The following is a 57,111-nucleotide window of genomic DNA, read 5'->3' on the forward strand; positions in this document are numbered from 1 at the left end:
GGTTTTTTGTTGTGGTTTGGGGGGGGGCCCCCCCCCCCCCGGCCGCGGGGGGGGGGGGGGGGGGGGGGGCGGGGGGGGGGGGGGGGGGGGGGGGGCCCCCCCCCCCCCGCCGCGAGTCAGCGCACCGGCATCGACATGTAGACCGCGCGCCGCCCGTAGGAAGCGGGCACGGCCACCTCCCGGTGCGAGCGGTAGCCGATGATCCGCAGCAGGATGTCCGCCCCGCGCACCGCGACCATCGAGATCTGCTGGAAGCCCAGTTCCTCCGCCCGGGTCCGGAAGTGCCGCATGAAGCCCAGCGCGACCTCCCGGCCGCGCAGATCCTCGGCGATCACCAGATCGTGCACGTGCAGGTTGTCCGACTCGAACGAGGTGTCCTCGGCCCGGGCCAGGTCCGGGCAGCGCAGCGGCGGGTACGGCAGGCTCAGCAGGTAGCCGCGGACCGCGCCCTCCTGCTCCAGCACGAAGCAGGTCTCCGGCGAGGCGACGGCGCGGGACTGCAGGGCCTCCCGGCCCTCCGACAGGCCGTCGGCCGCGTAGGCGTCGTGCTCCAGCGCGACCACGGCGTCCCAGTCCCCGTCGGCCAGTTTCCGGATCAGGAAGTCCTCGGTCACCCGGCTGCCCCGTCCCGGCCGGGGCGCAGGCCACCGTCCCGGGCGGCGGCCACCATCCCGGCCCAGGACTCCACCAGCACCGCCCAGCGCTCGGCGTCCGCCTGGGCCTCGTCCATGAGCTGCTGCCGCTTTCCGGCGACCACGTCCGCGAGCTCGGCGTACTTGCCGCCCAGCTTGCGGTAGGAGCTGTCCAGGACGTCCAGGCAGTGCTCGTTCCCGGCCCGGTCCCAGTCGACGCTGCCCCGCACCAGGTCGAGGATCGGCTCGACCTTCAGCCGGTGCTGCTCGTCCAGCAGCCCGCGGCCGTGGTCGATCATCCCGCCGTAGACCGGGTACAGGTACAGCATCGAGAGCAGGAACTTGACGAACCGCATCTGGTACGAGATGAAGCCGGCGCCGATGCGGCGCTCGGGCGTGTAGTAGTTGACGATGTGCCGGTTGTGGACGACACCGGGCGACTGCGAGTGGACCAGCGCGTGCAGCAGGGCGTAGTCGCAGCCGATGGTCTCGACCGAGGGCAGCAGTGGCAGAACCTCGTAGGCCCGGTGGTCCAGCGCGATGTTGCACATGTAGACGTTCCAGATGTCGGGCACGCCCAGGACGGACCGGTCGGTGTCGAACGGCTCGGCGCCGACGCCCTTGAAGGAGAGGTCCACCATCGCGTCCCGGTCCTCGTCCGACCAGACCGGCGGGGTCCACAGGCGCACCAGGTCGCGGTAGACGGCCGGGTCCAGTTCGAGGATCTCGCCGATGTCCACGTTGAGTTCGCCGAGGAAGGAGCCGCTGACCAGCATCACCGGGATGTCGCCGTCGGCCGCGTCGAACTCGGAGCTGGTCACGACGGCCGCCGCCTCGCGGGCCGGCCGGCCGATCGAGAGCAGCTCGTGGTGGATCGGGAAGACCTTCTCGCCGTCGACGACCTGGAAGTCGGCGTCGTCGTTGCGCAGGTGCGTCGAGGTGCAGCCCAGGGCGGCCGCGGCGAGGAAGAGCCGGTTGACGCAGGAGCCGTACGCGACGGCCTGCGGAAGCATCATGTCGAGCAGCAGCTCCGGGTCGGCGCCGCCGGACTGCTCGGCCACCCGGCGCAGGAACTCCTCCTGCTCCGCGTTGCCGAGGTGGTGGACGAACACGCCCGGGGTGGGGGCCAGCGCGGCCACCGCGTCCGCGTTCTTCGCGAACGAGGCGTCGTCGGTGGTGTCGAGCACGAGGAGGTGCACCTCGACCCCGAAGGTCGCGACGGCGTAGGCCGCCTCCTCGGCGAGGTCCACGATGGTGCCGGGGCAGGAACGCATGGTGGGCAGGGCGAGGCAGACACGTTGCATGGTGTGGAACTCTCCGTCGGTTCGTCAGCTTCGGTACAGCGGTGGTCGGTTGAGCGCGGAACGGCGTGCGGTTGGCGTACGCCGACGCCACGCCGACGCCACGACGGCGTCCCGGGCGGACCTCCGCGCCGACGTTCTCCGCCGCGCCTGCGGCCTCCCTGCCGGTGGCCTGTCTCCACCAAGGTGGACTAGACCAACTTCAGTGTCAACGGAGTGCTTTCAGCGAGCGGGCGGCGGCTGCCGACACTGCCCGAATGGGCAGCCGCCCCTGCCCCCGGTACAGACCTCGGCGGACCTCTGCGGACCTCTGCGGACCTCTGCGGAACCCGACCGGTGCGGGCTCCGGGAGCCCTTCGCCGGGTGCGACCGTCCCGCCGCGACGACGGCACGCGGGTGCGCCGTGCGGGTACGCCGCTGCCCCCGGCGCCTGGGTGGCGCCGGGGGCAGCGGATGGGGCGGGGTGCCGCGGGGACGGTCAGATACCGGCCACGGCCACGGTGTTCACCTGGGGCAGCGGACCGGCGGCGCCGGGGGACTGGGTGTCCATCCAGCCCGACCAGGCGCCGGCGGCGTAGTCGCCGTTGGCGTTGAGGATCCGGCCGCCCGCGACGCCGAACAGGCGCAGGCTGCTGCCGGTGTAGGTGACCGAGAGCTTGGTCAGCGGCGTGGTCTGGCCGGTGATGGCGGAGATGTCGCCCCAGCCGTTCCAGGTGCCGGCCGCGTAGTCGGCGACGGCCTGCTTGACCTTGCCGTCCACCAGGGCCAGCAGCTGCTGCTTCGAGCCGACGGCCACGGTGGCCAGACCGGTGATCGTGCCGCTCAGCGGGCCGACGGCGGTGGTGATGTCGCCGTAGGCCCAGACACCGCGGTTGTAGTCGGCGTCGGCGACGTGGATCCGGCCGTCGCTCCCGACGCCGTTGATGTGCATCACATTGCCGTTGGCGGACGCGGCGATCCGGGTCAGTGCGCCGTTGGACAGTCCGAGCACGCCGGAGATGTCGCCCCACTGGTGCCAGCGGCCCGCCGCGTAGTCGGCGGTCGCCTCCAGCAGGCGACCGCCGGCGACCACGACCACGTGCATCGTGCTGCCGGTGGCCGCGACCGTCACCTCGGTCACGGACGAGCCCAGGGGACCGGCCAGCCCGGGGACCTGGAGGTCGTACCAGGGGCTCCACGCACCGGTGTAGAGGTTCCGGTCGGCGGTGTGGACGTGCCCGTTGACGACCGTCACCGCGTGCAGCTGGCTGCCCATGTAGAGCAGCGCGAAGCTCTGGTTCGGGTCGGCCGGGCCCCCGACGGCCGGGATCCCGTGGTACTTCTCCCAGACACCGCGGGTGTAGTTGGCGCCGGCGTTGACCGGGCCGTTGGCGGTCTGCGCCAGCAGCTGGACGCGCTCACCGGCGGCGAGGACATCGGGCGGGGAGGGAACGTCGGTCGGGGCGGGCACCAGGTCGACGTCGTCGGCCGAGACGTAGGCGAGCCGGTGGTTGTACCGGATCGGGTAGTAGTGGACGACGCTGCCGGTGACCCAGGTGCGGTCGTTCGCCGCACTGCCGTTCACGGTCGGGGCGTAGTAGAAGTCGCCCGGCACCGGAGTGGTGGAGGCCGGGACGTACCGCTGGCCGGCGGGCAGGGTGTAGTCCAGCGCGACGATGTTGGGGTCCGGCGCGGGGACGCCGGCCGCCGGGAAGGCGCCCCACTCCGGGTAGGAGCGGCCGTAGACCGCGATGCTGTTCAGGCCGGCGCGGGGCGTCAGCACGTACTGGCCGGTGCGGTTGTCGGCGGCGGCGATGGAGCCGTCGTTCCAGAACCAGGCTTTCCGGCCGTTGTACCAGATGGCGGTCCACTGCCCCTGGAGGTCGGCGACCACGTAGCTGCCGCCGGCCACCGCCTTGTCGCTCCAGTCCGAGGCGTTCTGGGTGCCGCTGCCGATCAGCGGGCCGCCGGGGGAGCTGTACAGGTAGACGAAGTTCGCCGGCTGGGACGAGGCGTTGTTGATCACCGGCTGGTAGGCGCTGGAGAACGGCGGGTTGATGGTGATCCGGCCGCCGACCACGTAGCGCTGGTCCGTCGGCACGCGCCCGCCGACCAGGTCCATGTAGTGGTTCCAGTCCCAGAACGTGCCCGGGTCCCAGTGCATCCCGCTCACGGAGCTCTGGATCGGTCCCGGGACCTCGTCGTGGCCGATGATGTGCTCACGGTCCAGCGGGACGCCGAACCGGTCGGCCAGGTAGCGGGTCAGGGTCGCCGAGGACTGGTACAGCTGCTCCGAGTACCAGCTGGCCCCGTTCATCGCGTAGCCCTCGTGCTCGATGCCCACGCTGTGCATGTTGAGGGTCTTGTTGCCGGCGTGCCAGGCGACGTTCTTGTTCGCCACCATCTGGGTGACGAGCCCGTCGCTGGAGCGCAGCAGGTAGTGCGCGCTGGCCAGGGTGGCCGGGTTCTGGAACGTCGCCAGGGAGCCCGCGTAGCCGCCCTCGGTGTCGTGGATGACGATGTAGTCGATCTCCGCGCCGGAGCGGTTGGCGATCGAGTAGTTGCCGAAGTCGTTGACGTCGGCGCTGTTCTGCGCGTAGGCGGCGGGCCGGAAGTCGCAGGTCAGGTTGGACGGGCACTCGATCGGGTCGGCGGCCGTGGCCGAGGGCGCGGCCGGGGCGGCGAGCGAGCCGGCCGGGCCGTCCCCGGCGGCGGGCTGCTGCTCCGGCCGGGCCGTCCCGGGTGCGGTCGCCGTCCCGGGCTCGGCCGCCGGGCCGGGCGCGGCGGCCGTCGGGTCGGCGGCGAGCGTCAGCCGCTGGCCTTCGGTGGTGGTCCGGTTCGCGCCGCTCCTGAGGGTGCCGAACACCCGGTCCGCGAACTCCCGGCCCTCGGTCGTGCCCCGGTCCGTCGAACCGCCGTTGCTGAAGCCGACCACGGCCCCGTACCAGGCGGCCGGGTCCCCGGACTGCGGGGCCTTCGCCCGGCGCTGCTGCTCGGCGAGCAGCGCGGCGCCGCCGCGGATGCTCTGCAGCGTGTTCTCGCGCAGCTCCGCCGCGGGCCGCCCGATCAGCGCGGCCGCGGCCTCCAGGGTGTGCAGCGCGGGTCCGTCGACCGGCGCCGCCGGGGCCGGTACCGCGCGTGCCGCGGCCGCCGGGGTTCCGTCGCCGCGCTGGTCCACCTCGGGCCGGGCGTCGGCCTGGGCCGCCGCGACCGCCGCCAGGTCGACCTGGGTCAGCCCCATGACGTTGTAGTTGCCCGTGGTGCTGGGGCGGCCCTGGTGCGACTCCCAGCGGGTCTGCTGGTAGGAGACCGCGAGCAGGATGCTCGCGGGCACCTTGAATTCCTTGGCCGCCGCGGCGAACTGCGCCTGCAGCCCGGCCTCCGGAGCGGCGGGCGCGGCCGGGGCCGCGGTGGCGTACGTGGCACCGCTGACCGCCGTGCTGAGTGCGGCGGCCACGGTCACCGCGGCCACGGCCGCGCGGAGCGGCGTGTGCGGCCGCGGTATACGGGATCGTTGAGTCAACGGTCTGTCCCGGCCTTCCTTGTTCGAGCGGATCGGATCGATGGCGAACGTACCAGCGGCCACCGACGCCGAAGCGCCCGGGTCGGCCCGCGGGGCCCCGGTGTTCACCCGGTTCCCCCAAGGCCCCGGCACCCGGAGGACGCGCCCCGGTACCGTTCGCCGACCGCGATCATGACGCAGCGTCACCTCCGTCAACCGCCAGCGGCCGGCATCCGCCAAGGGCCGACTGCTTCGGGGAGTGGATCGCGAGATGACAGGTAACCGACAGTGAAGCGCCCGCCCACGGACGGCACGACCGCGACGCCGACCCGGCCGACCCTGCCGGCGCCGAGGACCTTGCCCACGCCGAGGACCTGCACCCCGGTGCTGCGCGTCAGCCGTGACACCCACCGGCGCGCGACCGCCACCACCACCCGCGTCCGACCACCCGACGGGCAGGCGATGTCGGTGCCCCCTCGTACGCTGCCCGCATGGTGGCACCCCGCTTCACTCCCGATCAGGCCGTGGCCGAGCTGGACCGGCACGGATGGACCCCGTTGGAGGAGTACCCCGGCAGCCAGAAGAAGCTCTGGCTGATGCGCTGCCGGGAGGGCGGCCACACCCTTCGCCGCTCTCTCCAGCGCGTCGTCGAGGGGTACGGGTGCAAGCCGTGCATCTTCCCGCTGGCCGATCCCGCCTACCGGGAGAAGATCGTCAGAGCAGCGGGGTTCGTGCCCCTGGTACCCGTGCCGCGTCTCTCCGCCACCCCGTGGCCGTGCCGATGCGAGACGTGCGGCAACGAGATCGAGGTACTCCCCGAGCGGATCCAGAACGGCCACGGCTGCACATGGTGCTCCGGTCGACGGTCCCCGGAGGAGTTGGAGCGCGAGATGGTCCGGCGGGGCTTCCGGCCCACGGTTCCCTGGCCCGGACAGGTGGCCAGGCCGTGGCCGAGCATCTGCCTGAAGTGCCTGAAGGCCGTGATGCCGATCCTGAGCAACCTGCGCCAGCGTCCCGACCAGAGCGGATGCCCCCACTGCTCCAAGGTCGCTCCGATCACACCCGAGCTGGCCGTGCAGCGCATGGAGGAGCGAGGGGCCACGCCCCTGGAGCCCTTCCCCGGCCGCGACGTGCCCTGGCTGATGCGGTGTCACACGTGCGAGCGGCCCTCCAAACGCCGGTACAAGGCCGTGATGCGGAAGAACGGCTGCAGGTTCTGCGACAAGCAGGGATTCGACTGGGCCGGCCCCGCCGGGGTCTACGTGATGAGCAACGCCCACCGGGAGGCCGGGAAGGTGGGCATCGCGTCGTTGCGCCCCAGGCGCAGCCGGCTGTCCGTCATGCGGCCCGACGGATGGCGGCAGTACCGGTCGCTGTCGTGTGCCTCGGGCACCGAGGCGTACGAGATCGAGCAGAAGGTGCTGGACACCCTGCGCGACCTGGGGGTACCGCAGTTCCTCCGGCAGGACGAGCTTCCCCAGAACGGCGCGACCGAGACGTTCGCGCTGGCGGACATGTCGGTGGAGGAAGTCTGGATGCTGGTCCTGCGTACGGCGTCCGAGCCCGGAGTGTAGTCGTGGGGCCGCCGAGTCGATGTGAGTGAGCCCTGGGCCGGTTGTGGGTGGCCGGCCCGGGGCATCGGCCCGGCGGTGGTCAACGGTGGGAACGGTTGTCAGCTGAGGTCGAGGTCGAAGACCGCGGTGACCGGGGCGTGGTCCGACCACCGTTCGGCGTGGGTCTCGGCGCGTTCGACGTATGCCTCGACGGCCTTGGCGGCCAGGTCGGGGGTGGCGACCTGGAGGTCGATCCGCCAGCCCGAGTCGTTGTCGAAGGCGCGGCCGCGGTAGGACCACCAGGAGTAGGGGCCGGTGCGGTCGGGGTGGAGGCGGCGGACGACGTCGACGTAGCCGGCCTCGTCGTAGACGCGGGAGAGCCAGGCGCGCTCCTCGGGGAGGAAGCCGGCGGCCTTCTGGTTGGCCTTCCAGTTCTTGAGGTCCTCGGGACGGTGGGCGATGTTCCAGTCGCCGCAGACCACGACCTCGCGGCCGTCGGCGGCGGCGCGGGTGCGGAGTTTCCGGAGGTGGACGAGGAACTCCGCCATGAAGCGTTCCTTCTCGTCCTGGCGCTCGGTGCCGACTTCTCCGGAGGGGAGGTAGAGACTGGCCACGGTCAGGCCCGGCAGATCGATTTCGACATACCTGCCCGAATTGTCGAATTCCGCCGATTCGAAGCCGATGGTCGTCCGGCTCGGTTCCCGGCGGGACAGGACGGCGACGCCGGCCCGGCCCTTGGTGGCGGCCGGGGCCCATACCGTGTGCCAGCCGTCGAGGTCGCGCAGTTCCACGGGGAGCTGCTCGGGCTCGGAGCGCACCTCCTGGAGGCAGACCACGTCCGCCTCGGTGGCGGCGAGCCACTCGATGAAGCCCTTCTTGGCCGCTGCCCGGATTCCGTTCACATTCACACTCGTCACCACGATCACCCGGGCAGCCTACCGAGTGGTGCTGACAGGGCCGCGACGCGACGCGTCCGCTTGGGGAGTTGGCGTGAACGCACCATGAAACTGTGAGGTGGTCCCGTCGGGGGCCGCCATTGGTCTTGACCATCTCCCGATCCAGCCCCTAGGGTCACTTACTGCAAAGACCTTTAATAAAGAAGGACGGAAAAAGCCCGCTCTCCCACCTGCCGCAACAGCGGGCAGCGGGCCGGAACCGACCTCTTTCGGCCACAGCCGGGCACAGTGGAAGAAAACAGGGTGGAGGACATGGTGGGAACGACAGGGCAGCTCTCGGCGGTTCCGGAGCCGAAGTACTGGCACCTTCGCACGGTGCTGCTCCGCGCCATCGACACGGAGTTCTCCACCGGCCAGATCCTCCCCAACGAGCGCGAGCTCTCCGCCCGCTTCGGTGTCGCCCGGGCCACGCTGCGGCAGGCGCTCGACCAGCTGGAGCTGGAGGGCCGACTGGTCCGCCGGCGCGGCATCGGCACCCTGATCGCCGCCCCCCGGGTCGGCGTCCCCGTGAACCGGCAGGAGGAGGGCTGGCCCGGCGCCGCCCGCAGCATGGCCTGGCGCACGGTGGACTGCACCACCGCGCCGGCCGCCCGCCGCCTGGCCGCGGCCCTCGGCATCGCCGAGAGCGCGCCCGTGCACACCGTGCGCCGGGTCCGCCTCGTCCAGGGGCAGAGCGTGGCCTCCGAGTCGCTGCACGTGCCGGCCGCCGCGCTGCCGCACCTGCCCGGCTTCCGCGCCGAGAGCGACCGCGCCCGCTCGGTGCTGCGCCAGCTGGAGCGGCTGGAGGTCGACGGCGAGTCCCGCTCGGTCGAGCTGGGTGTCGCCGAGGCCGAGGAGGCCGCCCTGCTGGAGCGCCCGCCCGGCTCGCCGGTGCTGGTGATGACCACCCAGTACGCCGCCGCCGGCCGCCTCGTCGCGCTCGCCGTCGCCACCTACCGCGCGGACACCTGCAAGCTCACCTTCGGCTCGACCGGTCTGGTCGAGGTCACCCCCGTCGGCGCCACCCCCGTGGGTGCCGCCGCTTCCTGAACCACTCCCGAAAACCCTCAGGCCCAGGCCCGGACGCCCCACCAGGTGTCCGGGCCTGGGCCGTTCCCGTTCCCGCTCTCGCACGGCTCGGGGCGGGGAGGCGCCACGGGCCGGGTCACGGGTTCCTGAACGAGGGGCAACCGTTCGGGGCCGCGTCTGGGCATGTGCCGCAAGGGTCGATAGGTTACGGACGATTTCTGTGCGACCCGATGTGCTGCACGCATTCGAGTGTCCGTTGATTCAGGGGTGGGGTCCGTGAACACGCACTGGTACCGCACGATCGTCGACAGCCCGGCCGGCCGCCGGGTGGTCCAGTTACTGATCCTCGCGCTGGTCGCGCTCGGTCTCGGCATTCCGCCGGCCGCCTGGGCCGCGCCACCGAAGGACCACTCCGTGGTCTCCGCGCCGCTGCCGCCCGGCAGGGTCGGTGCCGACGCGCGGACCGTCGACCCGCCGCCGACGCAGGAGTCGGCGCCCGACGACAGCCCGCTCGGCCAGGAGCGGGCGAGGATCGCCGCCGAGATCAAGGCCGCCCAACAGCCGTTGCGGCCCGCGCCCGGCCCGGCCCCCGCGCCGGATGCCGCCGCGCACAGCAAGAGCCTCGGTGAGCTCGCGGCCGCGAAGCGGCTGCCGGAGTACCGCATCCCGCAGCCCGAGGTGGACGACACCGGGAAGCGCCGCCGGGCTCCGGCCGGCCCGGCCCCGTTGACGCTGGAGCAACTGGCGGCGCCGAAGCAGGAGGCTGCAACCGGACCGGAGCAGTCGCCGAAGCAGGAGGCCGCCCCGCGGGCGGCAGCCGGCCGGAACTACGGCGCCACCTACCAGGTGGGCCCGATCGTCCTGGCCCCGCGCTACGACGAGGTCGGCTACCTGCAGCTGACGGTCACCAACACCTCGGACTTCACCTGGACCACCACCGGCCAGTCCATCGGCCTGCACCTGTACCGGTCCGACACCACCCTGATCAACTACATCGCCTCGTTCACCAGCCTGCCCGCCGACGTGGCCCCGGGCCAGTCCCTCACCTTCAACGCCGTCGTCCCGTTCCTCGGCGCCGGTGACTATCTGCTGGTGTACGAGATGGTGGACACCGGAAACGGTGCCAACTTCTTCACCTACTACGGCGTTCCCGCCGCCCAGCCCGTCCACCTGCCCGTCCCGCACTACGCGCCGACCGCCCGGGACGGCTGGCCTGCCGTCGGCGCGACGGTCAACACCCGGACCCCGTCGCTCTCCGCCTTCGTCGCCGACGACGGCACTGTTCCGACCTCGGCCGAGTTCCAGCTCTGCACCACCAATGACCCCGCGGCCGGTACCTGCTGGGGCTCCGGGATGGCACCCGTCCGGGCCCACACCGGGTTCGGCGTCCTGGCCGACTGGACACCGCCCGCCGACGCGCTGCGCTGGAACACCACCTACTACTGGCGCATCCGCGTGCAGGACGCCGGCTACACCTCGCCGTTCAGTGAGACGGCCCCGTTCACCGTGGTCGTTCCGGTGCCGAACGACGGCGGTCACCTGGGCCTGGACCCGGCCGCCCTGGACGACACCGGGGTCAACCTCTACGCCGGTAACTACACCCGCCAGGAGGTCGACCTCGACCTGCCGCAACCGAGCATCGGCCTGCAGATCAAGCGGACGTACAACAGCGCCGCTTCCGGCAAGGGCGTGTTCGGCATCGGGTGGTCCACGTTCTGGGACATGCGGCTCACCAGCTCGGCGGACGGCATCTCGACGCTCGCCCTGGAGGACGGCCGGAAGATCAACTACGGTCGGAATCCGGACGGCACCCTCGTCCCGGAGTACGGCGGCAGTGATGTCGGCCAGTGGATCGACCAGACCCATCTGCGGATCGACGGCACGGACTACTACCTGGACCGGGGCCAGGTCACCCGCTCCGAGGGTTTCGGCAACCTCATCAAGGAGTACGACGCCGCCAGCGGGCTCAGCGTGCTGAACCTCGCCTCCTCCGACCGCAGGCTCTACCTGCAGATGTACGGCGGGAAGGTCATCTCGGTCTCGACCGCAGCCCGCTCGCAGGACCCGAACGCGCTCACCTGGGGGTACGAGTACGACGGCGACTACCTGACCAAGGTCTGCGATCCGGTCAGGAACTGCACCACCTACACCTACGAGGCGAGCCGCCCCGACGGTGCCCCGCGGCGACTGGTCAAGGTCCAGCGCGCGCGGGTCGAGAACTCCACCACCATCGCCTACAACGGCAACCTGGTGGAGCACGTCGGCAAGTCCGACAACAGCGCCACCGGCGTCGACAACGGCTGGACGTACGACCGTTGGACCGACACCTCCGGTCCGCGGCCGAACCTGATCGTCCACCGGGTCGACCCGCGCGGCGTGCACACCTACTACCAGTACAGCCCGATGGGCCAGCTGGAGTACCGCTGGTACGGGACGCCGACGCCGCCGCCCGGCCGCACCCGGATGTTCCTGTACGACGTGGTCGGGCATCTCACCGCCGCCGTCGACGAGAACGGCAACGTCCAGCGCTACAGCTGGTATTCGGGCACCAATCAGCTGGGCAGCACCATCCGCTACCGCACCCCCGTCCGACCGGTCGTCACCGAGCGGGCCGAGTACTACAGCAGCTCGTGGGCGGGCGATCCGCGCAACGGCCGGCCGCTGAGCGTCACGGACGCGAACCTGCACACCACGACGATGAGTTACAACTGGGCAGGCAGCGTCACCACCGCCACCGACCCGACCGGCGGGGTCACCCGTACGGCGTGGGCCTGCCAGGACGTGCTCAGTCCACCGGTGGTGAACGACTCCCACCCCGCACACAACGGGGGCTCCGCCTCGACCTGCAACGTGCCCGTCACCGTCACCGATCCCGGCGGCCGGACCACGACCTTCGGCTACGACGGCCACGGTGACCAAACCAAGGTCACCACCCCCGACGGGCAGAGCGCCAACACCTTCCACGACGACCTCGGCCGGGTCGTGAGGCGCAGCACCACCGACGCCGCCCACCCCGAGGGCGTCGCCACGACCTACACCTACGACAAGGCCGGGCGCCTCGCCACCGAGACCGGTACCGCCGTGACGAACCCCGTCACCGGCGTCACCCACCAGGCCCGCACCACCTACACCTACGACAAGGACGGGAACCCGGCGACCCGCACCGTCGCCGACCTCACCCCGGCCGCCCAGGGCGGCGACGGCCCACGTGTCACCACCTACGGCTACGACGCCCAGGACCGGCTCACCACCGTCACCCAGGACGGCGTCACCACCAAGCGCGTGACGTACGACCAGCTCGGCAACGTCACCGACAGCTGGAGCCCCAACGGCGCCCACTACGTCTACGGCTACGACATCAACGGCCGGCTGAACGGCGTCGACCTGCTCGACTTCGTCGACGACCCGACCGCCCGGACCACCCCGCGCCGCGTCCGCCTCCAGGGGTACATGTACGACGCCGCCGGCCGGCTCTCCGCCGCCACCGACGCGATGCAGCACCTGGTCACCTACACCTACACCGCCGACAACCTGGTGCTCACCGAGACGTACTCACTGGTGAACCAGGCGGGCACCGGCAGCCGCGAGATCACCCTCCACACCTACACCTACGACGACGCGGGCAACGTGGTGAAGGACGTGCGCGGTGACGGCAGTGCCGCCCGCACCACCACCTACGCCTACGACGCGGCCAACCGCCACGTCCGCACCGTCGCCGACCCCGGCGGCCTCGACCGCACCACCACCACGACCTACGACCAGGCCGGTCTGGTCACTGCCACCGGCGTCACCGACGGGACCCGCACCGAGGTCCGCGAGAGCACCTGGGACCAGGCCACCGGCCAGCTCGCCGCCACCGTCCAGCGGCCGGACGCCGCCACCGTCCTGACCACCGGCTTCCGGCGGGACGCCCGGGGCAACGTCCTGGCCTCCACCGACCCGCGCGGCATGCCCCGGCCCGGAGTCCCCGGCCAGCCCGACCCGGCGTACACCACCTCCCACACCTACGACCTCTTCGGCCGGCTGTCCACCACGACCACGCCCGCCACGCCCGTCGAGGACGGCACCCCCGGCACCGCCCCGGCGGCGCAGCAGGGCACCACGACCCACGGCTACAACACCTTCGGCGAACTCACCGACCTCAAGGACCCCACCGGCCGGGTCACCCGCTACCTGTACGACCAGCAGGGCCACCGCACCGAGGCCCGGCTGCCCGGCTACACCCCGCCCGGCGCCACCGCCGCCCTGAACCCCGTCGAGAAGTGGACCTACGACGCCGACGGCAACACCACCTCCCACACCGACGCCCTCGGCCGCACCATCACCTACACCTACGACCTGCGCGACCGCGTGGTCCGCACCACCCTCCCGCCCGCCACCACCGGCGCCGCGCCCGGCGTCACCGTGGTGCGCCGCGACGACAACGGCAACGTCCTGTCCGTCCTCGACCCGACCGGAGCCCAGAGCCTCGCCGTCTACGACGGCATGGACCGGCGGATCTCCGCCACCTCCGTGGTCCGCAACGGCACCGCCACCCCGGACATCTACACCACCTCCTACATCCACGACGACTTCGGCGCCGTCCTCATCGAGCACCTCGGCGCGACCACTACCACCTACACCTACGACAAACTCGGCGAGCTGACCGCCAGCACCCCGGCCGGCCGCGGCACCACCCGCTACGCCTACGACCTGGCCGGCCGCCTCGCCACCGTCACCGACCCGCTCGGCCGCACCTCCACCACCGGCTACGACCTGGCCGGCCGGCCCACCACCAAGGCCGTCGCCGACCCCGCCGGCACGGTGCTCGCCCGCACCGGCTACGCCTACGACGCGGCCGGCAACACGGTGGGCGTCACCGACCCCGACGGCCAGGTGTGGCGCACCGCGTACGACGCCCGCAACCAGCCCACCACCATCACCGACCCGCCCGTGCGCCCCGGCGACGCCGCCTCCGCCCCGGTCACCGGCCTCGGTCACGACCTGCTCGGCCGGCTCACCCGGATCACCGACGCCAACGGCAACGCCACCCACCAGCGGTACAACACCCTGGGCCTGGCCGAGGCGCAGTCCCTGCCGGCCGTCCCCGCCGACCAGTCCGCCGCCGACCGGACCACCACCACCGCCTACGACGCGGCCGGACAGGTCACCGGAATCACCGAACCCGGCGGTGTGCGCAGCACGTTCACGTACGACGGCCTCGGCCGGCCGACCACCGAGACCGCCACCGGCGGCGACGGCGACGCCTCCCGCACCTTCGGCTACGACCTCGCCGGCCGGATCACCTCCGCCTCCACCCCCGCCGGCCCCCAGACCTTCAGCTGGGACGACCGCGGCCTGCTCACCGGCAGCCGGGGCCCGCTCGGCACCAGTTCCTTCACCTACGACGCCGCCGCCCGTCCGCTCACCGAGACCGACCCCGGCGGCGCCAGGGTCGGCTACACCTGGAACGGCAACAGCGACCTCGCCACCGTCACCGACAGCCTCTCCGGCCTCACCCGCACCCTCACCCACGACCTCGCGGGCCAGGTCACCACCGAACAGCGCAAGGCCGGGGCGACCGCCGGACCGACCCGGACCCTGGCCTACGACGGCCTCGGCCGGGTCACCACCGACACCGTCACCGACCCCACCGGCCACCTCTCCACCCAGCTCACCTACAGCTGGGACCCGGCCGGCCGGCTGCTCACCAGCGGCTCCACCGGCACCGCCGACCCGCACGGCGAGACCTACGACTACGACCCCGCCGGACGCCTCACCAGGGTCACCGACACCACCAGGGGCACCGGCACCGACTACACCTGGGACGCCGCCGGGAACCGCACGGCGGCCACCGACTGGACCGGCACCGCCGCCCAGCACACCACCACCGGCACCAGCACCGCCGCCTACGACCCGCGCAACCGCCTCACCTCCACCACCGCCGCCGACGGCGCCACCACCGGCTACACCTTCACCCCGCGCGGCACCCTCGCCGGCACGACCACCAAGAACGCCGCCGGCGCCGTCACCGCGTCCAGCACCAACCGCTACGACGCGCTGGGACGGCTCACCGGCGTCGACGGCCGCTCCTACGCCTACGACGCCCTCGACCGCCTCACCGCCGCGACCGCCGGCACCGCCGCGACGGCCTCCTTCACCTACCCCGGCCTCGCCAAGGAGCCCGACTCCGACGGCAGCTGGTCCTACGCCCGGGCGCTGGACGGCACCCCGCTCGCCGCCGCGCCGAGCGGCGGCGGCACCGGCCGCACCGTCCTGACCAACGCCCACCACGACGTCCTCGGCACCACCGACACCGGCAGCGGCGCGCTCGCCGCGGGCCGCTCCTACAGCCCCTTCGGCAAGCCCACCGCCACCACCGGCGCCGCCCCCGGCCTCGGCTTCCAGGGCGGCTGGACCGACCCGGCCACCGGCCGCGTCCACGCCCAGGCCCGCTGGTACGACCCCGGTACCGGCACCTTCACCTCCGGCGACGACCGCGTCCCCGGCCTCGGCTCCGCCGCCGCCACCAACCGCTACGCCTACGGCAACGCCGACCCGCTCGGCAACTGGGACCCGAGCGGCCACTTCAGCATCGGCGGCCTCGTCCACGGTGCGATCAAGCTGGGCGGGGGAGCACTCTCGATCATGGGCGAGGCCGCCGCGGCGGTCGGCAGTGAGGCCGTCGCCGCCGGGGCCGCCGCCGTGGAGGCCGGCGCGACGGTGGCCGCCTGCGCCGTCGGGTGTGTCACGGCGATCGTGGTCGGGACGGTCATCGCCGCGGTGGTGGCCGGTGTCATCGTCTACAAGGTCCTCAACGCCGACGGCTCCACGAGCCGCACCTCCAACCCGCGGCCGCGGCCCACCCCGCAGCCGGTGCCCGAACCGACGGTCGACGTGCCGCCGCCGCCCCCCAACCCGGGCACGCGCGGCAACCCCCGCCCCAAGACCGTCGGCTTCGCCTCGGTGCGGCACGTCCCGCGCCCGCAGAGCACCCCGCCCTACGAGGAGCCGGTGTCCGACCCGGACCCGGAGCCCGTGCCCGAGCCGGTGGTCTTCACCGGACTCAGCTGGACCACCACCGAGGACGTCCGTACCGAGACCAGCCACTGGTGGGACGAGAGCTACCTCTACAACCGCACCGACACCTGGATCACCGACACCACCTTCATCACCTCCCACTACTCCGACGGCAGTTGGTACGAGAGCGGCCCGCAGGTCAGCGTCCGGCACCTCTGGGAGACGCTCCGCAAGGCACTGATCGACTTCTCCAACCCGATCCAGCTGCCGATCCCCACCGACACCAGCAGCCCCGACCCGCACATCGACAACCCCGCGAACCCGGACGCCGGCTGCGGCACCGGCGGCCCCGCCGACACCTGCGCCGCCGCCGCAGCCGCCGGACCACTCCCCAACGGCGCCCTCGACCCCGTCCCGACCCCGGCCGACGCCGGCCGGGGCGGCAAGGGTGGGGATGCCGGCCCTGATGCGCCCAACTGCACACCGGGACCGCAGGGAGGCTCGGCCACCGGAGACCTGGAGTGGGTCGATCCCGACAGCATCAACTTCTCGCAACGGACGATCAGCCCGAACAACTACGTCAAGGCGATGCGCAACGGCACATGGGACTGGACCAGGCCGGGCACCGCGCTCCATGTGATCGAGGTCGACGGTCAGCTCGTGACCTACGACAACCGACGGCTCGATGCCGCGCGGGAAGTGGGCAAGCCGGTGGCGATCGAGCGGGTCGATCCCTGCGCCGACTCGATCAAGAAGGGCCTCAGCTGGGAAGAGGCGTTCGAGGCTCGGATGAACGACCCGCGTAACATCGAACAAGGCGGACGGGTTCCCAGGGACGGCCTGCACGATCGCCCAGCCCCGATCAACGGACAGAGGTAGCGATGAGTTCGACGTGGGCCAATTCCCTGTGGGAGTCCGGTCGAGTGCCCGCCCACAGAGGGCTCTTCCGGGCTGACGGCACCGGCCTAGAGGCGGACTGCGACGATGCGGAGCTGACCGGCTTCGCTCTCGGGGGGCCGCTCGACCTGGACGCCCTGATGGCGGACGATCCGGAATGGGTCACTTCGGCCGATGTCTTCGCCGAAGCGGCGCTCCCCGACGGCTCGGGGAGGCTGGTCAGCGGTGGTGGCTCGCACGGGTCGGACGGCTTCTTCGCGAGAATCGACACCGAAGGCAGGCTGGTGTGGGTGGTGCACCTCTTCTGCAACGAGCTCGTCGCCATCGCTGTGGACTGGCCGCTGGCGACCCTCACCAACAACTGCGACAACACCTTGACCATCGACCTCACCGACCCGGACTTCGGCCCGGCCTGACGGTGGTGGTGGGGACGGGGGGAGCCCCGTCCCCACCGGGGCCGCTCAGGCGCGGGCCGAACCCGCCTCGCCCGTCGGGGGGTTGACGGCGAAGAGCTGCTCCTCGACCTGGTCCAGGGCGACCCGCAGGGCCCCCATCGCGACCACCTCGGAGCCGAGGGCGGCCAGCGCCACCTCGGGGGCGCGGAGGGTGAAGCGGGCGAGGCGCTCGCGCAGCGGGTCGAGGACGCCGTCCAGGCCCGCGGCCCAGCCGCCGACGACCACCAACTGCGGGTCGATGGCCAGGACGAGGGCGGCGACGCTCTGGACCAGGCGGGTCAGGAAGCGGTCGGTGGCGACCTGCGCGACCTCGTCGCCCTCGCGGGCGAGCTTCAGCACCCGGGCCACCGCTGCCTCGTCCAGCGGGTTGAGGGGTTTCCCGGTGGTGGAGAGCAGGCGCTCGGGCGTGACCTCCTGGCCGAGCAGGTGGAGGGCGCCGATCTCGCCGGCCGCGCCGCCGAAGCCGCGGTGGAGGCGGCCGTTGATGAGCGAGCCGGCGCCGGGGCTGAGGCCGGCCATCACGAACACCACGTCGTCGGCGCCGACCGCAGCGCCCTGCCAGTGCTCGGCGATCGCGGCGAGGTTGGCGTCGTTCTCGATCATCACCGGGCAGCGGAACGAGCGCCGCAGCCGGGCGCCCAGGTCCAGACCGGTCCAGCCGGCCATCGCGGTGCCCAGCTGGACCGTGCCGTCCCGGTCGACGATGCCCGGCGTGCCGACGCCGACCGCCCACAGGTTGTCCCGGGAGACGCCCGCCTTGCGCAGCACCTCGGCGACCACCGACCGCACGGTGGTGAGCCGTTCCTCCGCGTCCAGGTTCTCCTCGACGGGTCTGAAGTGGCTGCCCACCACCACGCCGGCCAGGTCGGCCAGGATGATCCGGATGTCGTGGACGCCGATCTCGATGCCGAGGATGTGTCCGGCCTCGGCCCGGAAGCGGAACCAGCGGGCCGGTCGGCCGCGTCGCCCGGCCCCGGGCTGGCCGCCCGGTTGCGGGGGCTGCTCGACCTCGGCGACGAGCCCGGTCTCCACCAGCCCCTCGATCACGCCCTCGACCGTGGGACGGGAGAGCCCGGTGTCGCCGACCAGCTGGGTCAGGGTCACCGCATGGCCCTCGCGCAGTGCCCGGAGGGTCACCGCCGCGTTGATCCGCCGCAGTAGTGAGGAGTCGCCACCGGTGAGTCGATCCGCCAAGACCCTGCCCTTCGCCGTTCCGCGCGACTGCCCTGGCGCGCGTGCCGTGGACGCGGGCGTCGCCGACCGGGGCCACCGGGCTGTGGTGCCGGAGGCCGCCTCCCGGGGCGCCCGCGGGTGTCCGCCGCCCGACGGACCGGCACGGCGGCGCTGCGGCGCCTGCGCCGGGCCGGACGGCCTGTGCCGGATGCTACCGGGGCCCGGGCCCGACCGGCGAGCATCTTCCCAGCTCATCCAGGCTTCGGTATCGAAATGGTACGCGTTGGGTGGCGGTGCGTGATCCGGGCTTCACCCGGCCGTCGCGGAGGCGGTCCGGCGGTTGGCCGGAGGCCGCCCCGGCGGGGAGCGGCGGTCGGCCGGGCGGGTGGCCAACGTCGGTCGGGGCGGGAAGCCAAGGTCGGCCGGGCGGGGAGTCGGGGCCGCCCCCGGCGGGGAGCGGCCCCGGCCTCAGCGCAGGCCGCCGGTCGCCCCGAGGTTCTGCCCGGACACCCAGCGCGCGTCCGGACCGACCAGGAACGCGACCACGTCCGCGACGTCGGCCGGCTGCCCGAGCCGCCCCAGCGGGGTCAGCCCGGCCACCGTCTCCAACGCGTGCGGGGGGTTGACGGAGCGCAGCATCCCGGTCTCGGTCGGCCCGGGGGAGACGGTGTTGACGGTGATGCCGCGCGGCCCCAGTTCCACCGCGGCGGCCTCGGTCAGCTGCTCCAGCGCTCCCTTGCCGGCCAGGTAGGCGGCGAGCCCCGGCATCGGGCGGCGGGTGTTGAGGGAGGAGATGTTGACGATCCGGCCGCCGTCGCGCATCCGCCGCGCCGCGTACCGGAGGGTCAGGAACACCGCGCGGGCGTTGACGGCCAAGGTGGCGTCGAAGTCCGCCGGGTCGGTCTCGGCGAGCGGGGCCCGGGTGATGGCGCGGGCCGCGTTGTTGACGAGGATGTCGAGCCCGCCGAGCTCCTCCTCGGCCGCCGCCATCAGCTGCTCCGGCCCCTCCGGCGTGCCGAGGTCGGCCCGGACCGCGAACACCCGCCCGGTCCCGGACCCGGCTCCGGCGGCGCCGTTCGCGGCCACCGCCCGGACCACCTCCGCCGCCGCCGCGTCGTCGTGCGCGTACCCGAACACCACGTCCGCGCCGTCCGCGGCGAGCCGCTCCACCACGGCCCGCCCGATCCCTCGCGAGCCGCCCGTGACGACCGCCGCGCGCCCCGCCAGCACCTTGTCCGACACCGTGAACCCCCGCTCCCGGCCGGCCGCACACCGGCTCCGGGGAGAACCTACCCGTCCGGAGCGCCGTTCCGGGGGCGGGATCCGGCCGAGTGGAGCCGGGGTCAACGCGGCTGCGGGGCAAGCCGGTTCACGGTCGGGCCGCGATCGGTCCACGAGTGCGCGGAGCACCTGCTCAGGGCCCGTATGCTGCTCCGCATGCTGAGCGACACACACCCGGCGGGTCCGGGGGCGGCCATGTTGTCGGACGAGGACTTCGTACGCGCGCAGACCGGGCTCGCCCCGGTGCCGTTCGTGCCGGAGGTGCGCCTGCACATGGCCGAGGACGCCATCGCCCTGTGGGAGACCACCGAGGCGGCCCGGGGCGAGCGCGGCCTGCCGCCGCCGTTCTGGGCGTTCGCCTGGGCGGGCGGCGTCGGGGTGGCCCGGTACGTGCTGGACCATCCGGAACTGGTGGCCGGGCGGTCGGTGCTGGACCTCGCGGCCGGCTCCGGCCTGGTGGGCGTCGCGGCGGCGCTGCGCGGTGCCCGGTCGGTGCGGGCGGCCGAGATCGACGCCTACGCGGTGGCGGCGATCGGCGTCAACGCGGCGGCGAACGGCGTCCGGGTGGACGCGGCGGTCGAGGACCTGCTGGACGGCGACGGCGGACCGGCCGAGGTGGTGCTCGCCGGGGACGTCTTCTACGAGCGGGCGATGGCCGCGCGTTTCCTGCCGTTCCTGCTCCGCGCCCGGGCGCGCGGCGCGGTGGTGATCGTCGGCGACCCCGGCCGGGCCTACCTTCCGCGCGAACGGTTCACCGCGTTGGCGGCGTACGAGGTGCCGGTGGTGGCGGACCTGGAGGACGCGGCGCTGAAGACCACGACGGTGTGGGAGCTGGCGGGCGGCTGACCCGTGGCCCGGCAGCTGGCACCCGTCGTCCGCCGCTCGGCGCCCGCACCCGTCGCGTCCCGTCCGCAGCAGGCCCCGTCCGGCTGTCGGAATTCGCGGCCGCCGACGGTCGGTCCTGGTAGACAGTCGCCCATGATCGACTTCATTCTGCGCACCGCCGGACCCGAGGAGGTCCCGGCCGTGCTCGCGCTGTGGGCCCGCGCTGCCAAGGGCACCAGCATCACCGACGACGCCGACGGGGTCGCGGCCCTGCTCGCCCGTGACCCGGACTGCCTGCTGGTGGCCGTCCGGGCGGACGAGCCGGCGGTGCTGCTCGGCACCGTCATCGCCGGGTGGGACGGCTGGCGCTGCCACCTCTACCGGCTCGCCGTCGATCCGGAGCACCGGCGGCGCGGCATCGGCGCGGCCCTGCTGGCGGCTGCCGAGGAGCGCTTCGCGGCCCTGGGCGGACGGCGGGCGGACGCCATGGTGCTGGACGGGAACGCCCTCGGCCACCGGACCTGGCGGGGGGCCGGGTACGGGCCGCAGTCGCAGTGGACGCGCTGGGTCAAGCCGTTGGCGTCCGACTGACCAGTGCATCCGCCCGCCTGGTCGATCGACCCGTCCGACTGGCCCGCCCGACTGGCCCGTCCGACTGGCCCGTCCGACTGGCCCGTCCGGGTGGGCGACGGTCCGGTCGGCGGGGAGTCGGCGGTGTCGGGGGGCCGGGGAAGGGCCGGGGCGGGAGGCTGGTCGCTCCGGAGCGGGCAGGTGGTCGGGAGGGCGCGGTGGGCGGTGTCGGCGGAGGACCCGGGGCGGCGGGGAACGGGACCGGTGGGAGTGGGGCGGGCGGGAGCGGGGCGGGCGGGGGCACGGATCCGGGGGTGCTCGGTACCGCGCTCGGCGTGGTCCTGGCCTTCTCGCTCGCCGAGGGGTCCTGGCAGTGGTTCTCCACCTATCTGGGGCTGACGCTGCTCGCGGTCGTCCTCGCCTTCGGCCGCGTCCCAACGCGTACGTCGGCCCGCATGTCAGCCCGTACGGCGACCCGCGCGTCGGTGTACGGCTGGAGCCTGGCGGCGTACGCGCTGGTGGTCGGCCTGTGCGTGGCGCTCGCGCTGGCCCCGGCGTTGCAGCGCTGGGACTGGCTGTTCCCGATGCCGGGTACCCGGGACAGCTGCGCGCAGGCGGGCCGGTACGAGAGCCTGCACGCGCGGGCCGCACTGGGTGACCTCGCCGGAGCGGACCCCGGCGCGCTGGCCTACACGGAGGAGCAGCAGAGCCGGGCGGCGGTCGACGACTGCCTGTCGGCGACGACGACCCGGTGGCTCCCGGTGTACGCGCTGGGTACGGCGCTGGTGGTGGCCGGGGCGGTGTGGGTGTCCGGCCGGCGCCGGGGTGACCTCGGCGCCTGACCGGCCCGGAGGGTCGGCCCGCCTGACCGGCCCCGATGATCTGCCCCTGAGGGTCGGCCCCCGATGGTCAGGGCTGTTCGAGGCGGCGGGTGATCCGGCCCAGCAGGTCCCGCAGGGGTTCGCCGACGTCCCGGCCGAACTCGGTGAGTCCGTAGGTGACCTGGGGCGGCGTCGTCGGCTCGACCACCCGCCACACCAGGCCGTCCTGGACCAGGGCCCGCAGGGTCTGCGCGAGCATCTTCTCGCTGATGCCCCGGATGCTGTCGCGCAGTTCGAAGAACCGCAGGTCGTTGTTCTCCAGGGCGATCAGCACCCAGACGCCCCACCGGCTGGTCACGTGGTCGACCGTGTCGCGCGCCGCGCAGTCGGTGTGAAACACCTCATAGCGCTTGCCGACGGCACCCCGGTCCAGCTGCAAACCTTCCGTCATGTCCGGAGCTTACCCCGGGGTATGTCCTTACGAACGGTAAGCCAGCAGCTCTAGCGTCGGCAGCCTCACCGGACAACGAGCGAGGAGCTGACCATGATCGTGGTGACCGGGGCCACCGGAAACATCGGCAGGCCGCTGACGCGGGCGCTGGCGGACGCGGGCGAGCGGGTGACGGCGGTGTCGCGGCGGGCGGCACCCGTGCCGGACGGCGTCCGCCACCTGGCGGCCGACCTGGCCGAACCCGATTCACTGGACCCCGTGCTGACGGAGGCGAAGGCCCTGTTCCTGCTGCTCTCGGGCGATCTGCACGGACCGGGGACGGCCCCCGCCGACCTGGTCCGCCGGGCGGTGTCGGCCGGGGTCCGCCGGATCGTCCTGCTCTCCACCCAGGGCGTGGTGACCAGGCCCTTCGGCCCGACCCGGATCGCGACCCGGGCGCTGGAGGAGGTGGTCCGGGAGTCCGCCCCGGAGTGGGCGATCCTGCGGCCGGGCGGTTTCGCGTCCAACGCCCTGTGGTGGGCCGAGTCCGTCCGGACGCGGCGGCTCGTCGCGGCGCCGTTCGGTGATGTCGCGACGCCGATCCTCGACCCGGCGGACATCGCCGAGGTCGCGGCGGCCTGCCTGCTGGAGGACCGGCACCTCGGTGGCGCGTACGAGTTGACCGGTCCGGAGCCGATCAGCCCGCGCGGGCAGACGGCGGCGCTCGCCGAGGCGCTCGGCGTGCCGCTGCGCTTCCACGAGCTGTCCCGCGCGGAGGCCGGGGCCGCGATGGCCCGGAGCATGCCGGTGGAGCTCGCCGAGGACACCCTCGACATCCTCGGCGCCCCGAGCGCCGCCGAACTGCGGGTCGCGCCGGGCGTCCGGGAGGTGCTGGGCCGCGACGCGAGGCCGTTCGCCGACTGGGCCGCGCGGCACGTCGACGCGTTCCGCTGACCGGGCGCGCGGCACATCGGGGCGCACAGGACGTCGGAGCGCACAGGACGTCGGCCCGTCCGACGTCCTGTGCGGCCCCGGACCCGGCCCCGGCCTCTCGCCGGGCCCCTCGCCCGGAAAGGCGGTTGACCCGTCCGGGACGATGGGGACGTGATCAGCAGGGAACGCGCGATCGAACTCGTCGAGTCCTACCTGGCGGGGACGACGTGGCCGGGCGGCGGCCCGATGCCGGAGGTGGCCGTCCACGCGGTGGAGGAGTACAGCGTCGGCTGGCTGGCCTTCTGGGACACCGCGGCCTTCGTCCGGACCTGGGACGCGCGGTCGAGTTCCGGTGGCGGCGGCAGCCATGTGCTGGTCGACCGGGAGGACGGGAGCCTGCACTTCGTCCCCAACGCCAGGGAGAACGACGAGGGCTGGGAGGACCACTACCTCCTCCAGGCCAAGGGCGTCCGCCGCCCCGACCCGCTCGCCGCCGAGGTCCGCGCCCTCGCCCGGTCCGGCGGGGCCGTCGCCGCGATGGGGCACCTGCGCCGGCGGGCCCCCGCACTGAGCCTCCAGCAGGCGAGGTCCTACCTCACCGCCGTGCGCGAGGGCGCCGAACCGCCGGAGGAGCTCGCGGGCCTCACCCGCGAGGAGCCGAAGTGGCCACTGTGGCCCGTCGAGACGCTCGCCGGGCCGGTCGCGCGGTAATCGAGCCGGTCGAGCGGCAGCCGGGCCGGCCGGGCGGTAGCTCCCGGCACCGAATTGGCTGGCCACCGACAGGCCCGAGCTGCGACGATGCGCGGATGATCACTCTCCCCGACGAGCTCGGCCACCTCTCCTACGTCGTCTCCGGTGACGGACCGCCCGTCGTCCTGGTGCACGCCGGCGTCGCCGACCACCGGATGTGGGACGCCGTCGTGCCCGCGCTCGCCGAGCGCCACACCGTCGTTCGCTACGACCTGCGGGGCTTCGGCGAGTCCGCGCCCCCGGCCGGCCCGTTCCGCGAGACCGACGACCTGCTCCGCCTCCTCGACCACCTCGGCCACGACCGGGTCCGGCTCGTCGGCGCCTCCTGGGGCGGCCGGGTGGCCGTGGAGTTCACGCTGGCCCACCCCGACCGCGTCCACTCGCTGGCCCTGATCTCCCCGCCGTGGCCGGGCTACGACTGGTCCGCCGACATGGTCGCCTACGACGAGGCCGAGACCGCCGCCCTGGAGGCGGGCGACCTCGACGCCGCGGTCCGGGTGAACCTCGACATGTGGCTGCGCGGGCCGTCCCGCGGCTGGGACGAGGTGCCCGACGGACTGGCCGACCGCCTCCGCGACCCGATGCGCACCTCGCTGCGGAACCAGTCCACCGTGGGCGAGCACTCGCAGGGCCCCTCCGCCCGCGAGGTCTCCACCGTCACCGCCCCGACCCTGGTCGGCGTCGGCGGGCTGGACGTCCCGGACTTCCAGCGCATCGCCCGCCGCTACGCCACCGAGATCCCGAACGCCACCCTGGTCGAGTTCCCGGACGCGGCGCACCTCGTCGCCCTGGACTCACCCGAGGCCGTCACCGCCGCCCTGCTGCCCTTCCTGGCCGGCTGAGGCCCCTCCTCCCGCCGGCTCCCGCCCCGCCTCGCCGCGGTCCTGGGCGGCCATGACCTCGTCGCCGTGTTCGAACGCCCAGGCGCCCACGGCCTCGATCGGGCCGAGGAAGCTGCGGCCCAGGTCGGTGAGGCGGTACTCGACGCGGGGCGGGGCGCCGGGCAGGGGGAGGCGGTCGACCAGGCCGTTGAACTGGAGCCGGCGCAGGGTCTCGGTGAGCACCTTGGAGCTGATTCCGCCGATCCGTTCCCGCAGCTCGACGGGGCGCCGGGGGCCGTCGCGCAGTGCCCGGAGGACCACGGCGTTCCAGGTGTTGGAGAGCAGGTCGAAGGCGAGGCGGGCGCGGCAGTCGGCGAGGCGGGCGTCGGTGGTCACGTACCGAATGGTGCCCGACGGGTTCTCTAGCGTCACGGGGGACGGGGAGTCGGAAGAGGGCTCCCGGCGACACGGAGGACGGCGTGATGAGGATCGGCGTACTGGGCACGGGCAACATGGCGGACGCGCTCGCGACCCACTGGACGCGGGCCGGGCACGAGGTGACGGTCGGTGGGCGGGACACGGCCCGCGCCGAACGCCTCGCCCGGCGGATCGGGGGCGGCGCGCGGGCGGGCGGGCTGCGGGCGGCGGCCGCCGTCGGCGAGGTGGTGCTGGCCGCGCTGCCCTACGGCGCCGGGGCGGAGGTGGTGGGGGAACTGGGCGCGGAACTGGACGGCACGGTGCTGGTCGACTGCTCCAACCCCGTCGGCCCCGGCTTCCGGCTGCTGACGGACGGCGGGCCCTCGGCGGCGCGGCAGTTGGCCGCGGCGGCCCCGGGGGCCGAGGTGGTCAAGGCGTTCAACCTCTGCCACGAGGACGTGTGGCGGATGCGGCCGCCCGTGTTCGACGGCACGCCGCTGGCCGTCCCGCTCTGCGGGGACGACGCGGCGGCCCTGGCCCGGGTGTCCGAGCTGGTGCGGGACGCGGGCTGCACGCCGGTGGCGGCCGGCGGTCTCGACCGGGCGGGCCTGCTGGAGGCGACCGCGGCGCTGTTCATCGGTCTGTGGGTCGGCGAGGGCGCGGACGTGCGGGCGATCGCGCCGCCGCTCTCCCACGCCGCGGGCGGCCCGGCGGCCCGGTAGCGGGTGGCGGGTGGCGGCGGACGGTGCCCCGGGGGCCACCGGCTGCCCGGGGGCGGTCGGCTACCGGGGGCCGGTCGGCTGCCGGGGCTGCGGGCGGACGGTGAGGATCTGTTCGGCCTGACCGACCGGGCCGTCGACATCGTGCAGCACGCTGCTGGTGAGGCCCTGGCCGGTCGGGCCGAAACTGGCCGTGGTGTCCAGGCCGGTCCAGGGGCCGCGCGGCTGCCGGTGCAGATGGACGGTCAGATCGACGTTCGGGAACATCCAGTCGGCCGGGTCCTGCTGCACGGCGATGCCGTTCGCCGCGTCCACCAGGGCGACGAAGGAGGCGAGGGCGCTGCTCGGCTCGCCCGCGACCAGGTCCACCCGGGAGGACAGCCAGGCCGTCGTCCGGCCGCGGCGGGTCGGCGGCACCCGGCGGAGGTCGATCGAGGCGACGAAGGCGCCGTCCCACTCCTCGGCCATCGCCCATGTCGCGAGGCCCTCGGGCGCGGGCAGCGGCTCGACCGGGCTGTCGGCGACGGCCGAGGTGTCCAGGGTGGCCAGCAGCCAGGCGCGGGCCCGGACCACGGCCCGCCCGCCGATCACCACGGTCGCTTCGAGGAGTTCGATGGTCCGGCCGGGCCGGACGGACTCCACGGTGATCTCGCACTCGTCGAGCGCGAGGCGGCCGAGGATGTCGTAGCCGATCCGCCCGAGCGTCAGCCCCCGGTCGCCCCCGGGCCGCTCCGCGAGCCACCCGTCGATCGCGTGCACCACCAGCCCGGCCAGCGGGCTGAAGTGCTGCTCGTCGGGGCTCCACGCCCCGCCCGCGTGCGCGGTGGGCTTGAACGTCCGCGCGCCGGTCCGCTGGTAGTAGCTCTCGCGCGGGAGGTCGCTGCTGCTCAAGGGATCCGCTCCTCGGCCGGGACGGGGTGCGCCGGTGAATCGTCGTGCCGATGTGCCCGACGTACCGGTGCATCGGTGAATCGGTGCATCGATCACGAATCGTAGGCTCCGCCGACGGCCCCGGTCGCCGTGATCTCCCGCACACGGTCACGCCCGCCGCCCCGGGGCCCGTTGTCGGTGGTGAGCCGTTGACTGTGCGACATGACCGTGCGCGACCTGCCGCCCCTGCCGCCCGACCCGGCCGAGCTCCGAGCCCGCTGCCTCGGGATCGCCCTGCTCGACAGCGTCCTCGACGGGCACGCGGCCACGCGCGCGTTCGCCCGTGACCGGCGTCCGGGCGTGGACCCGGCCACCACGGACAACGGATCCGGCGACCAGTACGCGGTCGTGTCCGAACCGGCCGGGGCGTTCCTGTACGGCTTCGACCACGAGAGCGACGCCGGCCCGTGGCGGGAGGAGGACCGCGAGCACCGGCCCGGCCCGTTGGACGGCCAGCCCGCGTCCCTCGCCCACTGCGCGCGGACACCGGAGTCCGCGTTCGACGGGTTCTTCGACGCGACGGTCTGCGCCTGGCGCGCGAGCGGCGACGCGACCGGGGCCTGACCCGATGACCTGAGCGGCGGAAAAGCCGTCGAGGGGAAGGAGGTACGGGCCGTACGCCGGCGCGCATGGCGTACACCAGGACCTCCTTCGTCTGCCTGCCCTGCCGCGCCTCGTACAAGCAGCCGTACGACGCGGCCGCCGGGGAGCGGCGCTGTCCGCGTCGCGCGGGAGCCCTGATCCACGCGGGGTCGGCGTTCGCGGCGCCCGCACGCCGGGACACGGCGGCCTGGCGCACGCTGACACCGCTGCTGCACGCGGGCATCCGCTTCCACAAGAGCTGCTGCGGCGGCCCGGGCTGCCGGCCCCGCACCCGGCGCGAGGTGCGCGAGCGGCGGCTCTACGCGTGCCGCCCGCACCCGGGCAGTGCCGTGGCCGGGGCAGCAGGCCGGTGCTGATCGGGGCGCCGATGTCCATGTTCGGGCGGTGAGCGGGTCGGGCGGACCGTCCCGAAGCTGTTGCGGGTGATCGCGATTGCGTCTTGAATGGTCCAGACCACAACGGGGAGGACCCACATTCATGACCATCCCTCAGCGCACCGTCGTCCTCGGCACCTTGGGCTTCGGCACGATCGTCGACGAGGAGACCTCGTTCCGGATCCTGGACCGCTTCGTCGAAGGCGGGGGCACCGTCCTCGACACCGCGAACAACTACGCGTTCTGGATCGACGGCGCCAACGGTGACGAGAGCGAGGCCGTCATCGGCCGCTGGCTGGCCAGCCGCAAGGCCCGCGACCAGGTCGTCATCAGCACCAAGGTCGGCGCCCGGCCCACCGTTCCCGGCGCCGGGCTGGAGGCGGCCGAGGGGCTGTCGGAGAAGGCGATCCGGGCGGGATTCGAGGGCAGTCTGCGGCGCCTCGGCACGGACCACGTCGAGGTGTACTGGACGCACATCGAGGACCGTTCGGTGCCGCTCGCCGAGACGGTGGGGGCCCTCGCCGAGCTGGTGACCTCCGGCAGGGCGGGCGCGGTCGGCGCCAGCAACCACGCCGTCTGGCGGGTCGAGCGGGCCCGCGCGCTCGCCGGGGACGGCCCGCGCTACTCGCACCTGCAGTACCGCTACTCCTACCTCCAGCCGCGGTTCGACGTGCCGCTGCTGTCCTCCGCCCATGTCCACGTGACGTCCGAACTCCTGGACTACGTGCGCGCCGAGGGAGACCTGCGGCTCTGGGTCTACAGCCCCATCCTCTCCGGCGGCCTCACCCGCGAGGACGTCGAGATCGGTGCCGCCTACGACCACCCGGGCACGCCGAAGCGCCTCGCCGCACTGCGCGCGGTGGCCGAGGAGACCGGTACCACCGTCAACCAGGTGGCCCTCAGCTGGCTGCTCGACCACGAGGCGGGAATCCTCCCCCTGGTCGGCGTGAGCCGGACCGCCCAACTGGACGAGGCCCTCGGCGCCCTCGCGCTGACCCTCACGGCGGACCAGCGGAAGCGCCTGGACGAGGCCGCGCTCTAGTTCGTCCCCCGGGGGCCCGGTGCGGGCCCCCGGCACCGGGCACGCGGTGCGGCGGGGTCGAGGTCGGGGCCGGCGGGTGAGAAGTCCTCGCAGGTCAGGGACCAGGTCGAGAGCCAGGTCAGGGCTGCCGTGGGTGTCGTGCACACCAGGATTCGAGCACGTGCCACCGACAGCGGTCCGGGCCCCGGTGCGGCAGGGAGATCCGCAGCTCCTGGCCCCGGTGGTCGGACATGCCCCGGTCGTCGACGAAGGCGTAGTGGTCGACCGCCGCGCCGTCGTTGGTGAACGCCCAGTCGAGGCGCCACCAGTCGGCGCCGAGGATGCCGCCCCAACTGCCGGGGGAGAGGTCGCCGCTCGCCGCGCGGGCGTCGTGCAGGCGGGCGCGGAGCGGGTCCAGGTCGCCCATCGCGGGGCTGGTGTTGAAGTCACCGGCGACCAGCAGGGGCCGGGAGTTGGCGGCGGTGTCGCGCTCCAGGGCCGCGAACTGCTCGCGCCGGGCCGCGTCGGCCTCGCGCACCACCCGGTAGAAGGCGCCGCCGAACGGCGACTCCCGGGTGTCCACCTGGACCGGGATGTGCACGTTGTAGAAGGAGACGGTCCGGCCCCGGACGTCGAGGTCGGTGCGCAGCACCTTGCGCCGGGTGAAGACGTCCGACCAGGGCGCGTCCGCCGCCACCGCCGGGCCGACGGTCGGGGTGGCGAGCACCGGGAAGCGGGAGAGGGTGACCAGCTCCCCGGCCACCACCACCTGATAGCCGGGGAACTCCCGCCGGATCCGGTCGAGTTCGTCGATCCGGGTGTGCGTCCCGTCAACCCACGCCAGGTACTCCTGGAGCAGGTAGACGTCGGCGTCGCGGGCGCGCAGGAAGCGGTAGAACGCGTCCGGGTCGTCGGTGGTGTCCCAGTACTCGGTGTTCCAGGAGAAGACGCTGACCGCCGGTCCGGCCGCGGCGGTGGAGGCGGAACCCGGCTTCAGGGCCGACCAGTTGAGGCCGGTCCGGGGCAGCGCGGCGACCAGCAGCAGGACCGTCGCCGGCACCAGCCACCGCCGAACGCCCGCGCCGGGGGCCGGGAGCGTGACCGCCAGCGCGAGCAGCGTCACCGGTACGGCGAGGAACAGCAGCGGCGGCGCCAGCCCGGGTATCAGCCAGAACCACCACCGCCCGTTCGCCAGCAGGTCCAGCGCCAGGAACACCGCCCACAGCGCGGTGGCGGCCACCAGCAGGCGCACCCCCGGTGAATGCCGCGGCCGGGGGGAAACGGAATCCGGATCCATGCGGCGGAGCGTAGCAGGACGGGGCCCGCGGCCGAATTCCCGTGCCCGGTACCCGGGCAGCTCCGATACGGGGACGATATCGGCCCGATACGCGGTCCGCCTGAACTGGGCGCATGACCTTTTCCGTGACGGTCGTCGTCCCGGCCCACAACGCGGCCCGCACCCTTTCGGCCTGCCTGGATTCGGTGTACGCGCAGACCCACCGGCCGCACCAGGTGATCGTGGTCGACGACGGATCCACCGATGCCACCGCCCGGATCGCCGAAGCCTACGCGGCCGACGGCGGCCCGTCCGGCGGCCCGTCAGGGGGCCCGGACGGCGGTCCGCCGTGCGTGCTGATCCGGCAGTGGCCGAATCGCGGAGTGTCCGCCGCACGGAATGCCGGAATTGCCGCGGCGACCGGTGAGGTGATCTTCTTCCTGGATTCCGACGAGGCCCTGACACCCGATTCGGTGGCGAATGCGCTGGAAATCCTGGAAAACGATCCGGAATGCGGCTGCGTGCACGGGGTGATCTCCCCGGAACCGCTCTTCGACGACGGGCCGGTGGAGCGTTACCGGGTGCTGCACGCGTACTGGTGGCGGGCGCGCGGCGCGGGTGTGGTGGAGACGGCGTTCTTCGCCCAGGCCGCGGTGCGGCGCGAGGTGTTCGAGCGGATCGGCGGCTTCGACGAGAGTCTGCGCGACTCCGAGGACCTCGAACTCAGCGACCGGCTGGCCCCGCACTACCGGATCGTGCTGACGGACCGGGTGGTGGCCCGTCACGACGAGGTCGAACGGCTCGGCCCGCTGCTCGCCGAGACCTGTCGGCGGGCGCTGATGCTGGTGCCCGCGCTGGCCTCGGCGCGGCGCGGCGGGCGGCGCAACCTCACCGCCAACAGTCCGGCTTCGGTCGCGACGGCCGCGTTCACCCTGCTCGCGCTGCCGCTGGCCGCACGCTGGCCGGCGCTGCCGGCGGCCGGGCTGGCCGCCTTCTGCGCCGCCAACGCGGGGATGCTGCGGTTCGCCGCCCGGCGGCACGGGGTGGCGTTCGCGCCGTACGCGGCGGGTGTGCACTTCCTGGTCGTCGGCTCGCTGCTGACCGGCGCGGGCGTCGGTGCCCTGCGGATGCTGCTGCCGGGGCGGCGGGCGCCGGTACCCGGGCCCGGGCGGACGCCCGCGTTCGGGCCGACGCCCGCGCCCGGACAACCGCAGGCAGCGCGAGCGCCCGGACAACCGCAGGCGACGCCCGTGCCCGGGGAGCGGAAGCGATGAGGGAACGGCTGCGCGCCCTCCTCACCCCCGCCATCGTGCTGGCCGCCCTGGTCGGTGTCGGCCTGCTGCTGCGGCACGAGGGCCCGGTCGCCGCCCGCGCCCTCGCCCGCGCGGACGCGGTGCCACTGCTGCTCGCCGCACTGGCCGCCAACGTCGGCGGCCTGGTCCTCGCGGTGCACGCCTGGCAGGTGCTGGTGCCCGCGCGGCCGGGCAGCGCCCCCGGCGCGCCGGGGGCGGTCCGGGGCCTGCTCGCGGCCCGGATCTACTTCCTCGGCCAGCTGTCCAAGTACCTGCCCGGGCGGGTGTGGGGCGTGGTCACCCATGTGACCCACGGCCGCGCGGCGGGCGTGCCGGCCGCCGCCATGACCTCCGCCTATCTGCTGAGCCTGGCGCTGACCGTCCTCACCGGAGCGTGCGTCAGCCTGTTCGCCGCCCCCGCCGTCCTGCCGGGGCAGTGGTTCTGGCTGGTCCTGCCCGTCCTCGGCCTGCTCGCCTGTGTGGCCAGGCCCGCCCTGGCGACCCGGCCGGTGGTGGCGCTGGCCCGGCTGGCCCGCCGCGCCGTCGAGCCGCCGCCGGACGCCGCCGTCCGCCGGGCGATCGCGCTGGCGGTCGCGTCCTGGCTGGTGTCGGGGCTGCACCTGTGGTTCCTGGCGATCGCCCTCGGCGCACCGGTCCTGTCCTCCGCCGGTCCGGGGATCGGGGCGTTCGCGCTCGCCACGGTGGTGAGCAGCCTCGCCGTGGTCGTCCCCGACGGCTGGGGCGTGCGCGAGCTGACCATCGCCGCCGCGCTCGCGGCCGCGCTGCCCGACGGCACCGCGGCGACGGCGGCCGTCGCCAGCCGGGTCGTCTGCGTGGTCGCCGAACTCGGCAGCTCCGCCGTCGTCCTGGCGCTGGCCCGGGCCCGGCTCGGTCCCCCGGGCACCCGTACCTCCGCCGCGGACGAACCTGGCACCACCACCACCACCACCGCTACTGCCTCCACCAACGCCACCGTTCCCACCCCGATCGGAGACTCCCGTGTACACCCTTGACGACGCCGAACGGTTCGAGGTCGGCGAGGTGCACGACCTCTACCGCCGGTACGTGAACAAGAGCCAGGTCTCGCTGATGACCTCCTTCGGCTTCGGCCGCGAGCTGGTCGCGCACGCCGAGGGCGCCCACCTCACCCTCACCGACGGCCGGCGGATCCTCGACGTCACCGGCGGCGTGGGCGTGCTCAACCACGGCCACAACCACCCCCGCATCCTCGCCGTCCGGGAGCGTTTCGCCCGCGAGCGCCGGATGGAGGTGCACAAGACCTACTTCTCGCCCTACCTCGCCGCCCTCGGCCACAACCTCGCCGAGGTGCTGCCCGGCGACCTGTCGATGTCCTTCCTCCCCAACTCCGGCGCCGAGGCGGTCGAGGGCGCCGTCAAGCTCGCGTTCAAGTACCACAACGGCAGGCGCCGGACGGTGCTGCGCGCGGACCGGGCCTTCCACGGCAAGCTCCTCGGCTCCGGCGGCCTCACCGGGCAGGCGCAGTTCGCGTTCCCCACCATCCCCGGCATCGACACCTTCACCTACAACGACCTCGCCTCGGTGCGGCGCGCCGTGGCCGCGCACCCCGGCGACGTCTACGCGATCCTGATCGAACCGTTCAGCGCCTCCACCGTCGAAGCCTGCTCGGAGGAGTTCCTGCGCGGTCTGCGCGAGCTGTGCGACCGCGAGCGGATCGTGCTGATCTTCGACGAGATCTACACCGGCTGGGGCAAGACCGGCACCCTGTTCCACTTCATGCGGTACCCGGGCCTGCTGCCGGACGTGCTCACCACCTCCAAGTCCTTCGGCGGCGGCAAGTCCTCGATCTCGGCGTTCGTCGCCCGCGAACCGATCTTCCGCAAGGCGTACGACAACCTCGGCGACGCCCTGCTGCAGTCCACCTCGACCACCTACTACGGCTTCGGCGAGGAGTGCGCGACCGCCCTGGAGGCCGTCAATATCGCGATCGAGGACGACTACCCGGCCCGGGCCCGGGCGATCGGCGCCGTCCTCGAACCGGGCCTGCGGCGGCTCGCCAAGGAGCACCCGGACACCATCGCCCGGGTGGACGGCGCGGGCGCGCTGTGGGGGGTGTTCATCGACGGCGGGCCGCGGATCCTCGACCTGGTCGCCAAGCTCGCGCCCGGCGGGATGGCGCGCGATCCCCGGTTCAAGACCAAGCTGGTCACCTGCGCCGTCATCAGCGCCCTCTACCAGGACCACGGCATCTTCGCCTACTACACCCTGAACGGCCGCAATCCGCTGATCATCGGACCGTCGCTGATCACCGAACCGGCCGACGTCGAGCGGACCGTGGACGCGCTCGGCACCGTCCTCGACGAGGGCCTCGGCCGGCTGGTCACCCGCTTCGTCAAGCAGAAGGTGGCCTCGCAGTGGTGACCCCGAACGGCCGCGACGCCCACCCCTCCGGCCCCGACACCGACCCTTCCGGCCCCGACACGAACCCCCGCCCCGACGGCCGTTCCCTCACCGTGGCCGTCACCGGCGCCGCCGGCATGCTCGGCTCGCGCCTCGCCGAACGCCTCACGGCCGACGGCCACCACGTCCGCGGCATCGACCTGCGCCCCGGTCCGGGCGTCGAGGTGGTCGGCGACATCCGCGACCGCTCCGCCCTCGACCGCGCCCTGCACGGCGCCGACATCCTGGTCCACGCCGCCGCCGCGCTCCCCAGCTACCCGGACGAGCAGATCCGCTCCATCATCGTCGACGGCACCCGCGCCGTCTTCGCCGCCGCCCGCGCCGCCGGTACCCCGCGGGTGGTGCACATCTCCTCCACCGCGGTCTACGGCCTGCCCCGCCAGGTGCCCACCCCCGAGACCCACCCCCGCGAACCCGTCGACACCTACAGCCGCGCCAAGGCCGCCGCCGAGGAGATCGCCGAACGCCACCGCGCCGACGGCCTGTGCGTCCCGATCCTGCGGCCCAAGACCTTCGTCGGCCCCGGCCGGATGGGCCTGTTCGCGATGCTCTTCGAATGGGCCGAGGAGGGCCGCAACTTCCCCGTGCTCGGCCGGGGCGACGTCCGCACCCAGATGTTCGGCATCGACGACCTGGTGGACGCCGTGGTCACCGTGCTGCACGCCCCCGACGACGTCGCCAACGACACCTACAACCTCGCCGCCGCCGAATTCGGCACCCTGCGCGAGGACTTCCAGGCCGTCCTGGACGCCGCCGGCCACGGCAAGCGCGTCGTCGGCCTGCCCGCCCGGCCCGCCCTCGCCGTCCTCAACACCCTGCAGCGCGCCCGCCTCTCACCCGTCTACGGACGACTGCTGCACAAGCTCACCGCCGACTCCTACGTCTCCATCGACAAGGCCCGCGACCGGCTCGGATTCGACCCCCGGCTCTCCAACCGGGAGGCCGTCCTGCGCACCTACGACTGGTGGCGCACCGCCCGGCACGAGACCCCGCCCGCCGCGCGCGCCGGCGGCCCCAACGCGGGCCGCACCAGCCGCGACCCGTGGAGCCAGGGACTGCTGTCCGCCGTGAAGATCTTCTTCTGAGGAGCGCTCCGCCATGACCTCCCTGAGCGAACAGAGCTCGCAGCACGAGACGGGCCGACCCGCCGGACCGCCCGAAACCGCCGAACCGCCCGAACCCGCCCGCCGCACCGCCGGGCCCTCCCGGCTGCCCGCACCGCTCGCCCTGCTCCGGCCCGGCCAGTGGCCCAAGAACATCCTGGTCGTCCCACTGCCCCTGCTCGGCGCCGACCTCGCCTGGGGCATGACCGCCCGGACCGCCGTTGCCGTCGGCGCCTTCGTCCTCGCCTCCTCGCTCGTCTACGTCGTCAACGACCTCGCCGACATCGAGCGCGACCGCCGCCACCCCGTCAAACGCCACCGCCCGCTCGCCTCCGGCCGGATCGCCCCGCGCACCGCCGTCGGCCTCGCGCTGCTCCTCGCCGCCCTGCTCGTCCCGCCCCTCGTCGCCGCCGGACCGGGCGTCGCCGCACCCGTCCTGCTCTACCTCGGCGTCAACGCCGCCTACAGCTGGCGGCTCAAACACCTCCCGCTGCTGGACGTCTTCGTCGTCGCCACCGGCTTCGTGCTCCGCCTGCTCGGCGGCTACGGAGCCAGCGGCCGCCCGCTCTCCGCCTGGCTCGTCCTCACCGTGCTCACCCTCTGCCTGGTCCTCATCGTCGGCAAACGGCGCCACGAACTCGGCGTCGCCGGCAGCGGCCACCGGCCCGCGCTGGTCGGCTACTCGGCGCACTTCCTCGACCTGGTGCTGGTGCTCTGCTCCGGGCTCACCGTCGTCGGCTACCTGCTCTACCTGCGCACCGAGTCCGGCTACGAGACCGGTGCCCTGCTCACCGCCCCGCTCGCGCTGTTCGCCCTGTTCCGCTACCTGCAGATCGTCGTCGTGCACGCCGAGGGCGGGAACCCGGTGCACACCCTGCTGCGCGACCGGGCCATGCTCGCCACCGCCGCGCTCTGGGCCGCCCTCCTGCTCACCTTCCAGCTCACCTGACCACCCGGCTGACCGCCCACCTCGCAACCCGCCCGACAGCTCGCCCGACAGCTCGCCCGACAACCCGCCCGACAGCCACCACCGTCGACCCCCAGCCGTTCCGAACGAGGAGCCATGCCCGCCACACCGCTCGTCTCGGTGGTCGTGCCGATGTACAACGACAGCCGCACCGTCGACCTCTGCCTCGGCTCCGTCCTCGCCCAGAGCCACCCGGTGCACGAGGTGATCGTCGTCGACGACGCCAGCACCGACGGCTCCGCCGCGCTCGCCGCCGCCCACCCCGTCACCCTGATCCGCGCCGAACGCAACGGCGGCCCCGGCGCCACCCGCAACCTCGGCGTCGAACACGCCACCGGCGACATCGTCTTCTTCCTCGACGCCGACCTCGCGATGCACCCCGACGCCGTCGCCGAAGCCGTCGCGGTCTTCGCCGAACACCCCGAGTACGGGGCCGTGTTCGGGGTCCCCGACAAGGAACCCCTGTTCCCCGAGGGCCCCGTCGGCCAGTACCGCATCCTCCAGTACCACTACTGGCGCAAGAGCGCCGAGGGACTGGTCAGCGGCGGCTTCTACGCCCTCGGCGCCGTCCGCCGCACCGCGTTCCTGGATGCCGGACCGTTCAACCCGGCGCTGCGCCAGACCGAGGAGATCGACCACGCCGAACGGCTCGCCGCCCGCTACCCCATGCTGCTCACCTCACGGGTGCGGGGGCGGCTCTCCGACGAGAACCGGATCCGCCCGCTGCTGCGCAAAGCCTTCGTGCGCAGCCGGCTGCGGGTGCCGTTCTACCTCGACCGGGGCCGCGCGATGCAGGGCATGGAGACCCCCGGCCGGGCCCTGGCCTCGGTGCTCGCCGCGCTCACCCTGCTGAGCCTGCCCCTGATCGCCTGGCAGCCGGCCCTCGCGCTCGCCACCGCCCTGCTGCTCGCCGCGTTCGTCCTCACCGACCTCGGGCAGTACCGCTTCGTCCGGCAGGAGCGGGGCTACCGCTTCCTCGTCTTCTTCACCCTCTGCCACCTCCTGCTGAACGCCGTCGTCACGGCCGGACTCGCCGCCGGAGTCGGCCGGTTCGCGGTCAGCCGCCGCTTCCGCCGGATGTACCGGCAGGACGACCCGGTGGGGCAACCGGCCGCGCGGCAGTTCGGGGACCCGGTCGGCGAACCGGCCCCGGAACCCACCCGCGCCCGGCGGATCGCCCGCCGGCTGCGCACCTGGTACGGCCGCTCGCTGGTCGGACTCACCGGGCTGTGGCTGCTGTACGCCTTCTTCCGCTGGTCGGTCAGCGGACGCTGGCACTGGGCGATCCTGCTGGACGCCGTCCCGCCGGTGCTGCTCGTCGCCGTGCCGCTGTTCCTGCTGCTCGCCGCCGTCGGCGCCTGCGGACCCCGCCGCAGCTGGGCGCTCGGACTCGCCCTGCCGCCGCTGCTGCTCGGCCTCACCACCGGCTCCGGCCTCAACTGGCCCGCCCTGTGGCACGGTGAGCGGCCGGTGCCGCCCGGAGCGCTGCACGTCGTCTCCTTCAACACCCAGTACTGGGCCGCTTCCACCGGCGTCGACCGGCTCTACGACCTGATCCATCGTCAGAACGCCGACGTCTACCTGTTCCAGGAGCACGTGGTGTGGCAGCCCGGACTCGGCGAGGACGGCTACCGCCGCCTCGACGACGACGCCCGGCTCGCCGCCGAGTTCCCCGGCTACCACATCGCCCGCACCGGCGAACTGCTCACGATCTCCCGCTATCCGATCGCCGACCAGCGCTCGGTCGGCACCGGCGCCGCCCTCGGACCCGACGCCTCCTTCAGCCGGATCTTCGCCCGCGACAAGGTGATGCGTACCGACCTCCAGGTCGGCGGCACCCTGCTCAGCGTCTACAACGTGCACGTCACCGTGCCGCTGGCGCCCGACCTCGACCCGTTCTCGGACTTCGACTTCGACTCCTACTTCAAGCGCAAGTTCGCCTGGCGCCAGGAGGAGATCCACGGCCTGGAGGCCGACCTCAGGGCGAACCCCAACCGGACCCTGATCGCCGGTGACTTCAACGCCAGCCCCGCGATGCGCGACCTGGACGGGGTCCGCTCGCTCGCCGACGACGCGATTCGCGCCAACAATGACTTCCTGCCGCTGAGTTGGAAGTTCTCCGCGCCCGCCGGATTCGACTGGGACAGCGCGATCAACCGCCCCTACCCGCTCTGGCGGCTGGACTGGAGCTTCACCCGGGGCCCGGTGAAGGTCCACCGCTACGACTTCCGGTCCGCCGAGGGGATCTCCGAACACCGGCTGCAGGATCTCTGGCTCTCGCTCTGAACCCCCCTCCGAAAGGACACGACATGGTGCTCAAGGATCTGCGGACCGCCGTCCGCACCGCCTCCGGCGTCGAACTGCTGGAGCGCGTGCCCGCGCTGCGCCGGCCGGTGGACTGGCTCGGCGAACGGCCGGTGCTGCACGGCCTCACCCTGTGGGCGTTCGGGCTGCGCAAGCCGCTGTTCTGGGACCACGTGGTCACTCCCGAGCCGCGCGCCGAACTCTCCGAGGTCCGGGACCTGCTGGAGAAGAACCGCGAGCGCTACGCGGAACGCCTCACCGGCTTCCTGGAGCTGGCCGACCCGCTGAGCGGCATCCCGCTCCGGGGCACCGCGGCCGGCTCCACGCCCTACTGGAACAACGGCTGGCTGCCGCCGCTGGACGCGCTGTCGCTCTACGGGTTCCTGGCCGAGCTGCGCCCCGCCCGCTACCTGGAGATCGGCTCCGGCAACTCCACCAAGTTCGCCCGCCGGGCCGTCGAGGACCTCGGGCTGAGCACCCGGATCACCTCGATCGACCCGGCCCCGCGGGCGACCGTCGACCGGCTCTGCGACGAGGTGGTCCGCACCCCGCTGCAGCACGCCGACCTGGAGGTGTTCCGCGAGCTGGAGCCGGGCGACATCGTCTTCTTCGACGGGTCGCACCGGCTCCACATGGGCTCGGACGTCACGGTGTTCTTCTTCGAGGTGCTGCCGGTGCTCAAGCCCGGGGTGATCGTCCACGTGCACGACATCATGCTCCCGGCGGACTACCCGACCTCCTGGCGCTGGCGGCACTACTCCGAGCAGTACCTGCTGGCCGCGCTGCTGACGGCCGCGCCGGGGCGGTTCGACGTCGAGCTGCCGGACGCCTTCGTGCACGCCGACCCGGAGCTGCGGCGGATCGCCGAGCCGCTCTGGCGCCGGCTCGGGGTCACCGAGCACTACGAGCCGGGGTCGTTCTGGTGGCGCCACACCGGCTGAGCCGGCCCGGGCGCGGGCTCGGGGCGTGGTCGGGTGCGGGCTCGGGCGGCGGCGGCGGGGCCGGGTCCGGGGCCGGGTCCGGAGGGTGGACGGGCGGACCCGCGTGCGGGCCGGGGCGGATCCCGGCGGATCCCGGGCGGCCGCGGTCCGGGGCGGCCCGGTCAGGAGGCCGGGCAGACGCCGTTGAGGATGTCCTGCTCCAGCGTCCGCAGCTCCGGTCCCGGCTCCAGGCCCAGTTCCTCGACGAGCTGGGCGCGCAGGGTCCGGTAGACGCCGAGCGCCTCCACCGTCCGCCCGGAGCGGTGCAGGGCCTTCATCAGCAGGGCGTGCAGGTGCTCGCGGAACGGGTGCGCGGCGACCAGTTCGAGCAGCTCGCCGACCAGGTCCCCGGGCCGGCCGAGGGCCAGCTCCAGCCGCACCCGCTCCTCGACCGCGCGCAGCCGGTTCTCCTCCAGCCGGCGGGCCCAGGACTCCAGCGCCGGGCAGTCCAGGCCCGCCATGGCCGGTCCGGTCCACCGGGCCAGGGCCTGCCGCAGGACGGCGGCGGCCTCCGGGAGGCGGCCGGAGGCGGCCCGGACCCGGGCGCGGGCGACCTCCTCGTTGAACAGCGTGGCGTCCAGTTCGCCCGGCCCGAGCCGGAGCCGGTAGCCGTTCGGATGGGTCTCGATCACCGGCGGCGCGCCCGCGTCGGCGAACGCGCGGCGCAGCTGGGAGACGCAGATCCGGATCTGCGTCCGGGCGCTGGCCGGTGGCGTCGCGCCCCAGAGGTTGTCCACCAGCCGGTCCAGCGGGACGACCCAGTTGGGCGTCAGGGCGAGTGTCGCCAGCACGAGTTGGCTGCGTCGTCCCCCGAGTGGTACCGGCCCTTCGTCCGTGTCGACCTGGAGTGGTCCCAGAATGTGCACCATCACAACAAGCCCCCGTTCGTCGCTCTCACCTGCGCCGAAATGGCGCCGCGGAAGCGGAGGAGACTCCGCCGTCCGGGCGCCGGATGGCAGCATGGTATAGACCTTTGGGGGTGTCAAGGGCAGATCAAGGACGGTCGATGGCCGGATCGGGCCCCGTTCCGGCCGCCCGCCGCCGCGGCCGGGAACCCTCGGATCTGACGGACCGTCAGGAACTGTCGCTCAGCGCGTAGGTGCGGAAGGTGGCGAGCAGGGGCAGCACATCGGTCTTGTTCGGCTCCTCGGTGACGGCCCGCATGGCGTCGATCACCGCGTGCGCGATCACCTTGACCACGCCGAGGTCGTCGCCCGCCGTCCCGCCCCAGGCGCGCAGGGTCCGGGTGAGCAGGGCGCTCATCCGGGCGCCGATGTTGGAGCTCACCGCGTCGGTGAGCTCGGCGAGCTCCTCGTCGGTCATGCTCGACCGCAGGCCGAAGGCCAGCGCCATCAGCGTGTCGACGGCGTGCTCGCCGTAGCGCGCGACCAGCGCGGCGAGCGGCTGCTCGGTCGGCCCCCCGGCGGCCAGCGCGGCCAGGGCCTCGTCGTCGTCCTTCCAAGCCGCTTCGAGCGCGGCCAGGGCCCGCAGGGCCTCGTCCACCGTCAGGCCATCCGTCATGCGGAGAACCGTATTGAGCGCTCGGCCGCCGAGGGCGCGGTCGGGCCGGGATCTCACCCGATCGAGCGAAATCGCCGCGGTCGCGTGTTCGGGGGCGCGGATGACGGTATCCGCGCCCCCGCGAGTGCGACCCGGGGCCCTGCGTCGCGGACCCGGCGGGGACGTGCCGACACGCCCCGGGTTCAGGTGGACCCGTGCTCGGCCGTGAAAGCGGCGGCGTCCCAGTCGCCGTGCAGCGCGGGCGCGAGCGCGGCGACCGCGAGCGCGGTGAAGTCCGCCGACCGGCCCGCGTGTTCGGGCAGCGCGCCGAGCAGCGGCGCGCCCGCGGCCGCCCGCGGCAGGTCGGTGAGATTGCAGCGGTCGGCGAGCCCGGGGGAGTCCGGCCAGGCGCCGACCACCACGCCCAGCAGCGGCAGGCCGCGCGCGGCCAGGGCCTCGGCCGTCAGCGCGGTGGTGTTGAGCGTGCCCAGGCCGGCCGTGGCCACCAGCAGCACCTCGGCGGGCAGGCCGAGTTCACGCACCGCGCGGGCCTGGTCGGCGAGCGTCCGGCCCCGCTCGTCGTAGCGGACCAGCAGCCCGCCGGCGCCCTCGACGAGCACCAGGTCGTGCCGCTCGGCCAGGTCCGCGACCTCCTTCGCCACGTCCTCGGCCGCCAGGCAGGGCAGGCCCGACCGGCGGGCCGCCGTGTCCGGCGCCAAGGGCTCGGGGTAGCGGGCGAGTTCGCGCAGGGTGAGGGCGTCCGGGCCCGGCGCCGCCGGACCGGCCAGCCGGCGGACCTCCTCGGCGTCACCCGGCTCGCCGGGGGCGACCCCGGTCTGGCCGGGCTTGAGCACCGCGACCCGCAGACCGGCCCGCAGCGCGCTGGCCGTGACGGCCGCCGTGGTGACCGTCTTGCCGACCTCGGTGCCGGTGCCGGTCACGAAGACGACGCGCCCGGCCGTGGCCGCGCCCGGCTCGCCGTCCCGGTTCGTGCTTCCGCTCATGGTCCTGTTCCCGTTCCTGTTCCGCTCGTCGTCCTGTCCGTCACCGACCGGCGGCGCGCTCATCCGGCGGCCGCCGCCGCGGTGACGGCCGCGGCGATCCGCGCCACGTCCTCGTCACCGGTGATGTACGGCGGCATGGTGTAGACGAGGTCCCGGAACGGGCGCAGCCAGACGCCCGCCCGCGCGGCGGCCTCGGTCGCCGCCGCCATGTCCACCGGGTGGTCCAGTTGCACCACGCCGATCGCGCCGAGCACCCGGACGTCCTTGACGCCCGGCAGCGCGGCGGCGTCCGCCAGGCCCGCGCGCAGCCCGGTGCCGATCCGCTCGACCTCGCTCGCCCAGTCCTGTCCGAGCAGCAGCCCGATCGAGGCGTTGGCGACCGCCGCCGCCAGCGGGTTGCCCATGAACGTCGGCCCGTGGGCCAGGACGGGCACCGTGCCGCGGCTGATGCCGTCCGCGATCTCCGCCGTGCACAGGGTGGCCGCCATGGTGAGGTAGCCGCCGGTCAGCGCCTTGCCGAGGCACATCACGTCCGGTGCGACGCCCGCGTGGTCGGCGGCGAACAGCGCGCCGCTGCGGCCGAATCCGGTGGCGATCTCGTCGAAGACGAGCAACACCCCGTGCCGGTCGCACAGTTCGCGCAGCATCCGCAGGTAGGCGGGTGAGTGGAAGCGCATCCCGCCGGCGCCCTGCACCACCGGTTCGACGATCACCGCCGCCAGCTCGTCGGCGTGACGCTCCATCAACTCCTCGAAGGCGCTGACGTACGCGTCGTCGAGCGGGGCGTCGAAGCCGGCCGGCGGCTCGGCGGCGAACAGCTGGTGCGGCAGTACCCCGCCCCACAGCTGGTGCATCCCGCCCTCCGGGTCGCACACCGACATCGGGTGGAAGGTGTCCCCGTGGTAGCCGCCGCGCCAGGTGAGCAGCCGCCGCTTCCCGGGCCGGCCGACGGACTGCCAGTACTGCAGGCACATCTTCATCGCGACCTCGACGGCCACCGAGCCCGAGTCGGCGAGGAACACGTGCCGCAGCGGCTCCGGGGTGATCTCCACCAGGGTGGCCGCCAGCCGGACGGCGGGCTCGTGGGTGAGTCCGCCGAACATGACGTGGCTCATCCGCCCCAGCTGCTCGCGCACCGCCTCGTCCAGCACCGGGTGCCCGTACCCGTGGATCGCCGCCCACCAGGACGACATGCCGTCCACCAACTCGCGCCGTCCGCCCGCGACCGGCTCGGCCAGCCGCAGCCGGACGCCGGCGGCGGACTCCACCACGTACGGGGTGGCGGTGCCGGGCATCGGCCCGTACGGGTGCCAGACGTGCGCCCGGTCGAGCGCGGTCAGGGTGTCGATGGGCAGCTGGGGCATGGGGGAGGGCTTTCCGGGGATGCGGTGCGGTGCGGTGAGGTGCGGGTGACGCGGCCGGTACCGGTACCAGGACCGGCCGCCGGTCCTGGTACCGGGTCGGTCGGGGTGTCAGGCGTTGGGCGCCAGCTCGGTGCCGGCGCCGCGGCGGCGGACCCGCACCAGGTCGGTGCGCACCTCGTCGGCGCTGGTGCCGGCGTTCGTGTCGGCCGCCGCGTCGGCGGCCGCCGCCACCGGCACCGCGTGCCCGTGGCCGCCGCAGGGGCCGCAGCCGCCGCCGGTCCCGCAGCCGCCGACGGCGGCGTCCGCGTCCTCGCCGGGCACGCCGGCCGTCCCGCAGCCGCCGCCCGCTCCGCCCGCGGCGCCGCTGCCGCAACCGCCGGCCGCCGCCGCCGCGATGTCCGCCCGGTGCCGGGGCAGGGTGCGCTCGCCCACACCCTCCACCTCGAAGCCGGCGTCCGCGATCATGTCGAGGTCGGTCTGCCCGGCCTGGCCCTCGCTGGTCAGGTAGTCGCCCAGGAAGATGGAGTTGGCGAGGTGCAGGCCCAGCGGCTGCATGCTGCGCAGGTGCACCTCGCGGCCGCCGGCGATCCGCACCTCGGTGTCCGGGTTCACGAACCGCACCATGGCGAGGATCCGCAGGCAGCGCTGGGGGGAGAGGTTCCACTCCTTCGCCAGCGGCGTGCCCTCGAACGGGATCAGGAAGTTCACCGGCACCGAGTCGGAGCCCAGCTCGCGCAGCGCGAAGACCACGTCCACCAGGTCCTCGTCGCTCTCGCCCATGCCCGCGATCAGGCCGGAGCAGGCCGACAGGCCCGCGCCGTGGGCCTTCTGCACGGTGTCCACCCGGTCCGCGTAGGTGTGGGTGGTGGTGATGTCGCCGTAGGTGCCCTCGGAGGTGTTGAGGTTGTGGTTGTAGGCGTCGACACCGGCCGCCTTCAGCCGCTCGGCCTGGTTGTCGGAGAGCAGGCCGAGGCAGGCGCAGATCTCCACCGCCGGGTCGGCCTCCTTGATGGCCGCGACGGTGTCGGTCACCCGGTCGATGTCACGGTCCGTCGGGCCGCGGCCGCTCGCCACCAGGCAGACCCGCTTGGCGCCGCCCGACACGCCGGCCTTCGCCGCCTCGGCGGCCTGGTTCGGCTTGAGCCAGGTGTACTTCAGGATCTCGGCCTTGGAGCCCAGCCGCTGCGAACAGTAGGAGCAGTCCTCGGGGCACAGTCCGCTCTTCAGGTTCACCAGGTAGTTGAGCTTGACCCGGCGGCCGAACCACCGCCGGCGCACCCGCCCGGCGGCTGCGACCACGTCGAGCAGCTCGTCGTCGGTGGTGGCGAGGACGGCGAGCGCCTCCTCGCGGGTGGGGGTCTCCCCACGCAGGCCCTTGGCGGTGAGGGTATCGAGCAGATCCATGGGCCTGATCCTGCCTGCTGGGCCGCGAAGGACGCCAGAGGAAACCCACCAGAAGATCCCGGGGAGGATGTGCGAGTTGTCACAGTGTCGAAGCTCACGGTAGTGGTGCCGGTCACGTCGCGGGAGAGGGCTCCCGGGGGCCTCCCCGGAGTCCGCCCGAAGCCCCTTCCGGCCGCCCTTCGGGCACCCCGTCCGACACCCCGTCCGGCCTGCGCCCCCACGGCCCTCCCGCGCCTGTCGCCCACGCGCTCCCCACCGCCCCGGCCGCCGCTCCGACCCCGTGATCTCCACCACTCGTGACCTGCATACAATCGGCCGCATGACCACGCAGGGGGAGCGCGCCCCGTCATCGGCAGAAGCACCGGCGGAGCGGCCGGCGCACGACGTGTCCGAACGGCCGGGCGGGGCGTACCGGCCCAGACGCGTGACCGCCCGACGGGCCGTCGGCTGGATCACCGTCGTCGGCGTGGCCGCGGCCGGCGGCTGGATCGTCACCCGCCCCACGCCCGGCGACTACATACCCGGGCTGGGACCCTCCAGCAAGGAGGTGTCCAAGACCCCGCCGATCGTCGGCGACCCGCCGCAGCGCACGCTCGTCGACCCCGAGGCCCTCGACGTCGAGGCGTACTTCCCCGCCCAGCGGATCGTGGAGTCCGGCGCCTACAAGGGCAAGCGCTCCGGTGTGCGGCGCGGTGACAACTGCCCCGAGGTGCTCCAGGACCGCACCCTGGACCTGCTGCGCGACGCCGGCTGCAAGGGCTACCTCGCGGTCAGCTTCACCGCGCAGGACAAGCCGGTGCTGAGCAGCGTCACCCTGCTGCGCTTCGCCGACGCCCCGACCGCGGCCCGCGCCGCCGAGGCGCTCCGCGCCAAGTCCGGCTCGGTCGCCTTCATCCTCCCGGACGCCTCCACCGCGCCCGCGCTGTCGGCCGGCGCGGCCCGGCCCGCGATCGAGCCGAGGGTCGAACTCGTCGGCCACTACGTGACGGTGGCCAGTTCGCGGCCCGCCGAGATGTACCCCGGCGGCGGGGCCGCCGCCCCCGGCACGCCGCCGGCCGCCCCCGCCTCGCCCACCGTCGGCGCGTCCGTCGCCCCGACGAGTCCGCTGCCGGTGCCCTCGGCGAGCACCGCCGGCCTGGACCAGCTGCTCGACGAGGCCACCCGGGCCGTCTCGCACAGCGCCGGCGCGCCGTTCGTCTGGATGTAGCGGCGCGGGACCGAACGGGGGAGGGGCGGGCCGCGGCCCGCCCCTCCCTTCGATCGCCCACCCGGTCAACACCGCTGACGGACCGTCAGCCGCCCAGCCGGTCCACGGCGGTGATCCGCAGCACCGCGCGGCCCTCCTCGTCCGAACCGAAGAGGTCGACCTCGGCGCTGATGCCCCAGTCGTGGTCCCCCTCCGGGTCGTCGAAGATCTGCCGCACCCGCCAGGCCGAGTCCTCCTGCTCGATGAGCAGCATCTTCGGACCGCGCGCGTTCGGACCGGTCCCCAGGTCGTCGTACTCGTCCCAGTACCCGTCCATGGCGTCCGCCCAGCGGTCCGCGTCCCAGCCGTACTCGCCGTCCAGCGCGCCCAGTTCGTCGTAGTGCTCCAGCGCGCACAGCTCGACCCGGCGGAACATCTCGTTGCGCACCAGCACCCGGAACGCCCGCGCGTTCGCCGTCACCGGCGCCGGCTTGTCGTCCAGCACCACCTCGGTGGTCTGCGGACCGGTCGGGTTGGCCAGCTGCTCCCACTCGTCCAGCAGGCTGGAGTCGACCTGGCGGACCAGCTCGCCCAGCCAGGCGATGATGTCCTTCAGGTCGTCGGTCTTCACGTCCTCGGGGACGGTCTGCTCCAGCGCCTTGAACGCGCCGGCCAGGTAGCGCAGCACGATGCCCTCGGTGCGGGCCAGCTCGTAGAAGCCGACGTAGTCCGAGAAGGTCATCGCCCGCTCGTAGAGGTCCCGCACCACCGACTTCGGCTGGAGCCGGTGGTCGCCGATCCACGGGTGCGCCCGCTGGTACACCTCGTAGGCGTGGGTGAGCAGCTCCTCCAGCGGCTTCGGGTAGGTGATCTCCTGGAGCCGCTCCATCCGCTCCTCGTACTCGACGCCGTCGCGCTTCATCTCGCCGATGGCCTCGCCGCGCGCCTTGTTCTGCTGCGCGGCGAGGATCTGCCGCGGGTCGTCGAGCGTCGCCTCGACCACCGACACCACGTCCATCGCGTAGGACGGCGAGGTCGGGTCGAGCAGCTCGAAGGCGGCCAGGGCGAAGGTGGACAGCGGCTGGTTGAGCGCGAAGTTCTCCTGGAGGTCCAGGGTCAGGCGCACGATCCGGCCCTCGGCGTCCGGCTCCGGCAGCCGCTCCACCACGCCGCCCTCCAGCAGCGAGCGGTAGATGGCGATCGCGGTGCGGATGTGCCGGCGCTGCGCGGACCGCTCCTCGTGGTTGTCGGTGAGCAGCTTGCGCATCGCCTCGAAGGCGTTGCCGGGCCGTCCGATCACCGACAGCAGCATGGCGTGGGTGACCTTGAACCGGGAGACCAGCGGCTCCGGGTCGGCGCCGATCAGCTTCTGGAAGGTCTCCTCCGACCAGCCGACGAAGCCCTCCGGCGCCTTCTTGCGGACGATCTTCCGCTTCTTCTTCGGGTCGTCGCCCGCCTTGGCGACGGCCTTGTCGTTCTCGATGACGTGCTCGGGCGCCTGCGCCACCACCTGGCCCACCGTGTCGAACCCGGCCCGCCCGGCCCGCCCGGCGATCTGGTGGAACTCCCGGGCGCGCAGGATCCGCACCCGCTGCCCGTCGTACTTCGACAGCGCGGTGAACAGCACCGTGCGGATCGGTACGTTGACGCCCACGCCGAGCGTGTCCGTCCCGCAGATCACCTTCAGCAGACCCGCCTGGGCGAGGCGCTCGACCAGCCGCCGGTACTTCGGCAGCATGCCCGCGTGGTGCACGCCGATCCCGTGCCGGACGAAACGCGACAGGTTGCGCCCGAACTTGGTGGTGAAGCGGAAATTCCCGATCAGATCGGCGATGGCGTCCTTCTCCGCCTTCGAGCACATGTTGATGCTCATCAGCGACTGCGCCCGGTCCACCGCCTCCTTCTGGGTGAAGTGCACGACGTACACCGGCGCCTGCCCGGTCTGCAGCAGCTCCTCCAGCGTGTCGTGCATGGTGGTGCGGCGGTACTCGTAGAACAGCGGCACCGGACGCGTCGAGTTGCGCACCACCGTCGTCGGCCGGCCGGTGCGCCGGGTGAGGTCCTCCTCGAACCGCCGCACATCGCCCAGCGTCGCCGACATCAGCAGGAACTGCGCCTGCGGCAGCTCCAGCAACGGGATCTGCCAGGCCCAGCCGCGGTCCGGCTCCGCGTAGAAGTGGAACTCGTCCATGACCACCTGGCCGACATCGGCCCGGGTCCCGTCGCGCAGCGCGATCTGCGCCAGCACCTCCGCCGTGCAGCAGATGATCGGCGCCGTCGGGTTCACCGAGGCGTCACCCGTCATCATGCCGACCTGCTCGGTCCCGAACATCTTCACCAGGTCGAAGAACTTCTCCGACACCAGCGCCTTGATCGGCGCCGTGTAGAACGTCCGCTTCCCCTCCGCCAGCGCCGCGAAGTGCGCGCCCGCCGCCACCAGACTCTTCCCCGAGCCCGTCGGCGTCGCCAGGATCACGTTGTTCCCCGACACCAGCTCGATCAGCGCCTCCTCCTGCGCCGGGTACAGCGAGATCCCGCGCTCCTCCGCCCAGGCGGCGAACGTCTCGTACAGCGCGTCGGGCGTGGCGGGCTTCGGCATCAGATCAAGGAGGGTCACCGCCCCATCTTGCCTGCTCGCCGCCACCCCCGGCAAAGCCCGGGGATGCCACCGGGCCCCGGCGCCCGCTCACGGCGCGGGCGTGGCGGGTGGCTCGGACGCCAGCGCCGTGCCGCGGCAGCCCTCCCGGTCGATCGCGGCCGCGGCGATGTGCCAGGCCAACCGGACGTGTGCCTCGCGGACCGCGACGGCCCCCGAGGTCCCGTTGGCCGGAGCCCCGCTCACGACGACCTGCCGGTACGACGGGCCGTCCGTGCTGTCCGCGGTGCTCTCGGAACAGCGGAGGACCAGGTCGACGTTGCTGTCGGAGGTGATCACCCCGCCGGCGCCGGCGCCGAACGCCAGCAGGCGGGGATGCCCATCGCGCCCGGGGTCCAGGGTGTCGTTCTGCACGCTGGTGTAGACGTGCTCGCTCACCCGCAGCACGGAGACGTTCAGCAGGGCGCGGCCCTTGGGGCCGTTCCAGCGGACGGCACAGCTGCCCGACGGCTTTCCGGAGAGATCGCCTCTCTCCACGACGTGCGCCGTGCCGTCGTCCCCGGCGAGCGGCTTCAGGTCCTCCTTGGTGACCATGGACCAGCAGGCCGATTCCGGCAGCTCGACGGACTGCCAGGGCTTCCACAGCCAGGCGCTCGCGCCGGCGGCCACGAGCAGCGGAAGCCCGATGACCGCCAGGCGCCGGCGCCTCCGGGCGCGCCGTTCGCCGACCTCCCGCAAGGCGCGTGCGAAGTCGCCGGGCGGGTTTGTCGGAGTCGTGGGCACGGTCACTTCGTCTCCTTCTTTTCCTTCGGAAAGGCCGTCTCGTACGAGTCCTTGCCGCTTCCGTAGCCGGCGTTCTCCTCCTGGGCGGCCCTGCGGGCCACGTCGTTGATGTAGTTCGGGTCGGCGCCCGTGCCGCGGCCGGCATCGCTGACCGCGTCGACGATCGCCTGCTGCGCGTTGGCCTCGGCGTTCTTCACGACGGTGCCGGCCTTGTCGATCGCCTCGTTCTGAGTGTCGACCTTGTAGCTGTCGGCGAAGCTGTCCATGACGTGGTTGACCAGGACGTCCACGCCCTCGCAGACGAGGGGCGCCCGCTCCTTGAACGCCTCGGCGGCGAACGACCAGACCTGACCGGCGAGTTCCCGCTTGGTGTCGATGGCGGCGTTGTACTCGGCGTCGGTGCTGGTCTGCTTCTCGTAGACCTCCTCGACCATGGCGCTGGTGATGATCCCGTTGACCTGTCCGGCCGGTTTGGCGACGTTCTCGACCGCGACGGCCAGGTCCTTGTGGAGCTCCGGATGGGCCAGCACGTCCTGGATCTGGGCCGTGGTGTACGCCTGCTGCCCGGCGGCGATCGCGGCATAGGCGTCCGGGTCGTGGCCGTGCTGCTGGAGCAGCGACCGCAGGTGCGCGAGTTCGGCGTCGGTGGCAGCGCCGCCGGCGCGTACGATTCGCGCGGCGTCGGCGGCGTCCGCCTCGGCGATGCCGCCGACCGCGAGCGGATTGAATGCGCCGGTGTCGTTCCCGGTGTCCAGGGCCAGCGCGTTCGCGGCCGCGCTGTCGGCCTCGGTGGCGCGATCGAGGGCGGCGCCGATCTCCTTGGCGACGAGGGCGGCGTTGGTCCGGTTGACGGCGGCGTAGTCCGGATCGTTGCGGTCCGCCCGGTCGGCGGGCGGCGGCCAGTGCACGCTGCCGTCGTCGGCGACGGTGAGGCCCTTGTCGGCGGCGTGCAGCAGTGCCGTCTCCAGGTCGCGCTTGGCCCCGGCGAGCTCGGTGTGCGCGTCGCGCAGGGCGCGGCCGATCGCGGAGCCCTCTTCGAAGGCGTTGTGGATGTGGTCGCGGGCCGTGGTGAGGGCGGCCGAGGCGGTTCCGGCGGTGTCGCCGTGCCAGCCGGAGTGCTGGACGGCGCCGATGACGTCGTTCTGCATCCGGCTGGTGAGGTCCCACCCGCGGAGTATCTTCTCGAAGCCGCCGGCGGCGGCGTCGAGGCCACCGAGGTCCACGTACCGGAGCTGGCTGAAGGTCACCATGCTGTTGTTGCCCTCCGTCGCGTTCGCTGCTGCCCGGCTACTGCTGCGGCCGTGCGAACTGCGCCTGTACAGCGGCCTCGGCCTGGGCGTAGTTCTTGGCGGTGGTGTCCAGGTCGGCGGAGAGTCGGCCGATCTCCAGCTGCAGGTTGTTCGCCTGGTCGGACCAGATGCTCCAGGTGGTCTGCAACCGCCCGCCGAGCGTCCGGCCGGTGAGCGCGGTCGCCGCCGCGGCCATCTGCTCGGCCGGTCCGGCCAGCTCGGACTCGACCGCTGCCTGGAGCGCGTGCGCGTTCTGCGCGGCCTTGCTCAGCAGTGGCGGATCGGCCTTGAGCGTCTGTCCGCCGGTCAGCGACACAGGCGCGGTGTTCGCGCCCGCGAGGTCGGGGAACTGCTTCCGCGCGTCCTCGGTGAGATTTCCCGATTTGTCGAAGAGCCACGGTTCATCCGCCGCTCGAATTCGAGGTCTGCCACTTTCCGTCCCCCCGGTTATTGCTTCGGACCCGGTCGGAGATTAGCGGGGACGAACATATGACGGAAAGCCGGGAGAAAAATATGAATGAAGAGCGTATTTTGAATGAATCCAAGCCTCTTGGTTGGTGAATTCAAGGCGGCCGTGTGCCCCGGCGCACGTTGCCCGCCCCGCGTCCGCCGTGCCAGAGTGCCGGGCATGGTCAACCGCACCGCGCCCGAACCGCGCACCCTCGCTCCCGGCGCCGTCTTCGACTGGCTCGACGAGACCGCGGAGCAGCGGGCCGCGGCCGGGCTCACCCGCACGCTGCGCAGCCGGCCCGCCGACGATCCGGTGCTCGACCTGGCGGGGAACGACTACCTCGGCCTGACCCGCCACCCGGCCGTCACCGGTGCCGCCGCCGAGGCGGCGCTGCGCTGGGGCGCCGGTGCCACCGGCTCCCGGCTGGTGACCGGCACCACCGCGCTGCACACCGAGCTGGAGCAGGAGCTCGCCGACTTCTGCGGGGCGGAGGCGGCGCTCGTCTTCTCCTCCGGCTACACCGCCAACCTGGCGGCGCTCACCGCGCTCACCGACCCGGACACCCTCATCGTGTCCGACGCCTACAACCACGCCTCGCTGATCGACGGCTGCCGGCTCGCCCGCGCCGACGTCCACCGCGCCCCGCACAGCGACCCTGAGGCCGTCGCCGGGATCCTCGGCGGGCGGGAGCGGCCGCGGGCGCTGGTGGTCACCGACTCCGTCTTCTCGGTCGACGGCAACGCCGCCCCGCTCGCCGAACTCGCCTCCGCCGCACGCCGGTTCGGGGCCGCGCTGCTGGTCGACGACGCGCACGGCCTGGGCGTCCTCGGCCCCGGCGGCAGCGGTGCCCCGGCCGCCGCCGGCCTCGCCGGATCACCCGACCTGGTCACCACCGTCACCCTGTCGAAGTCGCTCGGCTCCCAGGGCGGCGCCGTGCTCGGCCCCCGCCGGGTGATCCGCCACCTCACCGAGACCGCCCGCACCTTCATCTTCGACACCGGCCTCGCCCCCGCCGCCGCCGGGGCCGCCCTCGGCGCGCTGCGGCTGCTGCGCGCCGAGCCCCACCGCGCCGAGCGTGCCCGGGAGGTGGCCCGCACCCTGGCCGCCCGGCTCACCGCCGCCGGCCTGCACGCCTCCACCCCCGACGCGGCCGTGGTGTCCGTCCGCGCCCCGGGCCCGGAGGCCGCCCTCGGCTGGGCCGCCGACTGCCGCCGGGCCGGTCTCGCCGTCGGCTGCTTCCGCCCCCCGTCCGTGCCGGACGGCGTCTCGCGGCTGCGGCTGACCGCGCGCGGCGACCTGACGGACGCGCAGATCGCGCAGGCCGTCCGCACCATCGCCGCCACCGCCCCGGAGGGCTCCCGCGCGACCGGGTGAAGCCGTCGTCCCTCGGACAAGTGGGCTTGCGCAAAAGGCTGCTGACGGTCCGTCCGACTGTCATCATGGGCCGGTCGGACCATCGGTGACCGGGGGCGGGGGCCATGAGCGAGCAGATCGTCACGGCTCTGCTGTCCGGTCTGGTCGCCCTGGTGGTGGCCGCCGTCGGCGCCGCACTGACCCTCGCCCAGCAGCGGCGGGAACGGGCCCGCTGGCTGACCGACCTCAAGTCCGGCTGGGCGCTGGAGCTCCACAAGGCCCGGCTGGAGTCCTACCCGGAGGTGTTCCGGATCCTGGGCGGGCTGTCCCACGCGGCCGGCGCCCCGCTCACCCCCGAGGTGGTGGGGCAGGTGGCTGCGGCGCTCAACGGCTGGTTCTACGGGCCGGGCGGCATGTGCGCGACCGCCACCGCCCGGGGCGCCGTCCTCGGCCTGCGGCACTGCTGCCGGCGCTGGGAGCGGGACGGCGGCCCGCGACCGAAGGACCTCTACCGGTGGCGCGATCTGGCCATCGCGGCCCTCCGCAGGGACCTCGACCTCTCGGGACTGGAGTCGTACGACTTCCAGCAGGGATCCACGAACCTGGCGGACCTCCGGCGGGAGCTGGAGGAGGACGAACAGGCCCGGCGGACCCGCCGCGGGCGGACGACGAGGGGCCGGTTCCGGCTGCGCCCGCCCGCCGGAGCGGACCGCCGCGGCCCCGGGCCGTCCGACCGCTGACGGACCTGGGCCGTGCCGCCGCGGCCGTGTGCCGCTGCGGCCCCGTCCCGCTACAGCCCCGCGAGTTCGCGCAGGAACACCGTGCTGTCGTCCCGGCGGCCGGCCGCCACGCGCGGGGCGGCGATCAGGGCGGCCCCCACCCGGCACCAGGCGAGGAGCCGGTCGGCATCCGCGACCGCGACCGGGGCGGCCGGTTCGGCGACCCGAGCGGCCGGTTCGGCGACCCGGGCGGCCAGTTCGGCGACCCGGGCGGACAGCGCCGCCGGATCCGCCACACCGTCGAGAGCCCAGTCGACCAGGTCGAAGTCCGGGTCGCCCAGGCAGGCGCGCGGGTCGATCGCCACCACCCCGGCCGGACCGAGCAGCACATTGGACGGATGCAGGTCGCCGTGGACCAGCCCGACCGGGCCGCCGTCGGTCAGCTCGCGGGCCAGCGCCCGCGCGCCCGCCGTCGACACCCCGGGGGCCCGCCGCTCGGTGAGGTCGAACAGGAAGTCCAGTCGCTCCGCCAGGGACGGCAGCGCCGTACCGGGCGGAGCGGGCACCGAACGCATCGAGGCCAGCATCCCGGCCACCTCCGCCGGCCGCCAACCGCGCTCGCGCAGCGTCGTCCCCGGCCGGACGTCGGCCAGCAGCAGCGCCCCCGCTCCGAGGTCCTCCGCCAGCAGCCCCACCACCGACGGCACCTCCCGCCACGCGGTCAGCGCCACCGCCTCCTGCCGGGCCACCTCGGCGTCCGGCGTCAGCTTGAGCCACACCGCCGCGCCGTCGGCGAGCCGCTCGCACCGGAACACCCGCGACGTGCCGCCGCCGCCCGCCGCCCGGACCGCCAGCCCCCAACGACCGGCCAGCCCGTCCACCAGCCCCGGCAACCGCGCGCACCACTCCCGGGCACCCGGCCCGAAGCGGGTCACCAGCCGGGCCCGCACATCCTCGGGCACAGCGGCGAGGGCGGCCGTCACGACCGCCCCGCCACCAGCAGGGTCTCCGCGCCCACCGGCCGGTAGCCGGCGGCCTGGAACGCCCGCACACTGGTCGCGTTGCCCGGCGCCTGCTGGGACCAGACCAGGTCGCCCGCCGGGACGAGGTGCCGGGCCGCCAGTGCCAGGGACCGCCCCAGGCCCCGGCCGCGGGCCGCCGGACCCACCTCGACCGAACACTCCCAGCGCCCGGCGACGCCGCGTCCCAGCACCAGGACCCCGTTCCCGTCCTCGGTCTCGAAGACCCGCACGTCCTCCCGGTAGTGCAGCGCGCGCACCACCCGGGGGTGATCCAGGTCCGCGACCGGGGCGAGCGGCACCGGCGGCCCGCCGGGCAGCCGGTCGGCCACCGTGAGGAGGTCGATGTTGCCGTTCTCGCGGCCGGTGCGGCCGGCGAACGCGGTCAGGAACGGTGGGCACAGCGGCGCGGCCAGCGCGTCGCCCGGCGCGGCCGCGAGCGTCGCCCGCACCCAGTCCGGGTCCTCGTCCGTGAACACCACCGCGTGCGCGGAGAACGACAGCACCCCCGCCTCGCGCGGCGACGGCTGCGGCACCACCGTCACCGACCCGTCCGACGGCGGGAACACCCCGCGCCCCGCGTCCGCCAGAATCTCCCGCAGCCCCCGTGCCGCCATCGTTCCCCGCCCCCTGGTGATCATCGGTGATCGTCGTAGCCGATCTTCGTGGGCGGCCAGCCTACGTGATCACGTCCGGCCGTAGCGGGCCGTCGCCGCGGGGGACCGGGCCCTCGCGGCCCCCGCCCCCGATGCCCCGTCCGGGCCCCGGCTCCCCGTCCGGGCCTCCCTCTGCACAGGTCTCTGCTCAGGTCTTCTTCCGGGCCCGGCTCGGCTGCACCCGCGTCGGCTCGCCCGCCGCCTTCGGATGGTCCGGCGGATACGGCAGCTCGCCGTGCCCGCCGTCCGCGACCTGCCGCTCGTACAGCTCCAGCAGCGCCTCCAGCCGGAACGCCTCCTCCCGCATCCCCGCGTGCGGATCACCCACCTCCGCGAACCGCGCCGGCACCGTCCGCAGGTCGAAGTCCTCCGGCAGCGCGTCGTCCAGCTCCTCCCACAGCAGCGGGGTCGACGCCGTCGCCTGGGGCCGGGCCCGCAGCGAATAGGCGGAGGCGATCGTCCGGTCCCGCGCCATCTGGTTGTAGTCGACGAAGATCCGCTCCCCGCGCTCCTCCTTCCACCACGCCGTGGTCACCCGCCCCGGCAGCCGCCGCTCCAGCTCCCGGCCCAGCGCGATCACCGCGTGCCGCCCGTCGGTGAACGTCCACTCCGGCACCAGCGGCACGTACACGTGCACCCCGCGCCCGCCCGAGGTCTTCGGCCACCCCCGCAGCCCGTACTCCTCCAGCACGGCCCGCAACTCGTGCGCGACCCGCACCGAGTCCCGGAAGTCCGTGCCCGGCTGCGGGTCCAGGTCGATCCGCAGCTCGTCCACGTGCTCGGTGTCCGAGCGGCGCACCGGCCACGGGTGGAAGGTCAGACAGCCGAGATTCGCCGCCCACAGCACCGCCGCCGGCTCGGTCGGACAGATCTCGTCCGCCGAGCGCCCGCTCGGGAAGGCGATCCGCGCCGTCGGCAACCAGTCGGGCAGGCCCTTCGGCGCCCGCTTCTGGTAGAAGAACTCGCCCTCCACCCCGTCCGGGAACCGCTGCAGCGTGGTCGGCCGGTCCCGCAGCCCGCGCAGCACCCCGTCCACGACCGCCAGGTAGTACTCGGCCACGTCCAGCTTGGTGAAGCCGCGCTCCGGAAAGTACACCTTGTCGGGATTCGACAGCCGGACGGTGCGCCCGGCGACATCCAGTTCCACGGCAGAGCCCATGCCACTCACGCTAAGCGCGCGCCGCCCGCCGCGCCTGTCCTGACCTGGGCGCCCGTCCCGGGCCCGGGCGTTCCCGGCACCCGAGCGCCGTCGAGCGGTGGTCCCGGATCGGCGCGAGGATCGGAAGCATGGACCTGCCCGTGATGCCGCCCGTCGCCCCGATGCTCGCCAAGTCCGTCGCGAAGATCCCGCCCGGCATGCAGTACGAGGCCAAGTGGGACGGCTTCCGTGCCATCGTCTTCCGCGACGGCGACGAGGTCGAGATCGGCAGCCGCACCGGCAAACCCCTCACCCGCTACTTCCCCGAACTCGTCACCGCTCTGCGCCGCGAAACACCCCCGCGCTGCGTCCTCGACGGCGAGGTGGTCATCGCCCGCGACGGCCGGCTGCGCTTCGAGGAACTCCTCGAACGCATCCACCCCGCCGCCAGCCGGGTCGAACTGCTCGCCGAACGCACCCCCGCCTCCTTCGTCGCTTTCGACCTGCTCGCCCTCGGCGACGAGTCCCTGCTCGACCGGCCGCTCGCCGCCCGCCGCACCGCCCTCGAAACGGCCCTCGCCGACGCCGCCGACCCCGTCTTCACCGCCCCCGCCGCCACCGACCGCGACCTCGCCGAAACCTGGTTCGCCCAGTACGAGGGCGCCGGCCTCGACGGGATCGTCGCCAAACCGCTGGACCAGCCCTACCGGCCCGGCGAACGCGCCATGTACAAGATCAAGCACGAGCGCACCGCCGACTGCGTCGTCGCCGGCTACCGCGAGCACAAGAGCGGACCCGTCGTCGGCTCCCTGCTGCTCGGGATCCACGACACCGACGGCCACCTCCAGCACGTCGGTGTCTGCGCCGCCTTCACCATGGCCCGCCGCCGCGAACTCGCCGAGGAACTCGCGCCGTTGCGCACCACCGACCTCACCGGCCACCCCTGGGGGGCCTGGGCCGACGAGGCCGCCCACGCCGACGCCCGACTGCCCGGGGCCCAGAGCCGCTGGACCGGGAAGAAGGACCTCTCCTGGGTGCCGCTGCGCCCCGAACGCGTCGTCGAGGTCGCCTACGACCACATGGAGGGCACCCGGTTCCGGCACACCGCGCAGTTCCGCCGCTGGCGCCCGGACCGCGCGCCGGAGAGCTGCACGTACGAGCAGTTGGAGGAGCCGGTCTCCTACGACCTGGCACGGGTGCTCGGGGGCTGACGGCCCCGGAGCACCCGCGCCGACCTGCTGTCGTGCTTGTCCCGCTGTCCTGCCGTGGTGGTCCCGCCGTCCTGCTGCCCTGCTGAGCCGCCCGCCCGGTCACGCGGCCGACGGTACCGGCGGTGTC

General features: G+C 73.7%; 48 protein-coding genes (1 of these 48 only partly in view). 25 read left to right on the plus strand and 23 right to left on the minus strand.

Going from position 1 to position 57,111, the window contains the following annotated elements; genetic code table 11:
- Positions 1 to 116: 116 nt before the first annotated feature.
- The 3 genes from ACIQ9P_RS26045 to ACIQ9P_RS26055 form a co-directional block, all read right to left on the minus strand.
- Entirely contained in the window at positions 117 to 614 is a 498-nt protein-coding gene (locus ACIQ9P_RS26045; RefSeq protein WP_402360725.1) for a GNAT family N-acetyltransferase, read from the minus strand.
- Positions 611 to 1,936 carry a DUF6271 family protein gene (locus ACIQ9P_RS26050; protein WP_402360728.1) on the minus strand — a complete coding sequence of 442 codons (1,326 nt, stop codon included), beginning with the start codon at positions 1,934 to 1,936 and terminating at the stop codon, positions 611 to 613. The genes ACIQ9P_RS26045 and ACIQ9P_RS26050 overlap by 4 nt, the downstream gene beginning before the upstream one ends.
- 475 nt (positions 1,937 to 2,411) lie before the next feature.
- Positions 2,412 to 5,384, minus strand: coding sequence for an N-acetylmuramoyl-L-alanine amidase (locus ACIQ9P_RS26055; protein ID WP_402360731.1), 2,973 nt, complete (start codon positions 5,382 to 5,384; stop codon positions 2,412 to 2,414).
- Between the two features lie 521 nt (positions 5,385 to 5,905).
- Here ACIQ9P_RS26055 and ACIQ9P_RS26060 point away from each other — a divergent pair.
- Positions 5,906 to 6,988 (plus strand): hypothetical protein, encoded by a 1,083-nt coding sequence (locus tag ACIQ9P_RS26060; protein WP_402360734.1) that lies wholly within the window; start codon positions 5,906 to 5,908, stop codon positions 6,986 to 6,988.
- A 98-nt stretch (positions 6,989 to 7,086) separates the two neighbouring features.
- On the opposite strand, the gene ACIQ9P_RS26065 is transcribed toward ACIQ9P_RS26060, so the two are convergent.
- A complete protein-coding gene (locus tag ACIQ9P_RS26065) occupies positions 7,087 to 7,893 on the minus strand; it encodes an exodeoxyribonuclease III (RefSeq protein ID WP_402360737.1) in 807 nt (268 codons plus the stop codon).
- A gap of 285 nt (positions 7,894 to 8,178) precedes the next feature.
- Here ACIQ9P_RS26065 and ACIQ9P_RS26070 point away from each other — a divergent pair, with 285 nt between their 5' ends.
- The 3 genes from ACIQ9P_RS26070 (at position 8,179) to ACIQ9P_RS26080 (ending at position 17,243) form a co-directional block, all read left to right on the plus strand.
- Positions 8,179 to 8,952, plus strand: coding sequence for a GntR family transcriptional regulator (locus tag ACIQ9P_RS26070; protein WP_402360938.1), 774 nt, complete (start codon positions 8,179 to 8,181; stop codon positions 8,950 to 8,952).
- 255 nt (positions 8,953 to 9,207) lie between these two features.
- A complete protein-coding gene (locus ACIQ9P_RS26075; RefSeq protein ID WP_402360740.1) occupies positions 9,208 to 16,809 on the plus strand; it encodes a DUF6531 domain-containing protein in 7,602 nt (2,533 codons plus the stop codon).
- Positions 16,810 to 16,853: 44 nt separating this feature from the next.
- The gene (locus ACIQ9P_RS26080) at positions 16,854 to 17,243 is read left to right on the plus strand and encodes a hypothetical protein (RefSeq protein ID WP_402360743.1); all 390 of its coding nucleotides are present in this window, start codon (positions 16,854 to 16,856) and stop codon (positions 17,241 to 17,243) included.
- Between the two features lie 45 nt (positions 17,244 to 17,288).
- Here the strand turns inward: ACIQ9P_RS26080 and ACIQ9P_RS26085 are convergent, their stop codons facing one another.
- On the minus strand, positions 17,289 to 18,476 hold the full coding sequence (locus tag ACIQ9P_RS26085) for an ROK family protein (protein WP_402360746.1): 1,188 nt from the start codon (positions 18,474 to 18,476) through the stop codon (positions 17,289 to 17,291).
- Between the two features lie 447 nt (positions 18,477 to 18,923).
- Complete coding sequence (locus ACIQ9P_RS26090) at positions 18,924 to 19,697, minus strand: SDR family oxidoreductase (protein WP_402360749.1); 774 nt, start codon at positions 19,695 to 19,697, stop codon at positions 18,924 to 18,926.
- A gap of 195 nt (positions 19,698 to 19,892) precedes the next feature.
- On the opposite strand from ACIQ9P_RS26090, the gene ACIQ9P_RS26095 reads away from it, so the two are divergent.
- The 3 genes from ACIQ9P_RS26095 (at position 19,893) to ACIQ9P_RS26105 (ending at position 21,973) form a co-directional block, all read left to right on the plus strand.
- Entirely contained in the window at positions 19,893 to 20,582 is a 690-nt protein-coding gene (locus ACIQ9P_RS26095) for a class I SAM-dependent methyltransferase (protein ID WP_402360752.1), read from the plus strand.
- A 132-nt stretch (positions 20,583 to 20,714) separates the two neighbouring features.
- The gene (locus ACIQ9P_RS26100) at positions 20,715 to 21,152 is read left to right on the plus strand and encodes a GNAT family N-acetyltransferase (protein ID WP_402360755.1); all 438 of its coding nucleotides are present in this window, start codon (positions 20,715 to 20,717) and stop codon (positions 21,150 to 21,152) included.
- 293 nt (positions 21,153 to 21,445) lie between these two features.
- Complete coding sequence (locus ACIQ9P_RS26105) at positions 21,446 to 21,973, plus strand: hypothetical protein (RefSeq protein WP_402360758.1); 528 nt, start codon at positions 21,446 to 21,448, stop codon at positions 21,971 to 21,973.
- A 67-nt stretch (positions 21,974 to 22,040) separates the two neighbouring features.
- On the opposite strand, the gene ACIQ9P_RS26110 is transcribed toward ACIQ9P_RS26105, so the two are convergent.
- Positions 22,041 to 22,403, minus strand: coding sequence for a winged helix-turn-helix transcriptional regulator (locus ACIQ9P_RS26110; protein WP_402360761.1), 363 nt, complete (start codon positions 22,401 to 22,403; stop codon positions 22,041 to 22,043).
- Between the two features lie 93 nt (positions 22,404 to 22,496).
- Here ACIQ9P_RS26110 and ACIQ9P_RS26115 point away from each other — a divergent pair, with 93 nt between their 5' ends.
- The 3 genes from ACIQ9P_RS26115 (at position 22,497) to ACIQ9P_RS26125 (ending at position 24,907) form a co-directional block, all read left to right on the plus strand.
- On the plus strand, positions 22,497 to 23,336 hold the full coding sequence (locus ACIQ9P_RS26115; protein ID WP_402360764.1) for an SDR family oxidoreductase: 840 nt from the start codon (positions 22,497 to 22,499) through the stop codon (positions 23,334 to 23,336).
- A 150-nt stretch (positions 23,337 to 23,486) separates the two neighbouring features.
- Positions 23,487 to 24,026 carry a YrhB domain-containing protein gene (locus tag ACIQ9P_RS26120; protein WP_402360767.1) on the plus strand — a complete coding sequence of 180 codons (540 nt, stop codon included), beginning with the start codon at positions 23,487 to 23,489 and terminating at the stop codon, positions 24,024 to 24,026.
- Between the two features lie 95 nt (positions 24,027 to 24,121).
- Positions 24,122 to 24,907, plus strand: a complete 786-nt coding sequence (locus ACIQ9P_RS26125; protein WP_402360769.1) for an alpha/beta fold hydrolase — start codon at positions 24,122 to 24,124, stop codon at positions 24,905 to 24,907.
- On the opposite strand, the gene ACIQ9P_RS26130 is transcribed toward ACIQ9P_RS26125, so the two are convergent.
- Positions 24,860 to 25,282: a winged helix-turn-helix transcriptional regulator gene (locus tag ACIQ9P_RS26130; protein WP_402360772.1), complete on the minus strand. Its 423-nt coding sequence runs from the start codon at positions 25,280 to 25,282 to the stop codon at positions 24,860 to 24,862. The two genes, ACIQ9P_RS26125 and ACIQ9P_RS26130, sit on opposite strands and share 48 nt — an antisense overlap.
- A gap of 86 nt (positions 25,283 to 25,368) precedes the next feature.
- Here ACIQ9P_RS26130 and ACIQ9P_RS26135 point away from each other — a divergent pair, with 86 nt between their 5' ends.
- Positions 25,369 to 26,025: an NADPH-dependent F420 reductase gene (locus ACIQ9P_RS26135; RefSeq protein WP_402360775.1), complete on the plus strand. Its 657-nt coding sequence runs from the start codon at positions 25,369 to 25,371 to the stop codon at positions 26,023 to 26,025.
- Between the two features lie 60 nt (positions 26,026 to 26,085).
- Here ACIQ9P_RS26135 and ACIQ9P_RS26140 read toward each other — a convergent pair whose 3' ends face one another.
- On the minus strand, positions 26,086 to 26,913 hold the full coding sequence (locus ACIQ9P_RS26140; RefSeq protein WP_402360778.1) for a thioesterase family protein: 828 nt from the start codon (positions 26,911 to 26,913) through the stop codon (positions 26,086 to 26,088).
- Positions 26,914 to 27,114: 201 nt separating this feature from the next.
- On the opposite strand from ACIQ9P_RS26140, the gene ACIQ9P_RS26145 reads away from it, so the two are divergent.
- The 3 genes from ACIQ9P_RS26145 to ACIQ9P_RS26155 all read left to right on the plus strand — a co-directional run bounded on the left by ACIQ9P_RS26145 (position 27,115) and on the right by ACIQ9P_RS26155 (position 28,971).
- Positions 27,115 to 27,516, plus strand: a complete 402-nt coding sequence (locus ACIQ9P_RS26145) for a hypothetical protein (protein ID WP_402360781.1) — start codon at positions 27,115 to 27,117, stop codon at positions 27,514 to 27,516.
- A gap of 65 nt (positions 27,517 to 27,581) precedes the next feature.
- Positions 27,582 to 27,911, plus strand: coding sequence for a deoxyxylulose-5-phosphate synthase (locus tag ACIQ9P_RS26150; RefSeq protein WP_402360783.1), 330 nt, complete (start codon positions 27,582 to 27,584; stop codon positions 27,909 to 27,911).
- Positions 27,912 to 28,032: 121 nt separating this feature from the next.
- The gene (locus ACIQ9P_RS26155) at positions 28,033 to 28,971 is read left to right on the plus strand and encodes an aldo/keto reductase (RefSeq protein ID WP_402360786.1); all 939 of its coding nucleotides are present in this window, start codon (positions 28,033 to 28,035) and stop codon (positions 28,969 to 28,971) included.
- Positions 28,972 to 29,089: 118 nt separating this feature from the next.
- Here ACIQ9P_RS26155 and ACIQ9P_RS26160 read toward each other — a convergent pair whose 3' ends face one another.
- The gene (locus tag ACIQ9P_RS26160) at positions 29,090 to 30,202 is read right to left on the minus strand and encodes an endonuclease/exonuclease/phosphatase family protein (protein WP_402360789.1); all 1,113 of its coding nucleotides are present in this window, start codon (positions 30,200 to 30,202) and stop codon (positions 29,090 to 29,092) included.
- Between the two features lie 158 nt (positions 30,203 to 30,360).
- Between ACIQ9P_RS26160 and ACIQ9P_RS26165 the strand changes: the two genes are divergently transcribed.
- The 7 genes from ACIQ9P_RS26165 (at position 30,361) to ACIQ9P_RS26195 (ending at position 39,272) form a co-directional block, all read left to right on the plus strand.
- Entirely contained in the window at positions 30,361 to 31,500 is a 1,140-nt protein-coding gene (locus ACIQ9P_RS26165; protein ID WP_402360792.1) for a glycosyltransferase, read from the plus strand.
- Complete coding sequence (locus tag ACIQ9P_RS26170; protein WP_402360795.1) at positions 31,497 to 32,531, plus strand: lysylphosphatidylglycerol synthase domain-containing protein; 1,035 nt, start codon at positions 31,497 to 31,499, stop codon at positions 32,529 to 32,531. Before ACIQ9P_RS26165 ends, ACIQ9P_RS26170 begins: the two co-directional genes overlap by 4 nt.
- Positions 32,518 to 33,918 carry an aspartate aminotransferase family protein gene (locus tag ACIQ9P_RS26175; protein ID WP_402360798.1) on the plus strand — a complete coding sequence of 467 codons (1,401 nt, stop codon included), beginning with the start codon at positions 32,518 to 32,520 and terminating at the stop codon, positions 33,916 to 33,918. Before ACIQ9P_RS26170 ends, ACIQ9P_RS26175 begins: the two co-directional genes overlap by 14 nt.
- 92 nt (positions 33,919 to 34,010) lie before the next feature.
- The gene (locus tag ACIQ9P_RS26180; protein ID WP_402360941.1) at positions 34,011 to 35,042 is read left to right on the plus strand and encodes an NAD-dependent epimerase/dehydratase family protein; all 1,032 of its coding nucleotides are present in this window, start codon (positions 34,011 to 34,013) and stop codon (positions 35,040 to 35,042) included.
- 13 nt (positions 35,043 to 35,055) lie between these two features.
- The gene (locus ACIQ9P_RS26185) at positions 35,056 to 36,009 is read left to right on the plus strand and encodes a UbiA prenyltransferase family protein (protein WP_402360801.1); all 954 of its coding nucleotides are present in this window, start codon (positions 35,056 to 35,058) and stop codon (positions 36,007 to 36,009) included.
- Between the two features lie 114 nt (positions 36,010 to 36,123).
- Positions 36,124 to 38,313 carry a glycosyltransferase gene (locus ACIQ9P_RS26190; RefSeq protein ID WP_402360804.1) on the plus strand — a complete coding sequence of 730 codons (2,190 nt, stop codon included), beginning with the start codon at positions 36,124 to 36,126 and terminating at the stop codon, positions 38,311 to 38,313.
- A gap of 23 nt (positions 38,314 to 38,336) precedes the next feature.
- Positions 38,337 to 39,272, plus strand: coding sequence for a class I SAM-dependent methyltransferase (locus ACIQ9P_RS26195; protein WP_402360807.1), 936 nt, complete (start codon positions 38,337 to 38,339; stop codon positions 39,270 to 39,272).
- A gap of 161 nt (positions 39,273 to 39,433) precedes the next feature.
- Here ACIQ9P_RS26195 and ACIQ9P_RS26200 read toward each other — a convergent pair whose 3' ends face one another.
- From ACIQ9P_RS26200 to bioB, 5 genes are all read right to left on the minus strand, one after another.
- A complete protein-coding gene (locus tag ACIQ9P_RS26200) occupies positions 39,434 to 40,102 on the minus strand; it encodes a BTAD domain-containing putative transcriptional regulator (protein WP_402360810.1) in 669 nt (222 codons plus the stop codon).
- Between the two features lie 283 nt (positions 40,103 to 40,385).
- Positions 40,386 to 40,832 carry a hypothetical protein gene (locus ACIQ9P_RS26205; RefSeq protein WP_402360813.1) on the minus strand — a complete coding sequence of 149 codons (447 nt, stop codon included), beginning with the start codon at positions 40,830 to 40,832 and terminating at the stop codon, positions 40,386 to 40,388.
- Between the two features lie 182 nt (positions 40,833 to 41,014).
- The gene (bioD, locus tag ACIQ9P_RS26210) at positions 41,015 to 41,815 is read right to left on the minus strand and encodes a dethiobiotin synthase (RefSeq protein WP_402360816.1); all 801 of its coding nucleotides are present in this window, start codon (positions 41,813 to 41,815) and stop codon (positions 41,015 to 41,017) included.
- 59 nt (positions 41,816 to 41,874) lie between these two features.
- The gene (locus tag ACIQ9P_RS26215; RefSeq protein ID WP_402360819.1) at positions 41,875 to 43,179 is read right to left on the minus strand and encodes an adenosylmethionine--8-amino-7-oxononanoate transaminase; all 1,305 of its coding nucleotides are present in this window, start codon (positions 43,177 to 43,179) and stop codon (positions 41,875 to 41,877) included.
- A 108-nt stretch (positions 43,180 to 43,287) separates the two neighbouring features.
- Positions 43,288 to 44,583, minus strand: a complete 1,296-nt coding sequence (gene bioB / locus ACIQ9P_RS26220) for a biotin synthase BioB (protein ID WP_402360822.1) — start codon at positions 44,581 to 44,583, stop codon at positions 43,288 to 43,290.
- 319 nt (positions 44,584 to 44,902) lie between these two features.
- Between bioB and ACIQ9P_RS26225 the strand changes: the two genes are divergently transcribed.
- The gene (locus ACIQ9P_RS26225; protein WP_402360825.1) at positions 44,903 to 45,790 is read left to right on the plus strand and encodes a hypothetical protein; all 888 of its coding nucleotides are present in this window, start codon (positions 44,903 to 44,905) and stop codon (positions 45,788 to 45,790) included.
- 85 nt (positions 45,791 to 45,875) lie between these two features.
- Here ACIQ9P_RS26225 and ACIQ9P_RS26230 read toward each other — a convergent pair whose 3' ends face one another.
- The 4 genes from ACIQ9P_RS26230 to ACIQ9P_RS26245 all read right to left on the minus strand — a co-directional run bounded on the left by ACIQ9P_RS26230 (position 45,876) and on the right by ACIQ9P_RS26245 (position 50,753).
- Positions 45,876 to 48,368: a DEAD/DEAH box helicase gene (locus tag ACIQ9P_RS26230; protein WP_402360944.1), complete on the minus strand. Its 2,493-nt coding sequence runs from the start codon at positions 48,366 to 48,368 to the stop codon at positions 45,876 to 45,878.
- 87 nt (positions 48,369 to 48,455) lie between these two features.
- The gene (locus ACIQ9P_RS26235) at positions 48,456 to 49,154 is read right to left on the minus strand and encodes a hypothetical protein (RefSeq protein ID WP_402360828.1); all 699 of its coding nucleotides are present in this window, start codon (positions 49,152 to 49,154) and stop codon (positions 48,456 to 48,458) included.
- A complete protein-coding gene (locus ACIQ9P_RS26240; RefSeq protein ID WP_402360831.1) occupies positions 49,151 to 50,398 on the minus strand; it encodes a hypothetical protein in 1,248 nt (415 codons plus the stop codon). The genes ACIQ9P_RS26235 and ACIQ9P_RS26240 overlap by 4 nt, the downstream gene beginning before the upstream one ends.
- Positions 50,399 to 50,435: 37 nt before the next feature.
- Positions 50,436 to 50,753, minus strand: coding sequence for a hypothetical protein (locus ACIQ9P_RS26245; RefSeq protein WP_402360834.1), 318 nt, complete (start codon positions 50,751 to 50,753; stop codon positions 50,436 to 50,438).
- A 312-nt stretch (positions 50,754 to 51,065) separates the two neighbouring features.
- On the opposite strand from ACIQ9P_RS26245, the gene ACIQ9P_RS26250 reads away from it, so the two are divergent.
- Together ACIQ9P_RS26250 and ACIQ9P_RS26255 are read left to right on the plus strand one after the other, a co-directional pair.
- Entirely contained in the window at positions 51,066 to 52,262 is a 1,197-nt protein-coding gene (locus tag ACIQ9P_RS26250; protein ID WP_402360836.1) for an 8-amino-7-oxononanoate synthase, read from the plus strand.
- 104 nt (positions 52,263 to 52,366) lie between these two features.
- The gene (locus ACIQ9P_RS26255; RefSeq protein ID WP_402360839.1) at positions 52,367 to 52,981 is read left to right on the plus strand and encodes a hypothetical protein; all 615 of its coding nucleotides are present in this window, start codon (positions 52,367 to 52,369) and stop codon (positions 52,979 to 52,981) included.
- 50 nt (positions 52,982 to 53,031) lie between these two features.
- On the opposite strand, the gene ACIQ9P_RS26260 is transcribed toward ACIQ9P_RS26255, so the two are convergent.
- The 3 genes from ACIQ9P_RS26260 to ligD form a co-directional block, all read right to left on the minus strand.
- Positions 53,032 to 53,943, minus strand: a complete 912-nt coding sequence (locus ACIQ9P_RS26260) for an aminoglycoside phosphotransferase family protein (protein WP_402360842.1) — start codon at positions 53,941 to 53,943, stop codon at positions 53,032 to 53,034.
- Complete coding sequence (locus ACIQ9P_RS26265; protein ID WP_402360845.1) at positions 53,940 to 54,620, minus strand: GNAT family N-acetyltransferase; 681 nt, start codon at positions 54,618 to 54,620, stop codon at positions 53,940 to 53,942. Before ACIQ9P_RS26265 ends, ACIQ9P_RS26260 begins: the two co-directional genes overlap by 4 nt.
- 163 nt (positions 54,621 to 54,783) lie before the next feature.
- On the minus strand, positions 54,784 to 55,782 hold the full coding sequence (ligD, locus tag ACIQ9P_RS26270; protein ID WP_402360947.1) for a non-homologous end-joining DNA ligase: 999 nt from the start codon (positions 55,780 to 55,782) through the stop codon (positions 54,784 to 54,786).
- Positions 55,783 to 55,922: 140 nt separating this feature from the next.
- Here ligD and ACIQ9P_RS26275 point away from each other — a divergent pair, with 140 nt between their 5' ends.
- Positions 55,923 to 56,984: an ATP-dependent DNA ligase gene (locus ACIQ9P_RS26275; RefSeq protein ID WP_402360848.1), complete on the plus strand. Its 1,062-nt coding sequence runs from the start codon at positions 55,923 to 55,925 to the stop codon at positions 56,982 to 56,984.
- A gap of 99 nt (positions 56,985 to 57,083) precedes the next feature.
- Here ACIQ9P_RS26275 and ACIQ9P_RS26280 read toward each other — a convergent pair whose 3' ends face one another.
- A protein-coding gene (locus tag ACIQ9P_RS26280; RefSeq protein ID WP_402360851.1) for a serine hydrolase domain-containing protein crosses the window boundary here: on the minus strand, positions 57,084 to 57,111 show its end. Its footprint extends 1,385 nt past the window's final position; the window shows 28 of its 1,413 coding nt (coding positions 1,386–1,413); its start codon lies off the right edge, out of view — the gene reads right to left on this strand; the stop codon is at positions 57,084 to 57,086.

The sequence above is a fragment of the Kitasatospora sp. NPDC094019 genome (assembly GCF_044764505.1).
GTDB lineage: Bacteria > Actinomycetota > Actinomycetes > Streptomycetales > Streptomycetaceae > Kitasatospora.

Bases quoted from the DNA above. Each gene is read 5' to 3' on its own strand.
- ACIQ9P_RS26215 (WP_402360819.1), bottom strand. From the start codon at position 43,179: ATGCCCCAGCTGCCCATCGACACCCTGACCGCGCTCGACCGGGCGCAC.
- ACIQ9P_RS26155 (WP_402360786.1), top strand. From the start codon at position 28,033: ATGACCATCCCTCAGCGCACCGTCGTCCTCGGCACCTTGGGCTTCGGC.
- ACIQ9P_RS26095 (WP_402360752.1), top strand. From the start codon at position 19,893: ATGCTGAGCGACACACACCCGGCGGGTCCGGGGGCGGCCATGTTGTCG.
- ACIQ9P_RS26150 (WP_402360783.1), top strand. From the start codon at position 27,582: ATGGCGTACACCAGGACCTCCTTCGTCTGCCTGCCCTGCCGCGCCTCG.
- ACIQ9P_RS26265 (WP_402360845.1), bottom strand. From the start codon at position 54,620: ATGATCACCAGGGGGCGGGGAACGATGGCGGCACGGGGGCTGCGGGAG.
- ACIQ9P_RS26195 (WP_402360807.1), top strand. From the start codon at position 38,337: ATGGTGCTCAAGGATCTGCGGACCGCCGTCCGCACCGCCTCCGGCGTC.
- ACIQ9P_RS26240 (WP_402360831.1), bottom strand. From the start codon at position 50,398: ATGGTGACCTTCAGCCAGCTCCGGTACGTGGACCTCGGTGGCCTCGAC.
- ACIQ9P_RS26205 (WP_402360813.1), bottom strand. From the start codon at position 40,832: ATGACGGATGGCCTGACGGTGGACGAGGCCCTGCGGGCCCTGGCCGCG.
- ACIQ9P_RS26100 (WP_402360755.1), top strand. From the start codon at position 20,715: ATGATCGACTTCATTCTGCGCACCGCCGGACCCGAGGAGGTCCCGGCC.
- ACIQ9P_RS26185 (WP_402360801.1), top strand. From the start codon at position 35,056: ATGACCTCCCTGAGCGAACAGAGCTCGCAGCACGAGACGGGCCGACCC.
- ACIQ9P_RS26165 (WP_402360792.1), top strand. From the start codon at position 30,361: ATGACCTTTTCCGTGACGGTCGTCGTCCCGGCCCACAACGCGGCCCGC.
- ACIQ9P_RS26250 (WP_402360836.1), top strand. From the start codon at position 51,066: ATGGTCAACCGCACCGCGCCCGAACCGCGCACCCTCGCTCCCGGCGCC.
- ACIQ9P_RS26110 (WP_402360761.1), bottom strand. From the start codon at position 22,403: ATGACGGAAGGTTTGCAGCTGGACCGGGGTGCCGTCGGCAAGCGCTAT.
- ACIQ9P_RS26255 (WP_402360839.1), top strand. From the start codon at position 52,367: ATGAGCGAGCAGATCGTCACGGCTCTGCTGTCCGGTCTGGTCGCCCTG.
- ACIQ9P_RS26115 (WP_402360764.1), top strand. From the start codon at position 22,497: ATGATCGTGGTGACCGGGGCCACCGGAAACATCGGCAGGCCGCTGACG.
- ACIQ9P_RS26145 (WP_402360781.1), top strand. From the start codon at position 27,115: ATGACCGTGCGCGACCTGCCGCCCCTGCCGCCCGACCCGGCCGAGCTC.
- ACIQ9P_RS26225 (WP_402360825.1), top strand. From the start codon at position 44,903: ATGACCACGCAGGGGGAGCGCGCCCCGTCATCGGCAGAAGCACCGGCG.
- ACIQ9P_RS26135 (WP_402360775.1), top strand. From the start codon at position 25,369: ATGAGGATCGGCGTACTGGGCACGGGCAACATGGCGGACGCGCTCGCG.
- ACIQ9P_RS26275 (WP_402360848.1), top strand. From the start codon at position 55,923: ATGGACCTGCCCGTGATGCCGCCCGTCGCCCCGATGCTCGCCAAGTCC.
- ACIQ9P_RS26170 (WP_402360795.1), top strand. From the start codon at position 31,497: ATGAGGGAACGGCTGCGCGCCCTCCTCACCCCCGCCATCGTGCTGGCC.
- ACIQ9P_RS26125 (WP_402360769.1), top strand. From the start codon at position 24,122: ATGATCACTCTCCCCGACGAGCTCGGCCACCTCTCCTACGTCGTCTCC.
- ACIQ9P_RS26050 (WP_402360728.1), bottom strand. From the start codon at position 1,936: ATGCAACGTGTCTGCCTCGCCCTGCCCACCATGCGTTCCTGCCCCGGC.
- ACIQ9P_RS26060 (WP_402360734.1), top strand. From the start codon at position 5,906: ATGGTGGCACCCCGCTTCACTCCCGATCAGGCCGTGGCCGAGCTGGAC.
- ACIQ9P_RS26190 (WP_402360804.1), top strand. From the start codon at position 36,124: ATGCCCGCCACACCGCTCGTCTCGGTGGTCGTGCCGATGTACAACGAC.
- ACIQ9P_RS26230 (WP_402360944.1), bottom strand. From the start codon at position 48,368: ATGCCGAAGCCCGCCACGCCCGACGCGCTGTACGAGACGTTCGCCGCC.
- bioD (WP_402360816.1), bottom strand. From the start codon at position 41,815: ATGAGCGGAAGCACGAACCGGGACGGCGAGCCGGGCGCGGCCACGGCC.
- bioB (WP_402360822.1), bottom strand. From the start codon at position 44,583: ATGGATCTGCTCGATACCCTCACCGCCAAGGGCCTGCGTGGGGAGACC.